Consider the following 57,671-nt stretch of genomic DNA (forward strand, 5'->3'; position numbering starts at 1 on the left):
TGTCTGGCGACCATAGCGCTGTGGCTCCACCTGATCCCATGCCGAACTCAGAAGTGAAACGCAGTTGCGCCGATGGTAGTGTGGGGTCTCCCCATGTGAGAGTAGGGCATCGCCAGGCGCCCAATTTAAGAAGGCCATCCGAAAGGATGGCCTTTTTTCGTATATACAGTGAAAATGTTTATTGTTATTCCAACCTGGAAAACTAGCGATCCAGCAGTCTTCTATCCCTTGAAATACTCTTCTCGCCTTTTAGCTATTTTCTAGCAAGTGACTCTAATACTAATCAAAACAAGCATCTGTTACTAAGCAGTACAAACTCTCCCTGCAATATCACCATAACCCTTAAACGCTTGATGGCTAAAAACAGCATTGTCGCATTCTAGCTACCTACTCATATTCATAACGGCATCATGATTCTTCCTGTGATGATTGATTGTTTCTAAAATACGGAGAACGAGAATGCCTTATATGCTTAGTTGCCAATGAACTATATAAAATAAGCGCTTAGTAGCAGGGGGCGCTGAAAGCTGTCTGGTTGATGAGGAGGGGCTTATACCTATGACTAAGTCTTTATCTAAGTTGGTATTATCTGAAGAGGTAAGAATGGCTGCGTTGATATGAGGTTATAGAATTGGTGATATTGGGAAGGGTAAGCCTTGAGGGGGTAATGAAGCCTGCAGTTAAAACTGCAGGCTTTTGTATCTTAGAAGATGATATGTGCCATTAATGCGATGACTGGTAGGGTTACGAGTGTGCGTAGAATGAAGATAACAAACAATTCCCATGCTTTTACTGGTACTTTACTACCAATTAGCAGTGCACCAATTTCAGACATGTAGATAAGTTGTGTTACCGACATTGCTGCAATAACAAAACGAGTTAGATCACTTTCGATGCCTGAAGCTAGAATCGAGGGTAAGAACATATCCGCAAAACCGACAACGATTGTTTTAGAGGCTTCAGTGGCTTCTGGTATTTGTAGTAACTCTAGGAAAGGAATAAATGGCATTCCTAGGTAATCAAAAATTGGTGTATTTTCAGCAATCACTAACGCTACGGTACCTATTGCCATTACGACAGGCAGTACGCCGAAAACCATATCAACGGCATTTTTTAGGCCATCAAGCGCGATTGCTCGAAAACTTTTTACTTCGCGAGCTTTATTTAAGGCTTGCTCTATACCGTATGAAAATATGTTGTGTCCAGCTGGTACTGCTTCATTGTCTGTCGATACTTTTGAACCATCAATGTAGGTATTCTTTTTATTCGATAGTGGTGGCAAACGTGGAACGATTATCGCGGCTACAAAACCAGCTAAACAAACTGTTAAGTAAAATGGGGCAAACATATGCTCCAAGTTAACTTGTGCGATAACCACTAAGCTAAAGGTAATAGAAACTGCTGAGAAAGTTGTACCAATGACAGCTGCTTCACGCTGAGTATATAAACCAGTCTCATATTGCTTACTTGTAAGAAGTACGCCAACACTGCCATCACCTAGCCATGATGCAATACAGTTAACTGATGAACGACCTGGCAAGCCGAAGATTGGGCGCATTATTTTCGTAAATAAGGTGCCGAAAAATTCAAGTAGACCAAAATTAAGTAATAACGGTAATAACATACCAGCAAAAATAAACACCGAAAATAATACTGGTAGTAAGTCATTGAGTACTAGCCCGCCAGTATCACCACTGTGAATCGCTTCAGGTCCTATATTAAGAAAGGTCATTACTGCAAAAATAGCACCTAGTTGCTGCACTATAAACCATGCCATCGTTGGGTTCAGTAGACCATTTAGAAAGCTATTATTTAAAATAAATTTAGGTTTAACCACTTTTGTTATTAAGGACAAAACAGCAGTAAAGCTAATGATAAAGGTTACTATCGCCGTTAATTTATCATCAAATAGGGTTTGAATTGTTTTCGCTAAAATAGCGATCGGAATGGTAATAGTGCCCTGATAATCGACGGGTGCCATAAAAAGAAAGACACCTAATAGAGAGGGAAGAAGGAACATAAGCCAATTGGCCGTTGTAATTGGCTTTGCTTGTACCTGATCCTGCATGATTAACCTTTATCTTATAAATTCACTAGTGTGAATGACTGCTTTTTATCCTTGCGGAATAACTATTCACTGATTATCCATAATCAGGAGGGAGAAGGTTACATTTTTTACGACTATTTGGGAATACTGTAAGTGCATAATTGTCTATTTATGCACTATTTGTGAGGTTTTTATTCTTTGTATGAGAGCTGTAAAGGTAAAATCAATAAGTTATAAAAAAGCATATGGCTTTTAGTTATTGGCTATCGAGTTCTATTTTTTCTGATAATAAAAAGGGAGGCTAACTAGCCTCCCTTTATGTGTTACTTATTATTTAGCGCATGGTAACAAATTCTTCAGATCCTGTAGGGTGAATGGCTACAACACTATCGAAATCAGCTTTAGTTGCACCCATCTTAATGGCAACACCGAAGCCTTGAATCATTTCATCAACTGTAAAGCCAATACCGTGTAAGCCAACCACTGTTTCTTCAGGGCCAGCACAAACTAACTTCATTTTACAAGGCTGACGATGAGATGTAACTGCAGTGTACATAGCCGTAAAACCAGACGTATACACTTTAACGTTATCTTCGCCATACTGTGCAATAGCTTCAGGTTCCGTTAAACCAATTGTACCGATCGGTGGGTGGCTAAATACAACAGTAGGGATTAGTTTGTAATCCATCTTGGCTTCAGTTTTACCGTTAAATAGACGTTCAGATAACTGACGTCCTGCTTTAACAGCTACAGGAGTCAGTTCAACACCACCTTCCATAATATCGCCAACACAATAAATACCAGCAATATTTGTTTGTTGGTATTCATCAACCTTGATATAACCACGTGAATTAGTTTCAACGCCCGTTGATGCTAGGTTTATTTTGTCTGTCGTTGGATTACGACCAATAGCCCAGATCAGTAGGTCGGTATTGTGCGACTCACCATTTTCGAAGTGTAATGTTGTTGAACCATCAGCTTCCTTGATGATTTCTTTAGGAATTGAATGCGTATGAAGGGTTGGACCTTCTGCATTCATGACTTCCACTAATGTTTCAACGATCAATGGATCAAAGCTACGCAGTGGTGATTCTTTACGAACGAACAGGTGAGTATCTGTACCTAATGCACTTAAAACACCTGCAATTTCAACAGCAATATAACCTGCACCAATGACAGCTGTACGCTTAGGCTGTTCGTTCAAGTCAAAGAAGCCGTTTGAGTCGATGCCGTGTTCAGCACCAGGAATATTCGGGATTGTTGGCTCGCCACCTACAGCAATTAGGATGTGATCTGCTGTTAAATGCTCGCCATTTACTTCAATTGTTGTTTCATTAACAAACTTAGCGAAGCCATTAATTACTTCGATTTTGTTGTTACCAAGCACATTGTCATATGCTTGATGAATACGACCGATATATGCCTCACGGTTTTTGACGAGAGTGCTCCAATTGAAGCTTTTCACATCAACATCAAAGCCATAGTCTTTTGAATAAAGATGGATAGCTTCAGCAATTTGAGCGCCATGCCACATTACTTTTTTCGGTACACAACCAACGTTTACACAGGTGCCACCCAGTGCTTTTGCTTCAATTAGAGCAACTTTTGCGCCATGCATTGCAGCACGGTTAGCTGATGCAATACCGCCACTTCCGCCACCAATACAAATGTAATCAAAATGCTTCGCCATGACTTTCTCCGCTTAATTTTATGATTTATGAGCTGAACCTAGTGTAATCAAGAAATAGAAGAGTTACGAGAGGTGTGAATCGAGAAATCTGATTCAGCTTAGATCATTAATCGAAGATAGAAAGAAGGCGATTGAAATATCGCCTTACTGAAGAGGGTATAATCGTATTAACTCTTATTCAGGTACTACCCATGTAATTGAATGGTGGCCATGATTAGGTGCAATAGCTTGTTGTAACCAAGGAAGAATAGTCTGCATTTGACTCTCTAATTTCCATGGTGGGTTGATTACAATCATGCCTGAAGCCGTCATACCACGCTCGGTCGTATCTGGCTCAACGCCTAATTCAATTTGTAAGATATTACGGATACCACACTTCTCAAGACCTTTAAGCATTTTATCGATGTTTTCGCGGTAAACCACTGGGTACCAAATTGCATAGGTCCCCGTTGCCCAGCGCTTATAGCTATCAGCTATCGCGTTTACGACATCCATATATTCATGCTTAAGCTCATAAGGTGGGTCGATCAGTACCACACCACGTCGCTCTTTAGGGGGTAAACTGCCCTTTAATCGTAAGAATGCATCTTCTTTATACATACGTACTTGGCGATCGCCTCGAAACTCTTGCAATAATAAAGGAAAATCGGCTGGGTGAAGTTCAGTTAGCACCATACGGTCTTGTTCACGTATCTGAGCGCGAGCAACACTCGGTGAACCAGGGTAATACCGCAGTTCTTCCGTTTCATTCAGCGCTTTTATTGCTTCGATATAAGAGGTGATTTCAGCTGGAATATCATCACGAGACCAAAGGCGTGCAATACCTTGTTTGAATTCACCCGTTTTTTCACTTCGCTCATCTTGCAGATCATAACGACCCACACCAGAGTGCGTATCGTGGTAGACGAAAGGCTTATCTTTTTGCTTGAGTGCATCTAGGATCAAACTTTGGACTATATGTTTAACCACATCGGCGTGGTTGCCAGCGTGGAAGCTGTGGCGATAACTCAGCATGAATTGGTCTCTGTGCGTATTTTAAAGTATTTATGTGTGGCTATTATGGCGGATTAGCCATGAATATCCAGATGAGCGGTGAACTTTAGTTGTTCACTATGGATGCCGTCTATAAAAGCTTGTGGGTAACATTCAGTTTTGTTTTATTTAATCGATAGATATTACAAGCAGTTCGACCATAATGAGTAAATAAGGGATTGAATTAACACGCCCACACACACATCTAAACAATAATAAAAGAATTAAGGATACGCGCATGTCTAACCCATTATTATCCATGACGGCTTTACCGCCGTTTTCTCTGATAAAGCCAGAGCATATAAAGCCTGCTGTTGAACAGGCTATTGCCGATTGCCGTGCGAAAGTAGAAGAAGTACTCACCAATAGCGATTTGGCAAGTTGGGAAACGATTTGTGTCCCACTTGCAGAGACGGATGATCGACTTAGCCGTATTTGGTCTCCTGTCGGGCACCTGAATGGTGTTAAAAATAGCGCTGAATTACGTGAAGCGTATGAAAGCTGCTTACCTATTTTATCGGATTACGGTACCTGGGTGGGTCAACACAAAGGTTTATATGAAGCATATAAGGCCATTAAAGCGAGTGATGAGTTTGCTACGTTGTCTCAAGCACAGCAGAAAACAATAACCGATGCGCTCAAAGATTTCGAACTGTCTGGCATTGGTTTACCTGCAAAAGAGCAACATCGTTATGGTGAAATTAGTAAGCGACTTTCAGAATTAGCATCAACGTTTAGTAATAACGTGTTAGATGCAACGATGGGATGGAGCAAACTGATTACCGATGAGTCGGCATTGGAAGGCTTGCCTGAATCCGCAATACAAGCAGCAAAAGCGAATGCAGAAGCCAAGGATAAAGAAGGCTACTTATTTACGCTTGAAATTCCCTCTTATTTACCAGTAATGACTTATTGTGCCAACCGTGAATTACGTCAGGAAATGTATCAAGCATTTGTTACTCGTGCTTCAGATCGTGGTCCAAATGCCGGTGAGTGGGATAACAGCGAAATCATTGCTGAAAAGTTAAAGCTGAGCCATGAAATTGCACGTCTATTAGGTTTTAACACTTACAGTGAAAAATCACTTGCGACGAAAATGGCGGAATCTCCAGAGCAAGTATTGGGCTTTCTTAATAATCTTGCGGTACGCGCAAAACCACAAGCTGAACGTGAAGTGGCAGAGCTACGTGACTATGCGAAAACTGAATTTGGTGCAGAAGATCTAGAACCGTGGGATTTGTCTTTTTATTCCGAGAAATTGAAACAACACCGTTATAGCATTTCAGATGAACAGCTTCGCCCGTATTTCCCTGAGAAAAAAGCCGTCGCAGGTTTGTTTGAAGTACTTAAGCGTGTCTTTGGGATGGATGTGAAGCAGCGCGAGGGTGTCGAGGTATGGGATGACACTGTTACCTTCTTCGATATTTTTGATGCAACTGGCGAGCTTCGTGGCAGTTTTTATCTTGATTTGTATGCCCGTGAACACAAGCGTGGCGGTGCATGGATGGATGAATGTGCCGTACGTCGCATATGTGCCGATGGTAGCTTACAAACCCCTGTCGCATACCTAACGTGTAACTTTAATAAACCCATTGGCGATAAGCCTGCATTGTTTACTCATGATGAATTGGTCACTTTATTCCATGAAACTGGCCATGGTATTCACCATATGTTGACGCAGGTTGATGCGCCATCTGTTTCTGGTATCAATGGTGTGCCGTGGGATGCAGTTGAATTACCGAGTCAGTTCCTCGAGAACTGGTGCTGGGAAGAGGAAGCATTGGCATTTATTTCTGGTCACTTTGAAACGGGTGAGCCTTTACCGAAAGAAATGCTAGATAAAATGTTGGCGGCAAAAAACTTTCAATCCGCGATGGGTATTTTACGTCAGTTGGAGTTTGGTCTGTTCGATTTCAGCTTATACACCAATTATGATCCAGAAGTGGGTGCCCAGGTATTAGAAACATTATTTGATGTGAAATCACGAGTATCGGTCGTACCTAGCCCTGAATGGGGACGTTTCCCGCATAGCTTTAGCCATATTTTTGCCGGTGGTTACAGTGCTGGTTATTACAGTTACCTATGGGCAGAGCTATTATCTGCTGATGCATTTTCTCGTTTTGAGGAAGAAGGTATTTTTAACCAAGCAACAGGTGCTGACTTCCTACATTGCATTCTAGAGCGTGGCGGTAGTGAAGAGCCTATGGACCTTTTTAAGCGTTTCCGCGGGCGTGAACCTCAACTGGATGCGATGCTACGTCACTGTGGTATTACTGGCTAACTAGCATCATTGAGATGTGAAGTTAATATGTAATAAAAAAGGCTCCCGAGGGAGCCTTTTTTAATCGAACAAGTTGTGAATATTAGCGTTATTCGCTTTCTTCAAGAACCAAAGGCCAACCCATGTCAGTTTGACGGGTGGCTTCTTGCTGTAGCTCAGCGCAGCTTAACGGGTTAGCTAATAGCCAAGCCGCTGGTAATGTCAGAACCAGTTTGTTCTCAGCGACCGATAAACTAAATGGCGGCTGCTGGTTGTGATCACGACGATGACAGAGAATAACGGCTAAACGTAACAGACGTAAAATACGGGCAGCACTTTGGGCTGACAGTGCATGCTGTTCCGGTAGACTTGTTAACTGCTCGCGGAAGCGACGCAGTAGTTCTGCTATCAAATGTTTCTGTGCACGAGTAAAGCCTGGTAAATCAATGTGATTGATCAGGTAAGCGGCATGTTCACCGCTTTTCTTGAACTCAATACTGGTACCGATTTCATGTAAGCATACGCTCGCATGAAGCAGATATTGTGCCTGAGGCTCCAATTGCCATTCTTCATTGCAACGAGATAGTAACGCCATCGCAGTATTAGTCACCGCACTTGCGTGACTGGTATCGAGCTGAAAACGCTCTTGAACGCTGGTAAGTGTACGTTCACGTACATCATGGTGACGCATTTTACTCATCATTTCATACACCATACCTTCACGTAGGGCGCCGCCTGCCAAAGTCATTGATTCGATGTTCAATGATTCAAACACAGCGATTAAAATGGATAAGCCGCTCGGAAAGACCAGCGCGCGTTCCAGAGTCAGACCTTCAATATCTAAGTCTTCTAAGCGTTCATACTGCATTGCTTGGCGCTGCATGCGCTTTAGCTTCGGAAGGGTGATAATTTCATCCATTCCTTGGGCCAGCATGATTTCCTGCAGGGCTTGTACGGTACCACTGGCACCCACACAAGTTTCCCAGCCTAGCTGGGTATACTGCTCAACGATTGGTTCAATCGCATTTTTTGCAGCATTAATGGCAGCGTCAAAATTTTCAGCCGTTAAGTAGCGATCTTTGAAGTAGCGTTCTAACCAAGTCACACAGCCAATTTTCAGGCTGGTTAATGCGCTGGCATCAAAACCCTCGCCAATAATGACTTCGGTACTCGCACCACCAATATCGACCACTAAACGCTTGTCACTGCCACCAGAGGTGTGGGCTACACCTTGATAGATAATCCGGGCTTCTTCTTCTCCGGGAATCACATCAACCTTGCTACCAAGGATATCTTTTGCTTTGGAAAGAAATATATCAGCATTGACTGCAGTACGGAGTGCCGCAGTACCAACAATGCGAACACGCTCAGCAGGTATATCCTGTAAACGTTCTGCAAATAGACTGAGACAGTCCCATCCGCGCTGCATTGCTTCTTCGCTTAATTCGTTTTGGCTATTCAGCCCTGCCGCTAAACGCACTTTACGTTTAATTTTAGCCAGCGTTTGCACACTGCCAGCGACTTCACGAACAATCCACATATGAAAGCTATTAGAGCCTAAATCAATTGCGGCATATAACGGTGATATTGAATTCCTTTCCATAGGCATATGTTCTTATTGTTGCTTCTGTGATTGTGGATGACGTCGGTTATTATTACGAGGACGTGATTGTCCTTGACCCTGACGGTTTCCATTAGGACGACGGTTTCCACCTTGACGCGGCGTTCGCTGAAGGCGAAGCGGTGCTGGTAGCTCGTCTAACAATGCTTCAGAGTTATACTTTGATAATGGAATTGGGTGTTCAATGTAAGTTTCGATAGCAGGAAGGTTAATTGCGTATTCTTCACATGCAAAACTAATTGAATTACCGCTTTCGCCTGCACGACCAGTACGACCGATACGGTGTACGTAATCTTCAGCATCATCAGGTAGGTCGTAATTATAAACGTGTGTTACTTGTGGAATATGTAAACCACGAGCAGCCACATCGGTTGCCACTAGAATATCAATCTCACCTTGGGTGAACTGTTCTAGAATACGAACACGTTTTTTCTGCGGTACATCGCCATTCAATAGACCAACACGGTGGTTATCGGCAGCTAGGTGACCCCAGATGTCTTCACAACGGTGCTTTGTATTAGCAAAGATTATAGCGCGATCTGGCCACTCTTCTTCGATTAGAGTCTGTAGAAGGCGCATTTTTTCCTGATTTGAAGGATAGAAAAGCTCTTCTTGAATACGATGTCCCGTTTTTTGATCCGGTTCAACAACCACACTTTCAGGGCTGTTCATGTGTTCGAATGCGAGTTCTTTTACACGGTAAGACAATGTTGCCGAGAACAACATGTTCAAACGTGCTTTAGGTGCTGGCATGCGACGGAACAAAAAGCGAATGTCTTTAATAAAACCTAAATCGAACATACGATCGGCTTCATCAAGTACAACCACCTGAATAGAGGCTAAGTCGATAACACGCTGCTTGTAGAAATCGATAATACGACCACAAGTACCGATAAGGATATCAACGCCTTCAGCAAATACTTTCTGTTGCTTTTCATACGCTTCACCACCGTATGCTAGACCAGCTTTTAGACCGGTGCTTGCAAGTAATGGCGCGGCATCATTGTAAATCTGGATAGCCAGTTCACGGGTTGGTGCCATGATTATAGCGCGAGGCTGGTTAGTTTTGCGCTCATCCGATGCCGGATTGAGAAGCAAATGATTAAAAGTCGCGGTCAAAAAGGCTAGGGTTTTCCCCGTACCTGTTTGAGCCTGACCTGCGATGTCTTGGCCGGTGAGCACAACCGGCAATGCTAAAGCTTGGATCGGGGTACAATTATGAAACCCTTGTGCGTCCAGTCCTTGTAAAACCGTAGGCTCTAAACCTAGGTCAGCAAATTTCTGCTCTGTGATGTGAGTCGTCTTCATTCGTATAGAATATCAGCTTAGGGTTGCAATACGAAACGTATTCCATTCAAATAGGGCAACGATTTGCTGGTTAAAAATAAAATCAGCTAAAAAATCAACCATTGGAGTGGAAGATGAACGACAAGATTGTGCAGCTAACAGACGCAACTTTTGACAGCGATGTAGTGAATGCTGCTGGTCCGGTACTGGTCGATTTTTGGGCTGAATGGTGTGGTCCTTGTAAAATGATCGCCCCAATTCTTGACGAAATCGCCAACGAGTACGAAGGTAAAGTGACGATCGGTAAATTAAATATTGATCAAAACGCAGCAACACCGCCAAAATTTGGCATTCGTGGCATCCCAACATTATTGCTTTTTAAAGATGGTAGTGTGGCAGCAACGAAAGTCGGGGCTCTTTCTAAGACCCAGCTAAAAGAGTTCCTTGACGCGAACTTATAAGCAGCTTTGTGTGAACTATGTGCAATTTCTCAGTTGTACATAGTTTGTCTTCCGTCTATGCTAGACGGAAGGAATCTTTAGTGCTAACGTAATGCACATAAATTGCTATTCCGTTCATTTCTTGACCAGCCCCTTGGTCAACTCTATCTTAAACTAAAATAGAACCCCGATTTTGACAGACAAGAAACCCACCACTATGAATCTTACAGAACTGAAGAACCAACCTATTCCAAAGTTGGTCGCACTTGGCGAAAGCTTGGGCCTAGAGAATCTAGCGCGCTTGAGAAAACAAGACATTATCTTCTCTATTCTCAAACAACACGCGAAAGGTGGTGAGGATATTTTTGGCGATGGTGTTCTAGAAATCCTTCAAGATGGCTTCGGCTTCCTTCGCTCTTCAGATAGTTCTTACCTTGCTGGCCCTGATGATATTTATGTATCTCCAAGCCAGATTCGTCGTTTCAACCTTCGTACTGGCGATACTGTTGCCGGAAAGATTCGTCCACCGAAAGATGGCGAACGCTATTTTGCACTACTTAAAGTAAATGCAGTTAACTACGACAAACCAGACAACGCACGTAATAAGATCTTATTTGAAAACCTGACGCCACTGCACGCGAACGATCGTATGCGCATGGAGCGTGGTAACGGCTCGACGGAAGATATCACTGCACGTGTTCTTGATTTAGCATCTCCGATTGGTAAAGGTCAGCGTGGTCTGATTGTTGCTCCGCCTAAAGCGGGTAAAACCATTTTGCTTCAAAACATTGCGCAAAGTATTGCCCACAACCACCCTGAGTGTGAGTTGATGGTTTTACTTATCGATGAGCGCCCGGAAGAAGTAACCGAGATGCAACGCCTCGTTAAAGGTGAAGTTATTGCATCAACGTTTGATGAGCCAGCTTCACGTCACGTTCAAGTGGCAGAAATGGTTATCGAGAAAGCAAAACGTCTTGTTGAACACAAGAAAGATGTTGTTATCCTGCTTGACTCAATTACTCGTCTAGCGCGTGCATACAACACTGTTGTTCCTTCATCTGGTAAGGTACTAACAGGTGGTGTTGATGCTAATGCCCTTCACCGTCCTAAGCGTTTCTTCGGTGCGGCACGTAATGTTGAAGAAGGTGGCAGCTTAACAATCATCGCGACAGCATTAGTTGATACCGGCTCTAAGATGGATGAAGTTATCTACGAAGAGTTTAAAGGTACAGGTAACATGGAATTGCACCTATCTCGTAAGATTGCTGAGAAACGTGTATTCCCTGCGATTGACTTCAACCGCTCTGGTACTCGTCGTGAAGAGTTATTGGCTAAACCTGACGAATTACAGAAAATGTGGATCCTGCGTAAGATTGTTCACCCAATGGGCGAAACAGACAGCATGGAATTTCTGATCGACAAACTGTCTATGACGAAGACGAATAATGAATTCTTTGACGCAATGCGTCGTCAGAAATCATAATCGAAACTGTTTACGTCACAGTTTGATAAAACGCCACCTTGTGTGGCGTTTTTTATGGGACAAAATTCCGGCATACTGCAACGGTAAGATCAAAAATCAAACAGTATTCAATTAGTTGCGCATTCAGTTGAGAGTACATTTCATAGGATTGAAATTTGTCTCTGGTTTGAATTTACAATATGCTCAATTTCATTGAATCAATACAACCTTACGACATATGAAAGCATCAGGATGGTCATCGTATGAATACGTTAAAAGGTTGTCCTTTCTATTTAGGAGGCAACATGCGACAAGGAATGTGCATGGTCGTCTTGCTACTTGCAGGATGTGTTCAATCTGCATTAGCGGTTGAGATTACTGAAACAAAAGTTAATGAGGTTTCGATATCACCTCAAGTGGTCAATCGTGCTGCGGCATTAATTAAATTATATGAGAAGAGTGATTTTCGTGCCCTCGAATTTAATCTTTCCCAAATATCGTCATTGAAGCAAGAAGCGGTTCGTAGTCAGATTATTCAACACGCTGTGAGTTATGATCAGCTTGATCAAGATAAAGCGAACTGGCTACAAGTTCAGGCTGAGCGTCAATCGAACTTTTCGATTATTGAGCAGGGTGATGGATACCTAGTGACGAAAGCTGCATTTCCATACGGAACCCAAGCTCGAAAGTTAGTACTTCATTGGCAGCAGACATTGCTAGCCGATAAAATGGTGACCCAAGCCGAAGAGGGTTCACTCGTACTATCAAAATGGCTCGCTGGTGATATTTTTCATCAAAAAGAACAACGTGATATCTTCCTTGAAAAGTTACCTGAGCTTTCACCTACAGCACTTAATAAATTAGTGGCTCAATTCTCTTCTGATTCCCAATTGATGTGGTTGCCTGATAACGCGATCATTGCCAGCTTAGCGAAGCAAACCGGTGACGAGTCTATGTATCGCCTATTATGGCGGCGTCGTACGGACCAATACAGCCAAGCAGAGCTTACTCGCTTAGTGAATAAGGCCCCCGAGCCTCAAGCGATTGAACAATTAATGGCTGCAACCAGTAACCCGTCATTAAAGCAACAAGCCTACCGTTCGTTAGTGTTATTAAAACCTATGCCACCACAGACTCGTGAATTCCTACAAGGGAAGCTCAATGAAGTGGATGATGGAAAAGTTGTTGCCGTGCAGTTAGCTCAACAGGGTTATGGCAGTTGGCTAGAACAATTGGCTGAATCCAGTGGTAATAAGGTATTACAAAAAAACTTACAATCGGCATTGGCTAATTTACCTTAATACCTTGTATGAGCAGATTACATGTTTTGTTACCGCAAACGCTTGGTGCTTATTCTGGTATTCAGAGGTAAGAACCGTGTGTTCAAGTTAACAAATCGTTATAATGTCGCTAATTTGATGGAAAATAGTCGTCATGTTTTACATGACACCAACGCTATTTAATCTTTTATTGGCAACGGGTAGCCCCTATGAAATTTAAGGATCTGCGAGACTTTATTGATTACCTCGAACAAGAAGGTCAATTAAAGCGCATTAAGCAGCCTATCGATCCAAATCAGGAAATCACTGAAATCTGTGATCGCACTTTACGTGCGGGTGGTCCAGCATTACTGTTTGAAAACCCTATTGGTTATGATATTCCGATACTCGCGAATCTTTTTGGCACCCCTGAACGCGTAGCTATGGGCATGGGTCGCCAAGACGTTGAAGAGTTACGTGAAGTCGGAAAATTGCTTGCTTACTTAAAAGAACCTGAGCCCCCTCGCGGTTTTCGGGATGCCATGGATAAGCTTCCCGTGTTCAAACAAGTATTGAACATGCCAACGAAACGTCTGCGTAAAGCGCCTTGTCAGCAAGTGATCTGGGAAGGTGACGATGTTGATTTAGATAAAATCCCAGTAATGAGCTGTTGGCCTGATGATGTCGCACCACTGCTAACATGGGGCTTAACGATTACCAAAGGGCCGAATAAACCTCGTCAGAACTTGGGTATTTATCGCCAACAAAAAATTGCAAAAAATAAAATCATTATGCGTTGGTTAGCTCACCGTGGTGGTGCGTTAGATCTGCGTGACTGGATGGACACTCACCCTGGCGAACCGTTTCCTATTTCTGTGGCTTTTGGTGCTGATCCTGCGACAATTCTGGGTGCGGTTACCCCGGTGCCAGATACCTTATCTGAGTATGCATTTGCAGGCTTGCTACGTGGTAGCAAAACGGAAGTAATAAAAAGCATTAGTAACGACTTAGATATACCAGCAAGTGCTGAAATTGTGCTTGAAGGCTACATCGATCCTAATGAATTTGCAGATGAAGGTCCGTATGGTGACCACACGGGTTACTACAACGAAGTTGAACGTCATCATGTGTTTACCATTACGCATATAACGATGCGTGAAGACCCTATCTATCACAGTACGTATACGGGACGCCCGCCTGATGAGCCTGCAGTATTAGGGGTCGCACTAAACGAAGTTTTTGTGCCTATTTTGCAAAAGCAGTTCCCCGAAATTGTGGATTTTTACTTACCGCCTGAAGGTTGTTCGTACCGCATGGCCGTCGTAACAATGAAAAAACAATATCCGGGTCATGCGAAACGCGTGATGATGGGGGTGTGGTCTTTTTTACGTCAGTTTATGTACACAAAATTTGTAATTGTCCTTGATGATGACGTGAACGCACGTGACTGGAATAGTGTTATTCAGGCTATGACAACAAGGATGGATCCGGTTCGTGATACTCTTCTGATAGAAAACACACCGATTGATTCACTCGACTTTGCATCTCCTGTTGTTGGTCTTGGCTCAAAGATGGGGCTTGATGCCACAATAAAGTGGGATGCTGAAACGGCGAGTACGCCTAGTGGAACCAGCCAGGTAAAACCGGATTTCAATATTGAAACGGGTACGCGCAGCTTACTCGGGCAATTTCCAGAGATTGTCGATTTCTATTTACCGCAAGAAGCAGATAAAAATAGTATGGCTATCGTGAGTATCAAAAAAGATGCTGCAGGCCATGCGACTCGAGTGATGGACGGAGTCTGGTCGTTTCTGAATCAGTTTACGGATGCGAAATTTGTGATTGTATGTGACGATGATGTCAATGTGCGCGATTGGAATGATGTTATTTGGGCGATAACTACCCGAATGGATCCAAGCCGCGATACATTACTGATCGCCAATGCGCCGATAGATTCATTGGATCTTACTTCGCCTGTTGTCGGTTTAGGCTCTAAAATGGGACTAGATGCGACCAATAAATGGCAAGGTGAAGCGGCTCGCGAATGGGGTACACCTATTACCAAAGATCCAGTAATCGTAGCAAAGGTGGATGCCATCTGGAACGAACTGGATATTTTAGATTAACTATTTAGGTTAATTCACGATGTCAGAAACTGAAACGAAGCATCAAATACACCTATTGCCTCATGATCTTGTTTTTATTGCCAGCGAGCAAGAAACGATCTTAGAGGCAGCGCTCAACGCAGGTGTTGCTTTCCCTAACCGTTGTCAGGTTGGAGCATGTGCGATGTGTATGTGCCAAAAAGTTTCTGGCGAGATAAGCTACCAACTAGAGCCTATGCTTACAGAGAAAGAGCAGGCGCAAGGTTGGATGTTTACCTGTCAGGCCGTCGCGCAGAGCGATGTGGTTTTACAGTTAGATTAGAGGAATATAATGTCAGCGATAACAGCAATGCCCACCAAATGTGAAGTGACGTCAGTAGAGCCACTTGCCTGCAATACATTTCGTATTCTGCTAAAGCCAGAACAGAATGTTGATTATAAAGCGGGTCAGTATCTACTCGCGGTAATGGGTGAGAAAGATAAGCGTCCATTTTCGATAGCAAGCAGCCCTTGCCGTGACGGTGAGCTTGAATTACATATTGGCGCTGCAGAACATAACCCTTATGCGATTGAAGTGGTTGAAACCATGAAGACAGCGTTAGCAAATGGTACAACCGTTGAAATTGAAGCACCGCATGGTGATGCTTGGGTTCGTGATGATAGCGATAAGCCGTTATTGATGATTGCTGGTGGTACGGGCTTTTCTTATGTACGTAGTATCTTAGATAACTGCTTAAGCCGTGGTGTTACTCAACCTATCTTTGTCTATTGGGGGGGGCGTGATGCTTGTCAGCTTTATGCGCACGATGAACTGCAAGCATTAGCGAAACAGCACAGTAACCTTACCTATATACCTGTCGTTGAAGATGCACCGAAAGAGTGGGTTGGTAAAACAGGGAATGTACTAGAAGCCGTTAGCAATGATTTTGTTAGTCTATCAGCGTACGATATTTATTTGTGTGGTCGTTTTGAAATGGCTGGCGCGGCTCGTGAGCAATTTACGGCAGAAAAAGGTGCAGATCGCGAGCGTATGTTTGCTGATGCATTTGCATTTATTTAACGGGAAAACAGGGTTGGATTAGCTCCTGAACCAACAACTGCGTTAGCTTATCTATGAATACCAGAAGGCGAGATCACCGATCTCGCTTTTTTTATTTTATGTGTGCTGATCTAGTTATATCACTGAAAAATAGCGCGGCATTGGGCTGGCGCTAAGGTTTCACATTGCGGTTGATTGGGTTCTGTAGCGAAATTAATGTTTCAGTCGATTGCACTTCATCGATAGCTTGAAGCTTATCAATGAGTACATATTGCAACTCTTCAATCGAATGGCACATCAGTTTAACGAAAATGTTATAAGCTCCTGTGGTGTAATATGCCTCAACGACTTCATCCAATTCTTTCAGTTTTTCTATAGCTGAATGGTAATCGCGTGCAGCATTTAAATTAATACCAATAAAACAACATACGTCATAGCCCAATAATTTAGGGTTTACCATCACTTCTGTTCCTGTGATGATTTCTGATGTACGCATTTTTTCTACCCGAACGTGCACGGTAGCCGGGCTTACATTAAAACGTTTTGCCATTTCGGCATAAGGTATTCTGGCATCATGCATTAAGGCTTTTAAAATATCGCGGTCTAAGTCATCAATTCGAGGGTGCTGGGTCATGATTTTCGTCAATCCATTGTTTATACGTAACAGCTCATATCTTATACTGGTTTAAATCCCAGATTCATACCTAACAATAAAATAGAGTTATAAGCACTGTAAAGGAATGACAGTGCTCAGTGGCTGATTCACCTCATTCCAGGTAACCAGGATCCTGTTGTCGTTTATGCGTTTTATCATTTTATTCTTGATGGGTTTTCTCACACTCCCATCTTTTGCTGAGCCGGCAAAAAATACCCTCGTTATTCACTCTTACCATCAAGGATTGTTGTGGACCGACGCCTTACAGGCGGGATTAGAGGCAACAACACGGCCTTATAATATTCCATTGAATGTCAGTTATATGGATACCAAACGTTATCAATCTGAATTCGATCTTGCCAAGCGATTAGATATTTATCGCAATAAATTAGCTAATGAGAAATTTGATGCGATCGTGGTGACGGATGACTATGCCTTGTGGTTAGTGAATCAACTTGCCGATGAAGTAGGTAATACGCCGATAATTTTGGGTGGAATTAATGATTACACACCGGCGAAGCATGAGCAGCTGAAGTTTGTTACAGGCGTATTAGAGGTTGATAGTGTTGCTGATAATATTCAATTGGCGCGTTCATTGCAGCCCAACTTAAAGCATATCTATTTTTTAGCGGATGACACATATACCGGTCGAACTTTCTGGGCGAGAGTTGAAAACTATTTGGCACAAGCCCCCATGAATGGTGTTCAATTTACGCGGCTTCCCATTGAGGAATTCTCAGCGTTATTTGACCATGCGAGTAAGCTTCCTCTCGATTCTGCTGTGATTTTTCTTAGCTATTTTAAAGATAGTGCAGGACGCTATATGGCGAGTGATGTTTTTTTACAGCAGTTCACTGAACGGGCTTCTGCACCGGTATACGTTTCTTATCGTTATATGCTGGAGCTCGGAGCGACTGGCGGAGTCGTCACAAGTGGGGTTGAACAAGGCCGTAAAATGGGCTCACTATTGGTGAAAGTCCTCAATGGAAAGCAAGGTGAAATACCTGACTTTATTAATAATTCAACCCAAATTGCGTTTAACTACCAACAGCTTAAGCGCTGGGGGTTAACGGTTGTCGATCAATATGCATTGTTAATCAATAAGCCAATTACCTGGTATGAGTATTATAATAAAGAACTGAAAGCACTCAGTATCTCGGTTGCATTGATGGGTGTGGTGATTGTTTTATTAGTACTGATGATTCGTCAGTTACGAAAGAGCGAACAACAATTACAACAAAGCCAAGCCTTGTTTGAGGGGGTGTTTGATCAAAGTTTTCAATATATTGGTATTCTAGACTCAAGCGGCGTATTGATCTCCGGTAACCTCGCCTTACAGAATTTGCTGGGGCATAAAATCATTAAATATGATCGTCCGTTATGGCGCTGGCATTGCTGGCAACAAGAAACTGCCGTTAAACTCAATCAGACATTTATCTCAGCCCAGCAAGGGCAGCTTCTTCGTTTTGAAGCGCCAGTGCAAAGTATTGATGATGGGATACGGGTATTAGATATTTCGGTCAAAAACATGCCGACAGCCCAAGGCGAAAGTGAGCAAGTGTTGATTGAAGCGCGTGATGTTACGTCACGTCATCAGATGGAAGATAAATTACGCGAGCGTGAAGTGAGCTACCGCTTACTCTACGAGCAGCAACCCGTTATTCTTTTAGCCATCGACAGTCAAGCGCGGATTCAGTCGGTTAATCAGTTTGCTGCCGATTTATTGGGTTATAAAAAACGCGATATGCTGGGACATAAAGTAACTGACTTTTACTTAGATGATGATGTTTTGCCGCAACAATTTATTTCAAACTCTAGGTTGAATGACGATCAAATTGTTTGGCGCCGGCAAGTTAGATATAAGTGTGCAGAAGGTAAATCGGTATGGGTACGTGAAACCATTCGTTCAACCCAATCGAAATTGCAGCTTTTATTGGTGGGGGAAGATATAACCTCAACACGAGAGCTGGAAGAAAAATTGGAATATCAGGCGTGCCATGATTACCTTACCGGATTACTTAATCGCAATTACTTTGAAACGCAGTTAGAAAATGTTTTAGTCGAAGCTAGAGAAAATGATATTCGTCATGCGATGTTTTATATCGATTTAGACCAATTTAAAGTGATCAATGATACGGCAGGGCATGAAGCTGGTGATGAAGCCTTAAGGCAGGTGGCATTATTGCTACAAGACATAACCCCAGAACATGCGACATTGTCGCGCTTAGGTGGGGATGAATTTGCCATTATTTTACGCCACTGTACACAATGCGAAGCAGTGACATTTGGTAATGAAATTCTACACTTGTTAGAAGGGGCTGAGTTTTTCTGGCAAAACACCCGCTTTAGCTTTAGTTGTTCGTTAGGTATTCGTTTGATTGATGAGACGGCAGGCTCTCCTCAACAGGTTCATGCGCAGGCAGATACTGCTTGCTATGCCGCCAAAGACGAAGGGCGTAATCGTCTGCACCTCTATCACCCTGACGATGAAGAGCTCAAACGTCGCGAGTTGGAAATGGAATATGTGAACCATATTCACAAAGCATTAGCTGAACAGCGATTTGAATTGCATGCCCAGCAAATTGCACCTGTGGCATCTGGCTCGACGAAGCAGCATTATGAAATATTGGTAAGAATGCGTAACAGTGATGGCAGTATGGTATCTCCAGGACTCTTTATGCCTGCCGCTGAGCGTTACAATATCGCTCACCTGATTGATCGTTATGTCGTAAAAGGGGTTATTGAGTGGCTGCAAGCCAACAAAGAGGCCGTTGAAAAGCTGGAATTATGTTCGATTAACCTATCGGGGCAATCGATGGGGAACCGAGACTTTGTCGGTTTCTTGATTGAGCAGATTCGTGATTCAGGTTTACCCCCATCAAAGCTGTGTTTAGAAATTACGGAAACCGCGGCAATCGGTAATATGAGTGAAGCCATTCAATTGTTTACTCAACTTAAGAACCTTGGCTGTCTTATTGCGTTGGATGATTTTGGCTCGGGGTTATCCTCATTTGGTTACTTGAAACGGATGCCTGTCGATATTATTAAAATTGACGGCATGTTTGTGCGTGATATTGCTGAAGATGAAATGGATTTTGCGATGGTGAAAGCGATTAATGAACTTGCAAAAAAAATGGGCAAGCAGACGGTCGCTGAATTTGTTGAAAATGAAGCTATTTTAATGCGCCTGCAAAGCCTTGGGGTGGATTACGCGCAAGGTTATTTATTTGGTAAGCCAAAGCCTTTAGCGGAATTAGTGGCGGAATTAAGCCAAGATGAAATCTCGGTGCTATAATCCTGCGCCTTATTAGCATTATATTCAGTTAAACCAGCCTTAAGCCTCTATCGCGATGTGATTGTGAAGAGAAATGCTAAGACAATTTTAGAACCGGAGCATGTTGTGCAATTAGCTTTAATTTGTGAAAACCCAGAACGCCAGAATGAACTGGATGAATTAGCACAACGCTGGGGTCTGAGCCACGATGAAAAAAGTATTTTTGCGTTAGTGCTGACAGATACCCAACTTGAGTTACGAAAATTAGACGAAGCGAAACTGGGGGCGGTATTTGTCGATCTTGTCAGTGGTGCGGCGGCGCATCGACGTAAGTTTGGTGGCGGTCGTGGTCAGGCGATAGCCAAAGCGGTTGGTTTGAAGAAAGGGGTAATGCCGCGAGTACTGGATGGTACCGCAGGTTTAGGGCGTGATGCGTTTGTATTGGCGTCGCTAGGTTGTACCGTGCAAATGGTTGAGCGTCATCCTGTTGTTGCTGCACTGTTGGATGACGGGTTAGCGCGAGCAAAACAAGACCCTGAGATTGGAGGGTGGATTAGCGAGCGTTTATCGTTACTGCATGCTTCAAGCCACGATGCATTAGTTAAGTTGGTAGAAGACCCCGATTTTATTGCTCCTGATGTTGTGTATCTTGACCCTATGTATCCACATAAGAAAAAATCGGCTTTAGTTAAAAAAGAAATGCGCGTATTTCAAACATTAGTGGGTGCGGATAACGATGCCGACAGTTTATTTGCACCAGCTATGGCATTAGCAACGAAACGTGTTGTCGTAAAACGCCCTGATTACGCAGAGTTTTTAGCTAATGCAAAGCCTTCTACGGCAATTGAAACGAAGAAAAATCGATTTGATGTGTATGTAAAGGCTGCAATGACGTAAATTATTAGGTAATCTAACTGATAATGATTAGCGTTTGCTGGGTGGGAAGATGACCAAAACTTTGTGTAAGTTTCGTCGTATTGAGATTGCAGATAAATTTTCGACGATAACGAGTATTATTAGTCAACCTAAATATGTGTGTAGTAGTTGTGCTCGTTCAGCAAACGATAAAGCTTATTTATGTAAGCCTAGTGCGCTTGGCAAGCCAGTTAAAAGTAAACGTGTGAATAGTGCACCAGTTGCGATTGTAGCCCCAAGTATTACGCCAACGTTGACCTCAACCTTACCCGTTACGAATGCAGTCTCTCAAACTACGGTACATTCATTGCCTGCACTTTCTATGGGGGCGCAAGCGCAGCTTCAGGCAATGGTAATTATTGAGCAAGAACAGGCAAAACCAGACGTTGTTTTTACCAATAAGCAGGCGAAGAAATTGAAAAAGCTAGCAAAGAAAAAGAACAAGCAACTAAAGCTAGCAGCTAAAGCCGTAAAGCAATATAACAAAGCGTTAAAGAAGGCAAAAAAAGCGTTGAATTTGTAACGTATCGAATATATGTCCCACAAAAAAGCCTCCAATTAGGGAGGCTTTTTTGTATTTCATCGATTGCCGTATTAAGACTCTTTAATTAGAACCGCTGTCATCAAACAAGTGATCACAGAAACAACAATACCAGAAACAATCATCCACGGAAGCATATCCATAGTGTGTTATCCAATAAGTAGCGACTAGAGACTGTATTGAATAACTTTTACATTCTGCTATCAATGGGCCAGATATAAGCTGAAATAACTATTAACACTTGGTAACAATTATCCATTTATAGCGTATATTTGATAACCTCAAGGTATAAAAAAGCACCCTAATGAGTGCTTTTTGATAAAGAATGTCATGTTAGTTAAATGTTAGCTTTTGGCTGGCAGCGCTAAGGTTAATGCTTGGCGTGAAACATCTGCAGCACCTTGGTTATCATTTAATTTATCAAGTACCTCTACAAGGTAAGCATAATCTGACACTGTTGGGCCAAGTTTTATCGCTTGTTCGAAATGCGTTTTTGCTTCTTCCCATTTTTGCTCTTGGATAAATAGTTGACCCAAGGCACTGTGAGTTGCTGGGTTGCTGCTATCAAAACGCAGTAGGTCTTGCAGGCGTACAATCGCAGGGTGTACATCTGGAAGGTTGAGCTCAGCGACTAATGAAATAAGACGAGGATCGGTCTGCTTTTTTAGTGAGTCGCATAATACTGTGTAAGCCTCTGAATCTGCCTTGCGTTTAATCATCTCTTTGACAAAACAACAAATCAATTCTGGGCGTTGCTTGGCTTTACGACTCAGCGCATTCCAGTGACCCATTAAGCCATCACTACCGCTGTGTTGACCGATATGGGCCATTAAGCCACATTCTGCCTGTAGCTCTAATTCAGTCACTTGTTGTGCGGTTAATACGCCTGTCTTTTCCAGTTGAGGCAATAAGCTTAATAGCGGTTGCCAGTCTTCTAGTTGGATATAACAGTCTTTTAGCAATGCTAACAAAATAGGGTTGCGATTGTTATTTTGTTTGATGTCTTGCAGTGTTGCTAATGCTTGTTCGTATTGCGCTTGACGGTACTGCAATTTAGCACGCGTTAATGCAACGGCTAGGCTGTTATCATCAAGTTCTGCTGCTTGTTGAAGATATTCATCACGCAGTGTGGCATTGCCTTGCCCCTGTGCTGCTTGTGCTGCTGCAAGGTAGTTTAGTAATGGTGTGTCACTGTGTTTTGCTGATTTAACAACAAGCTTTTCTGCTTGCTTCCAATCACCTTCAATAACTTTCATTAAACCATTTGATGTTTGTACTCGAGCTTTTCGTACTTTACGACCACTGAACCAACCGCGTGTTGAGCTGCCAGCTGATAGTAAACGCTTAAGAATGGTTTCTACTAAGAAGAACACACCAAATAGTACAACCACTAATAAAATTAGCGTTGTGAGGCTCATTTCGATGGTCTGGTTAGCGGCAGAGATCAAGACATAGCCTTGATTACCTGCAAGCATAGGACCGACGACAATACCTGCAATCAGGGCAGCTACCAGCAGTAAAAGTTTAATCATGCTGGATTCTCCTCTGAGCTGAGTGGTTTGACTTTACCGCGTAAGCGTTCGTTGATTAGATCAGAGATAATTGGTTGTGACTGTAATCTGTCAGGGTAGCTGGCTTCAATGTTTTCTTTAGCAAGCTGATCAAGTGTATTGATAAAGCTTTGCGTGGCAGGATCATCAAGATTATAGAACTGCTCTGCCCACTCTTTAGCCATCGTTAACGACGTTGCATAAACCTCACCTTGCTCGCGATATACTGAGCGAATGGCCGTTTCTAGCTTTGACTTAATATTTTCTTGCAGGTAGAAGTCTTGCTTAGGCGAAAGTAGAGGAATAACGCTGCCATCGCGTTGGCGGTATGTGACAAAGTGCTCGCTGAAATTTTTCAGTGATGTTTTAAGGTTAGTCTGCCAATCATCAACAGAGGTTGAAACGGCATTCTCTTCAACGGCCTCAGCTTCTGGAATAATCGCATTGGCTAGTGGTAGGATTGCAACTTGTTCTTGTAAACTTGTTAAGCGTAGTACTAAACCATCACGATCAATACGAGCAACCGCCTTCAACGAAGTAATGTCATTGCTCATGGCTTTACGCACATTACGTAGGCTTGGGTCGTTTAATTCTGCAATGCGATGATCGGCAGATTCAAGCAGTGTGGTTGAACTTATCACATCATGTTCAAGCCATAATTTACGACCTGCCATTTTGATTAAATAATCTGCTTCTGCAAGTAACCAATCGTTAGGACGGCGACCTTCCATTTCAGATAAGGCAAGTTGTAAACTAGAAATAGATTTATCTTGTTGCTCAATCACAACCTGTGTGCGTTGTAGGCTTTGATCAACCTGCCCAATGGTTTCTTTTTGGCTGGTTTGCACTTGGTTGGTGATATTGGCTATTTGTTGTTGCAACGCCGTAATTTGAGCTTCTTGTGCAAGACCTTGCTGGTGGCCGTGGTAATACAAACCGGCGCCAAGTGCGATAACAAGAGCAATGGCGATAGCACCGGTTTTACTGCCACTTTTCTTTTCTGCTGGTGGCGTTGCCGGTTTAGCGGTTGCTTTTTTCTCTGTGGTATTGGTTTCAGTTTTTGCTTCAGTAGCTTTAGGTGCTGCTGAAGAACTTACCGTTGAAGCCGTTTTATTTGCTTCTGCTTTAGCTGCTTCACGTTGTGTCGAGGTTTGCGGTGCCTGTGCTTTCGCACTTGATTGGCCCTGCTTATTGGTTGTTTTTGACCCTGCAGCTTGGTTGTTAGTTGCAGCGTTATCATTATTGGTTTTTTTATCAGTCATCCGATTATCCCATCGAGCCTATCTTACTTAGGAACGTGAAGAGTGCTTTATTTGAAGCACTACCCACGGTGGAAAAATTTTTATAACCAAGGCTTTGGGCTTGGTTAGCAATACGCTGGCTTGGTACGAAAAGGTGACATTGAAAAAACCAAGTCAGATATTGTTTTGGAACTAAATGTGTTAAATACGCGAGTTGTTCACCGCTCGTCACCACTAAAGTTGACACATTCTGTGCCTGCCAAGTGCGGCAAAGTGCCTCTCCATTTAATGCTAGCCAAGTGCGCTGGTAAGTTTCACAGTAACTTACCTTTGCATTCCGCTCTGTCAGCGTTTGATGGATCAGTTCTCGTCCGCCATTTCCTCGTAAAATAAGGATTTGGCGATTAGTTACATTCGCCAGTTCAGGCAGCGCGAGTAACCCTTCGCTATCACAACGCATTTGCGGAGAGATGACCTTTTGACCTGTCACTCTCTTTAACGTTGCGGCTGTTTTATGTCCAACGGCTATATAATGCACGTTTTTTGGCCAGCAGACATCCTGAGACATCAAATAATTGTGGGCCAAATTAACGGCATGAACACTGATAACAATCAGAAAATCATCAGTTTTCAAGTTTTTTAGCTGATTAATCAAGTCTGGTAGTTCATTACCAGCCTTGATTGTGAGTAATGGTTGAGCTATCGCATTGATCCCCGCAGCGTTGAGTTGCTGGGTTAGTTCGTGGCAATCCGGTTCTGGACGGGTGATCAATATAGTCATTATGCGTTGCCGTAAAGCTCGTCTAAAATTTCTTTTGCACCGTCAGCCAGTAGTTGTTCGGCAAGTTGTGTGCCCAATGCTTCACCATCAATGGCTGCTCCTGTTATCTCGCCACGAACCATTTTACTGCCATCTGGTTCACCCACTAAAGCACGTAACCAAATTTGATCGCCTTGTAGTTCAGAGTAACTGCCAATAGGCACTTGGCAGCCACCTTGTAGGTGGTTGTTCATTGCGCGTTCACAAAAAATACGTGTTGCTGTTTCAGGGTGGTTAAGGGTTGCTAGTAGCGCTCTAACACGGTGATCATCCAAACGACACTCAATGCCTACCGCACCCTGACCTACTGCTGGTAGACTTTCTTCTGGCTCAATAGCTGAGCGAATACGATCATGCATTTCTAAGCGCATTAGCCCTGCGCATGCAAGAATGATTGCATCATACTGACCTTCGTCGAGCTTACGCAGACGTGTATTCACGTTGCCGCGTAAATCATTAATGATTAAATCTGGGCGTTGTGCACGAAGTTGGCACTGTCGGCGTAGGCTAGATGTGCCCACAATGGAGCCAGCAGGCAACTCTGCAATACTGTTGTAGGTATTCGAGACGAATGCATCGCGCGGGTCTTCACGTTCACAGATCGTCACAAGACCAAGGCCTTCCGGAAATTCAACAGGAACATCTTTCATTGAGTGTACAGCGATATCTGCACGCCCTTCCAACATCGCAACTTCGAGTTCTTTAACGAATAGACCTTTACCGCCAACCTTGGCAAGTGGAGTATCCAGAATAATGTCGCCTTTGGTTACCATCGGCACCAATTCAACCACTAAGCCTGGATGTGCTTTTTCCAGTTCTGCCTGTACAAATTCAGCTTGCCACATTGCAAGTGGGCTTTTACGAGTAGCAATGCGGATCGGTTTATCGGTCATAAAAATAGGGTCCATAAGGTTTGCGTTAATCACACTAATCGTACCATTCAAGGGGCTGGATGATAATTCACTTATTGTGCTCAGTGCGTTCACGCAGTATTGTCTTGATATGTGCTATAAATAATGTGATATTTCTCACATAATGTTCAAGTGAAAAAAGTATTACAGTGCCATTACTTGTGGCTTAAGTCGTATATACTAGCTTGAAGGAACAAAGGATAGACCATTTAGTTTTATTGCTAGCCATTAATAACCTGTCACAAATCGTCACTAACTTTACGACCATAGTGAAAAGTGTTACATTGATCACGTTTTTGCTTCTGTGTCGAACGAAAATCACACTAATAGTGACAAGATTTGAGCCGCTTTCACGCTGGCAGCTCTTGGAAGAGTAATTTGCATAACTATATCCAGACGCTAAAAAATAGATTAGACGGACATAATCAGCTGCGCATTGAACGTGCACGAGCAGCGATGAATGTGCAATCTGAACAGGTTTTTGACCTGTTATCTATATTGCTTCACTATAATCATCCAGCGGTACCAGGATACCTTGAGCAAAAGGTACCATTTGGTATTGCTAACTTTGCCGTTTCTGCGTTTCAGCAGCAATTTATTGATGATTGTGGTTTGGGCGCGCAAAGTCTTATCCCTACCACAAAAATAGATGATTCAGAATGCTCAATCACTGGCTTATACGCCATGGGTAGTACGTCATCTATTGGTCAAAGCTTAACAAGTGATCTTGATATTTGGGTCTGCATTCGCACGACACTTTCAGTTAGTTGCCGTGAAAAATTAGACGCTAAATGTTCATTAGTTTCTGAATGGGCAATGACTCAAGGCGTAGAAGCTAATTTCTTCCTAATTGATGAAAATCGTTTTCGCGATAACTTTTCCGAAAAAATGACGGGTGAAAACTGTGGCTCAAGCCAACATTTATTATTACTCGATGAGTTTTATCGTTCAGCAGTTTGCCTTGCTGGTCAGCCTTTGTTGTGGTTTATGGTGCCACCAGAGATGGAAGAGTGTTACGACGAATATATCGAGTATTTAGAGTCTGCAGGGTATATTCGTCGTGATGAGTGGATTGATTTTGGTGGGCTGACGCGCATTCCTGCTGAAGAGTATTTTGGTTCTAGTTTATGGCAGCTTTATAAAAGTATCGATTCACCGTATAAATCGGTCTTAAAAGCCATTTTACTGGAAGCCTATTCTTGGGAGTATCCACATACTCAGTTATTGAGCGTTGATGGTAAACGTCGTTTCTTCTCAGAAGATCGTACAGATTTCTGTATGGATGCGTATTATCTGATGCTAGAAAAAGTGACCCGTTACCTTGAGCGTATTAACGATCATCGCCGTTTAGATTTGGTGCGTCGCTGTTTTTACTTGAAGACTCATGAAAAACTCACGCGAGAGCCTTCTTCTGGTTCAGTACCTTGGCGTCGAAAGGTACTACAGCAGCTCACGACTGATTGGCATTGGTCACAAGAGGTATTGGAAGAGTTAGATAATCGCCGTGATTGGAAAGTCGGGCAAGTAAAGCGTGCGCATAATGAATTACTTGATGCCTTGATGCTCAGTTATCGAAATTTGATTCGTTTTGCTCGTCGTAACAATATTACATCGGCAATTAGCCCTGAAGATATCAGTATCTTAGCGCGTAAATTATATGCTGCTTTTGAGGTGCTGCCTGGTAAAGTTACGTTACTTAATCCACAGATTTCCCCAGATTTACATGAACCCGATCTTACGTTGATTCAGGTACCTGCTGGTCGTACGAATACTGCAGGGTGGTATTTGTATAAACAGCCGCTCGATCCGTTGGCGATTTTAGGGCAACCATCGTTAGAGCATAACCGTTACCTCAGTAAGCTGGTGGCATGGTCATATTTTAATGGTTTGCTAACAGAGTCGACCTGTTTACACAGTGTGGCGAACGGTACGGATATGGACATTGATAAGCTGTATCAGCTTGTGAGTGACATGCGAAATACCTTCCCAATTCGTCGTCCCAATCCTGGGCTACAGGCGCTATCTAGTCCATGTGAAATTCGTCAGTTAGGGTTATTCATTAATTTGGAAAATGACCCAACGACAGAGCTGAAAAACCGTTCAGTCCGTTTTGATTTTAAAAATACTGATATTTTCAGTTACGGCACAGAGCAGAGATGCTTAGTGGGCAGTGTTGATTTGGTTTATCGTAATTCGTGGAATGAAGTGCGTACGCTGAATTTCAGTGGCGAAAATTCGATGTTAGATGCATTGAAAACCGTACTAGGAAAAATGCATCAAGATGCTATTCCACCAGAGTCGGTCGATGTGTTCTGTTATAGCAAGCATATGCGCGGTTTAATTCGCAATTTGGTTTATCAGTTGATTGCCGAGTGTATTGAAATGCGTTTAAAGCCGATAGAACAAGAAAAACGCCGTCGCTTTAAAGCAATTTGTATTGGTGATCAAACTCATGGGCTGTTTTTTGAACGCCGTGGTGTGTCAGTTCAAAAATTGGAAAATTCGGTTGATTTCTATAGCTGTATTTCGACCAACAAGCTAACAGGTACGCCCAATGTTGTTATGGGTAAAATGGATGAACCACATCCGCCTGAAATTGTTGATGCGTATGCGAGTGAAGGTTTAATCCAATTTTTCTTTGAAGATTGCGAAGACGGTTACAATATTTATATCCTTGATGAGACGAACCGTATCGAGATGTATCGTCAGTGCAGTGGAGATAAAGATGAAATGGTGCATGGGGTAAATCGTTTTTATACCTCATCGCAAGATCGTTTTAGCTATAGTGCGAATTTTATTAATTTTAATCTGCCACAATTTTATGAGATTGTGCATACTGATAATGGCGAGTTACGGGTCATGCCATTCAAGAGTGGACAACAATCTCCACGTAGCCCTACTGGTATTAACCCGCAAGCGTCAAAGATATCTTTATTATCACGCCAATCTTGATTATTGCTTGTAGTATATTGAAATAATAAGTTATAAAAAAAAGCCTTCAGTGATGAAGGCTTTTTTTTATAGACTAAATTGTTGGCTATCACCAATCAACAGTTTCACCAGCGTGAACAGAGCATTCACGTTTAACGAGTGCGAAGAACTCTTCACCACTGCGAGTACAGTGCCATTCCCCGTTATTGTATTTGAAGTGATAACCACCTGATTTAGAAGCTAACCACAGCTCGTGTAGTGGTTCTTGGCGATTAATTACTATCTGGCTACGGTTCTCAAACTCCAGTGTAAGTACATTCCCTGTTGTCTCAGATTCGATATCTGCACCTGATTCATCGATGCCTTCTTCGATGATCATCAGCGCATGATCGACCAACTTATGAAATTCAGTGTCATTCATCACATTGCGTCCTATTGCTTTTCCTATTCTTGGTGCGATTATAGAGGGCATTGAAATGATAATCACTGGCTTTCAAAAATGCACAAAGGTTTATTAGTAAGTTTAGTTGTGAGTGTTTTAGCCTTAACTGGCTGTGGACAAAGCGGTGGGCTGTATATGCCTGAAGATACGCCACAGCAAAAAGAGCAACAACAAACACAAACACAAACACAGCAAGAGTCTCAGCAGCAACAATCGCAAGAGCAGCAAGTGCAATTGTAATTATGGCTCATTGATAGAATAACAACGCGACCAGACAGGGAAGAAACAACTTGGATTACTTTAATTATCAACCGAACGGCCAATTGTGGGCTGAAGATATCGCATTAACCGAGCTTGCTGAGCGCTATGGTACGCCATTATATGTGTATTCACGTGCCACGCTTGAGCGTCACTGGAATGCATTCGACCAAGCGGTAACGGATCATCCTCATCTGATTTGCTACGCAGTAAAAGCGAACTCGAATATTGGTGTACTGAACGTATTAGCACGGTTAGGTTCTGGTTTCGATATCGTCTCTCAAGGCGAACTTGAGCGTGTGATTACCGCGGGTGGTGATCCTGCCAAAGTGGTGTTCTCTGGGGTGGGTAAAACTGCAGTAGAAATGAAGCGTGCGTTAGAGTTGGGTATTAAGTGTTTTAATGTTGAGTCTGAACCTGAGCTTGAACGCTTGAATCAAGTGGCAAGTGAGTTGGGAGTTATTGCACCGATTTCATTGCGTATTAACCCTGATGTTGATGCGCAAACGCACCCTTATATTTCTACGGGCTTGCGTGATAATAAATTTGGTATCTTCTTTGAGCGTGCGGTGGAAGTCTATCGATTGGCACATAGTCTACCTAATCTGAACGTGGTGGGTATGGATTGCCATATTGGTTCTCAGTTAACCAATATCGATCCTTTTATTGATGCGACAGATCGCCTATTAGCCTTGATCGATACCTTGAAAGCAGAGGGTATTGTGATTAAGCACCTTGATGTCGGTGGTGGTTTAGGCGTCACATACAGTGAAGAGCAGCCGCCGTTGCCATCAGAGTATGCCACTGCTTTGCTAGCTCGTTTAGGGGAGCATTCTGAGCTGGAGTTGATCTTTGAGCCGGGTCGCGCCATTGCGGCGAATGCAGGTGTATTATTGACTCGTGTGGAGTTTTTAAAGCACACCGATTACAAAAACTTCGCGATTGTCGATGCGGCAATGAATGACTTGATTCGCCCGACGCTGTACCAAGCATGGCAAAATATTGTGCCTGTGGTACCACGTAAAGGTGAAACCAAAACGTATGATTTGGTCGGCCCTATCTGTGAAACTGGTGATTTCATCGGTAAAGATCGCGAGCTATGCCTTGCCCCTGGTGACTTATTAGCGGTGCGCTCAGCGGGTGCTTACGGCTTTGTTATGTCGTCTAACTACAATACACGTACTCGTGCCGCTGAAATCATGGTCGATGGTAATACCGCTCATGTTGTACGTGAACGTGAAAAGCTTGCAGAACTATGGCAATCTGAGCACCTATTGCCGTAACCGTTGTACTAATGAATCATAACGAGAAGGAACATCATGCAGATTAATTTTTCCAAAATGCATGGGCTGGGAAATGACTTCATGGTGGTGGATTGTGTCACGCAGAATGTATTTTTTTCGCCTGATGCAATAAGGCGCTTAGCTGATCGTCACCGTGGCATTGGGTTTGACCAGCTATTGGTGGTTGAGCCACCTTATGATCCTGAAACTGATTTCCATTATCGTATTTTTAACGCTGATGGCAGTGAAGTTGAACAGTGTGGCAATGGTGCCCGCTGTTTTGCCCGCTTTGTTTGGATGAAAGGGTTAACCAATAAGTATCAAGTGGCGGTAAGTACCAAAGCCGGCAAGATGTTATTGAAGTTAGAAAATGATAATCAGGTAACTGTCAATATGGGCGTGCCTGAGTTTGAACCAAGTAAGATCCCTTTTCGCGCTAAGCAGACAGAAAAAACCTACATTATGCGAGTGGGTGAGCGCACCATATTTTGTGGTGTCGTGAGTATGGGAAATCCGCACTGTGTTACCGTGGTTGATGACTTAGATTTGACTGGTGTTGAGACTCTAGGTCCATTGATTGAATCTCATGAGCGTTTCCCTGAGCGTGTTAATGCCGGTTTTATGCAAGTGGTATCGCGCAATGAGGTCAAATTACGAGTATACGAACGCGGAGCGGGTGAAACGCAGGCTTGTGGTAGTGGCGCTTGTGCTGCCGTTGCGGTGGGTTACCTTCAAGGTTTACTGGATGAAAATGTCAAAGTCAGTTTACCGGGTGGCGATCTACACATTAGCTGGGCTGGTGAAGGCAAATCACTGTACATGACTGGGCCAGTGGCACATGTTTTTGATGGACAAATAGTATTATGACCGATGTCTCTGTGCTGGATGATTTAGCATTACTTACCGATGCGCCATTGGGTGATAAAAAGGTGGCGGAATACTTACTTAGCCATCCTGATTTCTTTGTTCTTAATCCTGAATTGCTAACGCATTTACGTATTCCTCATACTGAACGTGGTGCGGTCTCGTTGGTTGAGATACAACTTGAGCGGTTACGAAACCGCGTACAAGAACTTGAAGGTAATATAGGAGATCTAGTTTCTTTGGCTGCGAAAAATAGTGAACTATTTTCGGTTTTTTCACTGGCACAACAAAAACTGTTTCAAACCCATAATATTTACCAAGCATTAATTGTATTGGATGATCTAAGCACTCAGCTTGGGTTGGAATTCAGTTTGCGTTTGTTTGATAGCCTTGATGATCAATTATTCTTAGAGCGTCGATTATTTGATGACTTTCGTAAATCACGTCTAGTGGCTCGTCAGGTCTATTTAGGACGATTACGTAAAGCGGAAGCTGAGTTGTTATTTGAGCAACCACCGCAGTTAGGATCGTTTGTGGTGTTGCCGTTAGGTGTCGATCGTCTGATTGGAGCGCTGAGCTTTTCAAGCCCTGATGGCGGTCATTTCCAACCTGAAATGGATACCATGTTTGTTGAACAATTGGCGTCAGTATTAACCCGTTTGATTCATCATTGGGAATACAGCCGAGAGGTTATCGATTGAGTAGCTTGCCAACCGCTTTAGAGAAACCCCTTCAACTTTTCTACGAATATATTCGTAGCGAGCGTGAATTGAGTTTACATACTCAGCAGAATTATAAGCGTCAACTCTCTACAATCGCTGAGCAACTTGTGTCGTTTGAAGTAACCGATTGGACCATGGTTGATGCTGGCTGGGTACGTCAAATTGCCAGTAAAGGTATGCGTGATGGGCTGAAAGCGAGCAGTATTTCGATGCGACTATCAGCATTGCGCAGCTTTTTTGATTTTTTAGTGCAAAAAGACATATTGAAAGCCAACCCTGCTAAAGGGGTGGCAGCACCCCGCAAAGCGCGGCCATTACCTAAAAATCTCGATGTTGATGAAATGGATCAGCTGCTTAGTGTGAATGAAGATGATCCATTATCTATTCGTGATCGTGCCATGATGGAATTGATGTACGGTGCAGGATTACGTTTAGCAGAGCTGGTCAGCTTGAATGTGCGTGATATTAGCTTGAGTAAAGGTGATATTCGCGTAATTGGTAAAGGGGACAAAGAACGCATTGTTCCTTTTGCCGGGCTTGCCCGTGAATGGGTTGCTAACTGGTTAAAAGTGCGTGGATCACTGGCTTCTGGTGATGAATCGGGTTTATTTGTCTCAAAATTAGGCACACGTATCTCGACCCGTAATGTGCAGAAAAGAATGGCTGAGTGGGGGCAGAAACAAGCCGTTTCAAGCCACATCAATCCGCACAAATTACGGCATAGTTTTGCGACCCATATGCTGGAATCCAGCGGTGATTTGCGTGCGGTGCAAGAACTTCTTGGCCATGCAAATTTATCAACTACGCAAATTTATACCCATCTAGACTTTCAGCATCTGGCTAAAGTGTATGATGAGGCACATCCTCGAGCCAAACGTGGTCGTCGCTAGCCTCTAGCACTGAGCGAGCGTATTTAATATAACGCATAGATAACGTGTAGTTCCCCCATCTTGATTACAGGGCAGTTATGTTCTGCCCTTGTCGTTTTAGTTTTTTGAGGAAGCAGATGCAGTTTTATCGAAACCTTCAGCCGATCAAAGCCCTGACGTTTGATTTAGACGATACGCTTTATGATAATCGTCCGGTTATCGTGCGCGCAGAACAAGCGATGTATGATTGGCTGGCAGAGTATCACCCTTGTAGCCACACCCTCAGCAGGCAAGATTGGATGGCATTAAAGCGACATATCGCCATGGCTGATCCAATGCTTAAACATGACGTGACTTTGTGGCGCTATGAGCTAATAAAAATTGGTTTAATGCAATTAGGCTATCGTCTAGCTGATGCTGAAAAGGCTGCTCACAATGGGCTTGAAGTGGTACTTGCTGTACGAAATCAAGTCAGTGTACCAGCAGAAACGCATCGAGTATTGAGCGAGCTCGCACAACGCGTGCCTTTATTAGCGATAACAAATGGTAATGTTGATGCGGATAAAATAGGGCTAGGGCAATACTTTTCACGGGTATTAGTGGCAGGTCGTGATGGCTTAGCTAAACCGGCTCCCGATTTGTTTGTTCAAGCGGCGGCATTACTTGGGCTACCCGCTGAGAACATTTTACATGTTGGCGATCATCTAGTGACCGATGTCGGTGGGGCTAAAAAGAATGGTTTTCAGGCGTGTTGGTATAACGATCAATGCCGCAAGTTGCATTTAGAACCAAGAAGCCGACTGCTCCCTGATATCGAAATCTCTCAGTTAGCACCTTTGCTTACTCTCGTGTCTTGATGTAGAAAAGCTTACAGGGCTAAGTCATCAATCAAGTAACAAAAAGGCGAACAATGATCGCCTTTTATGTTTTTACTGTTTGAATAATAGGTTATTTTATCAAGCTGCGTTTAGGTTGGTCGTTGCTGATGAGGCGATCAAGTGAAAATAGCCCAGCGCCCCAAAAGATATTCACTAAGATCATCATTCCCCATAGCTGGTGATCATAAAAGCCTTTTTCCCACAGTAGCGGATAAGAGGCAACGGCGATGATATTAAAGACAAATAAGATTAATGCCATCGGACGGGTAAATAAACCGAGCGCTAAGAATACTGGTAAAATAAGCTCTGTTGCGGTACCAGAATAAGCGGCTAGCTGCCATGGAATAACGGGTACTTTATACTCATATTCGAATAAATATAATGTGCTGTCCCAACTTGAAAACTTCACCATGCCTGATTTAAAGAAGACCCAAGCCACCCATAAACGCGTAAATAACAGTAAAAATGGCGTTAATGGCTCTGCGATTTTTTGACCGATATTATCGATACCTCGAATGAAATTCAGCATCATTTATTTCCCTTTAGTTGACAATGAACATCTGAAAAAATGTGTTGCTGTACTAATTCACTGAGCATTGCGAGCATAGTGTCATCAGCATTACCCAGTGTTTTTTGTTGTTGGCTTAAGATAACAAGTGCGGTAGCGGCACTAGTGGTATTCATTACAAAAACTTGTTTAGCCCTGTGTTGGATAATGGCTGATTCTGGTTGATTAATATCGAATTCTTCGAAGTTATTATTCGTTACCATTTGCCATAAGGTGACCACTGCGTAAGACGAATCAAAGCATAAAGTGAGATGTGGTACTTCAAATTTTAAGGATGAGAAATCGCTCTCTGTTAACCCTTGCAGCTTGTGGAATGGAAACGATGAATGGATCGCAGGCTGATGATTTGCGCGATCAACGCACCACTCTAACGCTGCTAAATCTGCAAGGTATGGAACAGTTTGATGTAATTCGGTGGTTTGAGTAATTGCGTCATCTAGCCCTGCACCATAATGGCTTACGTCCCCTTGTTCGAGAGGGTGAGACAAGACATATTGACGCGCTAATTGGCTAAAGCATTCATCGCCTACAACGGCTTTGATTGCGGGGTAAGTCGCTTCTAAAATTTCAGATAAACTAATAATAAAGTTATTACGGTAGATCTGAATTAACTGCTCTGCAGGAAATTGCCCCCGAACAATTTGATTTGTCACATCACTTTCTTGATAGTGAAGTGCATCAGAAAATGCTTTTTGCAGATCATGCAGAGAGCGGCTAGGTGGTTGTGATTTGTCCATATTGCGCCTCTTGCATTAAAATTGTGTTGGCTTTATCAGCTTCTGCTAATAACACCGAAAGTTCAGGAATATCTAAATCCCATTCAATCAGCGTGGGTGTGGCACCGTGTTGCTGTATCCAGTGACGGTACATTTGCCATACGGGGTCGCTAACGGGTTTGCTATGGGTATCAATCCAAATTTCTCCATCATCAAATTTCTTTACCGTAAAGCCAGCAAGGTGAATTTCTTTTACCGATAATGGATCTAATGCCGCAATGTATTCATTGCTGTCAAAGCCGTGATTAAAGGCACTAACATAAATGTTATTAAAGTCGAGCAGTAAGCCACAGCCAGTACGCCGTTGCACGTGATGCAGAAACTCCCATTCTGGAATCGCTGAATGCTGGAAGCTTAAATAACTTGATGGGTTTTCAACCAGCAATTGGCGACCGAGAAAATCTTGTACCTGTTCGACTTTGTCACAGAAATTGTTCAGGGCTTCTTCGGTATAAGGGAGTGGCAGTAAATCATTAAAAAACTGCCCGTCGACTGAACTCCAACTGAGATGATCTGAAACTGCAATCGGGTTTACCTCATCAACTAACTGCTTTAGTTGGACAAGGTGATCGCGGTTTAATGGATCTGCTGAGCCCAGTGATAACCCAATACCATGACAACTGATAGGGTAACTCTCGGCTATTTGACGTAGTTGTTCTCGCGCCATAGAAGCCGGATTAAAATAGTTCTCACTGTGAATCTCAAACCAGCCAATATCTGGCTGTTGAGTAATGACTTGAGATACGTGGGGAGAGCGTAAGCCCACCCCAACCATCTGCTGTTGAGACAATAAGCTCAATTACTTAGCCCTCTGTAGAACCACCAGATAAGCGGTCGCATAATCCTTTAGGTACCATCATGAATGCATCTTTTTGGCCATCAGTTTTTGATGTCCCGGCACATGAGCTGGTTTTGGTCGCACAGTCATTCTTACCGGCTTTAGCTACGCCGTAGCACTTTTCTTTTTCTTCAGCGGCAACGGCAGATGTAGAAGCCACAGTACCCGCTAGAGCAATAAGACCTGAAACAGCAGTCGCTAAAGCAATATTCGTTTTTTTCATGATGGTTCCTCAAAATTTACGTATTGCTGCGCAATTGCACAGCAAGATATTTAATTAGTTAAAATGTTATGCTGATTCGGTAGAACCACCCGATAAGCGGTCACATAGACCTTTAGGAACCATGATGAAAGCATCTTTCTGGCCATCAGCCTTTGCTGTTCCGGCACATGAACTGGTTTTGGTCGCACAGTCATTTTTACCCGCTTCAGCCACGCCGTAGCACTTTTCTTTTTCATCCGCCGCGACGGCAGATGTTGAAGCGACTGTACCGGCTAGAGCAATAAGACCTGAAACAGCAGTGGCTAGGGCGATGTTTGTCTTTTTCATAATAAATCCTCTTTAATACGTTGGCTGTTGCTGTAAGTTGCAACGTTTCCTTTGACTTAACTTATTTTGCTATGGCGCCTTAAGCGCTCTCGAAATATAAGAAAGGGTAAAGGCAGAATTAATTTCACCTTTTTTTAACTTTTTTAAAGATTCATTAATATTTCTGCTCAGGAAAAGCATAGAACAAAAATAAACAGGCAAGGTATTGTGTTGTTAAAAGTTATCAAAGCATTCTGAAAATGAGCTGGTATAATCCTCACCATTGTATAAATAACCAGTAGATAGCGATGGACGTTTCACTCCTGTTAGATGGGCTCAATGATAAACAAAGAGAAGCGGTGGCAGCACCGTTAGGAAACCACCTTGTACTAGCGGGAGCGGGCAGTGGTAAAACCCGAGTGCTCGTTCATCGTATTGCGTGGTTAATGCAGATAGAACAAGCATCGTCGTATTCCATTATGTCCGTGACGTTTACCAATAAAGCGGCTGCCGAAATGCGCGGTCGAATTAATGAGCTAATGCAAGGCTCATCGGCGGGGATGTGGAACGGTACATTCCATGGTTTATGCCACCGCATGCTACGTGCGCATTATCTTGATGCGCGCTTACCCGATGATTTCAATATTCTTGATTCTGATGATCAAATGCGTCTATTACGCCGTTTGATTAAAGCGCAAAATCTTGATGAGAAACACTGGCCAGCACGTCAAGCAGCGTGGTACATCAACGGTAAAAAAGACGAAGGCTTACGCCCGGCTAATATTGATGCTTTTAATGATCCGGTTGAAAAAACATGGTTGCGTATTTATACCGCGTACCAAGAGGCATGTGATCGTGCTGGGTTAGTCGATTTTGCTGAATTGTTGTTACGTGCCTTTGAGTTGGTTCGCGACAATAAACATATTCGTGAGCATTACCAAGCGCGTTTCAAGCACATCTTGGTGGACGAATTCCAAGATACCAACAACATTCAGTTTGCATGGCTGCGCTTAATGGCGGGTGTTGATTGTAATGTGATGATTGTCGGTGATGATGATCAGTCTATCTATGGCTGGCGCGGCGCCCAGGTTGAAAACATTCAGCGTTTCTTGCGCGACTTTGCCAATGCATCGTCCATTTTCCTTGAACAAAACTACCGTTCTACCGGTAACATTCTAAATGCTGCCAACGAATTGATTGCCAATAACAATGAACGTATGGGCAAGAAATTATGGACGGATGGTGAAGAAGGCGAGTTGATCTCGTTGTATTCTGCATTCAATGAATTGGATGAAGCCCGTTTTGCGGTGGGTAAAATCAAAGAATGGCGTAATGAAAAAGGCGGTTCGCTGAACGATACTGCCTTTTTATACCGCAGTAATGCCCAATCTCGAGTATTGGAAGAAGCCTTAATTCAAGCGGGTCTACCGTACCGAATTTATGGTGGCATGCGTTTCTTCGAACGTCAGGAAGTGAAAGATTCACTGGCATACCTGCGTTTGATGGCCAACCGAAATGATGATGCCTCTTTTGAGCGAGTGGTGAATACCCCTACGCGTGGCTTGGGAGATCGTACCTTAGAAACTATTCGTTTAGCTGCTCGTGATCGCAGTGTCACTATGTGGCAAGCTAGTGTCTCACTGCTTGAAGAGCAAGTGTTGGCGGGACGTGCAGCGAACTCGTTACGTCGTTTTATCGAGCTGGTCAATGCACTGGAAGACGATACGCGAGACTTACCTTTGTTCCAGCAAACGGATGATGTGATCCGTAACTCGGGTTTGCGTGCAATGTACGAGCAAGAAAAAGGCGAAAAAGCCCAAGCTCGTATCGAAAACTTAGAAGAATTAGTCACGGCAACCCGTCAATTTGTTGTGCCAGAAGAAGCGGAAGAGATGACGCCATTAGCGGCATTTCTGTCTCATGCGGCACTAGAAGCTGGCGAAGGTCAGGCCGATGACTTTGAAGACGCGGTGCAGCTAATGACTATGCACAGTGCGAAAGGGTTAGAGTTCCCGATTGTCTTCATGGTGGGTGTTGAAGAGGGTATGTTCCCTAGTTCACGCACGACGGAAGAAGTCGGGCGTTTAGAAGAAGAACGTCGCTTGTGTTACGTCGGTATGACCCGTGCGATGAAGAAGTTGTACATCACTTATGCTGAAATGCGCCGTTTATACGGTAAAGATAATTTCCATAAGCCATCACGCTTTATTCGTGAAATTCCAACGGAGTTTGTGGAAGAAGTGCGGATGAAGGCACAAGTCTCTCGTCCTGCAAGCAGTGGACGTTTTAGCCAAACCCAGGTGAATGATAACTTTAATCAAACCGGTTTTAATTTAGGGCAGCGTGTTAAGCACACTAAATTTGGTGAAGGAACCATTATTAACTTTGAAGGCAGTGGTGCGCAAAGCCGTGTTCAGGTCGCTTTCAATGGTGAAGGTATTAAGTGGTTAGTGACGCAATACGCTAAGCTCGATCCAATGTAACCCTGAACGACATGAAAAATAAAAAGCCCATCTTGCCAGCTTCTTGTAATAAGAACTGACAAAACGGGCTTTTTTTAGGTATGTGCTTTGTTAGTTAAGAGGCTTATTGGTTAGCCAAGGCGCTTACTGAGCAATGACTTTTCCTTCACGGCGTGGGTCAGCTGCACCTGTGAGTGATTTACCGTCAACACGAATAGCTTGAACACCAGAATTTAACTCTTTCACTTTTACCTTAAAGCCGAGCTGCTCCAGTTTTGGTGCCCATTGTTCAGCGGTCGTGTCTTGTTCTAATTCAAATGCGCCAAAGCGGTTATTCATATTGGGTAAGTTAATGGCTTGCTGAAGGTTTAATCCCCAATCAAGGTGTGCTACTAACGTCTTGGCAACATACCCAATGATTTGGCTACCACCAGGTGAACCAACGGCCATATACGGTTCACCTTCTTTCATTACAATGGTCGGTGCCATCGATGAGCGCGGACGTTTTCCAGGCTCAATCCGATTGGCAATTGGTACACCATCAGCATGGCTGCGGAATGAGAAATCCGTTAATTCATTATTGAGTAAGAATCCTCGTACCATTAAGCGTGAGCCAAAACCATTCTCAATGGTGGTGGTGATCGACACCATGTTGCGGTCTTTATCGACGATAGAAAAATGGCTGGTAGACGGTAACTCAATGGCTTCATCTAATGCGTAATTCATTGCATGTGACCAAGGTGGCTTACCCGCCGCAGTCGTTGCCAGAGCGGTATCCCCTTTCAGCAACGTTGCGCGTTGTTCGATATAACCAGCAGCTAATAAGCCCTCGGTAGGCATAGGTACATAATCGCTGTCTGCCATGTATTTACCACGATCGGCAAAGGCTAAACGAGAAGCGTCACCGAGTAAGCGCCAGCTTTGAATGTTCTCTGGACCCATTTTAGCGATGGGGTAATGGCTTAGCATGCCCATAATTTGCCCCAAGGTTAATGCCCCAGAGCTAGGTGGCCCCATGCCACATATCGAATATTGACGATAAGGCGCGCAGATGGGTTCACGTTCTTTTACTTGATAGGTAGCTAAATCCATCGTGTTTAATACACCAGGATTAGCTTTCGCCCCGCGTACGGTTTTAACAATATCGTTAGCAATCTTACCGTGGTAAAACGCACTGGCACCTTGGTCGGCGATTAACATTAATGTATCGGCATAAGCGGGATTTTTAAGGTTTTGTCCTGCTTTGATTGGTGAGCCATCTTGATTAAAGAAGTAAGCTTTAGCTTCAGCTGAACGTTGTAGATAGTCTTTATCGTTGGCCACTAATTTAGCTAAGCGTGGGCTAACAACAAAACCTTTTTTAGCCAGATTTATAGCGGGTTCAAATAGGGTTTTCCACGGTAATTTACCTAAACGCTGGTGGGTATGCTGCAGTAATTTAACAGTACCTGGTGTACCCACTGAACGCCCACCGACAACAGCGTCAAAGAACTGTAGTGGTTCGCCTTTATCATCCTGAAATAATCGTGGTGTAACGCCATAAGGTGCAGTTTCTCGACCATCAAACGATGTTAAAGCCTCTTTTTTTGCATCCCAATACATTAAAAATGCACCACCACCAATTCCCGATGACTGTGGTTCAACTAATCCCAATACTAACTGGGTGGCAACCATGGCATCAATGGCATTACCACCTTGGCGTAGCATTGCTGCTCCTGCTTCACTGGCATAAGGGTTGGCAGACGCAATCATCCAATCAGACCCTTGCACCAAGGTTTGCGTTTTTAAGCCTGTCGCGGCTTCGGGGGCAATACTATCTGCGCTTTGTTTAGCGAACGCGGGTGTGATGGCGAGGCTAGCGGTTATAAATAACGCTAGGTAAGATGCTTTCCACTGCATATGAGCTCCTTATGTCTGTCTCTCTTGATAGAAGTTCGGTCAATGAACTTCGTAGCGTAGAGAGTGACAGTGCAAAGCGCTAGTGTCTAATTGATGAGCATTTTTTGTGCTCATTCTCAATAATTTTCGTGCTTAATTACCACGATATTTTTACAACGTAACTATGATATTCAACAAGATCATACTGCCGATAGTCACAAAAAGTACGCCACAGACACCGTCGATATAAGGTGTCCATTGCTGGATTTTTTGTTGTAGACGTCTCCCTGTTAGTAACCATGCCAGCATGGCGAACCATAGAAATGATGTGATCCATAAAATCGCAATTGCGGTTATTTTTCCAGATATCGACATATCAACTGGCACTATGGTCGAGAGTAGGCTGATGAAAAATACTAACGCTTTAGGGTTTAATATATTGGTCGTAAACCCTTTCACGAGCGCTTGTTTACTATTAGCAATAATGCGTTTTGGGGCTGCAACTGTTTCAGTATGCGCTGTGGGGCGAAAGATAGGAGTCAGCACGCTTCTAACAGCACCAATACCCAGCCACAGTAAGTATGAACCCCCAGCGGCTTGCAGTAAGGCAAATAGGGTTGGCTGCTGGTGGATCAATAAGCTGGCGCCAGTCAGGCTTAAAATTGAATGCAATAAAATACCCAGAGACAAGCCCAGTGCGATCGCAATGCCCGTTTGACGCCCGTAACGTCCTGCGTTTTGTACCACTAGGGCAAAATCAGGCCCTGGGCTCATTAGCGCAATAACGTGGACGGTAACTAAGGTAAGTAAAGTGGTGACTTCGTTCATGGTGTCTCGCCGTTTGTATTCGATTGGATTGGTATGTTTTGCAGTATGACGGGGCGTGTTTGAATGCGCTTGTAAAAAAGTGACAGCGAAAAGAAAGTACAACGGAAAGAAGAATAGTGATGGTTATAAATTGGATATCGTTATTTTATGAGCGAAGGCGCAATACCGAACGTTTGTTTAAAGGTATTGGCAAAGTGCGCCTGATCATAAAAGCCGACATGATAAGCCACCTCTGTACTATTAAAACCAGCCCGCAGCAAAGCCATAGCATGCTCTAGGCGTAAACGAGCTAACCAAGCATAAGGTGTAATGCCAGTGGTTTTCTTAAATTGACGCAAGAGTTGTGACGGGCTGAGGTCACACAGTATTGCCAAGTCATTAAGGCTGATTTTTTGATCAAGATGCGCCATAAAATAATCGCGTAACTGGCGTAAATCTTTGGTACCCAGCTTCGTGACTGTGTGTTCTGTTACTTTTCCATAGTGGGTTAATAGATAAGAAAAGTATTCGATCGGCAAGCTATCTTTAGATAATTGAGACGCCAAAGGATTATCTAATTGGGTATGTAATTGAGTTAGTTGCCGAAAAAACTGATGATCGGAAATCTTATGTTGTGGGAAACAAAAGAGGTCTTTACCCGATACGGCTTCAGCCTGTTGGGTTAACCAACCAGGGCTGATACTGAAGACTTTCACGCGGTAGCCAGCACTTTCTTTTGGTTGCCCATCGTGAATTTCATCGGGGGGCATGATCACCATTTGACCCGGCCCTGCTACATGTTTTGCGCCATTGAAGAAATACTGCTGCTGCCCTTGGGTGATTAAGCCCAAATGGTAATCGAGGTGATAATGGCGTTTGAAAGAAAAGCTTTGGTAATGGGCATCAATCAAGTTGATATCATCAATATTGCTTTTACGATGACTGACTTTATTCATGCGATTGCTCAGTGATGATCGGAAGGTCGGGCTTTTCTATTATAAGTACACCATAAGTGAAGGGTATGCAGCTTGTAAAATATTCACAAGCTGCCTAGCGAAGTACTCATTAAACAGATAACGCTAATTAGGCTATAGGAGCCACTTTTTTACTGTCGCGATGGCGTTTAATTCCGTCAAAGCTAAATAAAATCAGAGCAGCCCAGATGAAGATAAACGTCATTCCATTATCGACTGTGAAGGGTTCGCCATATACCAATACTGCCAATAAGAACATTAAGCTTGGCCCGATATACTGGAAGAAACCCAGCGTCGATAACTTAAGTTTAGTGGCAGCCCCGGTAAAACACAGCAAAGGTAATGTTGTTACAACCCCCGCAGCAACAAGCAATAGATTAAGTTGCAATGGGTTATCAGCAAGGTTGGCGGTTGGGCTATCGGTAATAAAGAAAATATAAATGGTTGCCAGCGGTAGCAGTACACAAGTTTCGAGGAATAACCCTGTTTGAGCATCCAAATTAATTTTCTTACGGAGTAAACCATAGCAACCGAAACTACCGGCTAATGCCAATGCAATCCAAGGTAATGAGCCAAATTGAATTAACTGTGCTGCGACACCACATGCGGCTAATGCCACCGCGACCCATTGTAATGCCCGCAGTCGTTCACCAAGAAAAACCATGCCAAGAATGACATTGAATAAAGGGTTAATAAAATATCCTAGGCTGGCATCCAACATGTAATTGTTATTCACCGCCCAGATGAAAATCATCCAGTTAGTTCCCACCAATAGCGCTGTTACCGTTAGCATTAGCAACATTTTTGGTTTAGCGATCACAGCGCGAATTTTGCTCCAACCCTTACTGACAAAAATCAATGCAGCTAAAAAGAAGAACGACCAAATAACACGATGGCTTAGAATTTCTAACGGGCTAACATTCTGCAATGCTTTAAAGTAGATAGGAGCAATGCCCCACATCGTATAAGCAGCGAGGGCAAGAATAACCCCGCGTTGTGTTTTTTGGGCTTGTTCTTCCATGGGAATCCAAATGGTTATTTTATAAAATCAATGAGGTTTTCTCAAAAAGTATGCGGAAGCAGTATAAAGCGAGATTCTTTGAAATGGCTATATCTTTATCAATAGATTAAATGATAAACAATGTATCGCAAGCTTAACTGTTCATCTTCTTACTCTGTTTCGTATTTCTTTTCAGATATCTTTCCGGTGTGCCTTCTGCGACTGACAACGTGTTGAGTCGTTCACTTAATAAGCCCATTTAGTATAGAATAGCCCGCCCCCAATATTTTAAGAGTAGGTTTATGTCTTCCAGCAGTACCGCGGTTTGTGAACCAATGCCCTTAGCGCCAAGTGAGAAAATCTTACAGGATGTGTTTGGCTATCAATCTTTCCGTATTGGTCAGCAAGAAGTCATAGAAGCCGTTATAGAAGGCCAAGATTGCTTGGTCATCATGCCAACGGGGGGCGGTAAATCGTTGTGCTACCAGATTCCCGCATTAATCATGCCCGGTATTACCTTAGTTATTTCACCGCTTATCTCATTAATGAAAGATCAAGTCGATCAGTTGAATGCCAATGGGGTGGCTGCGGCGTATATCAACTCAACCATGTCGCGTGAAGAAGTGATGGAGACTTTTTTAGCAATGCGAGAGGGGGATTTGAAGTTAGTCTACGTATCGCCTGAACGGGTATTGATGCGTGATTTTATCGAGCGGTTGTATGAAACCCCGTTAAGCATGGTAGCCGTTGATGAAGCACACTGTGTTTCTCAATGGGGGCATGATTTCCGCCCAGAATATGCCGCATTAGGCACCCTGAAACAACACTTTGAAAACTTGCCGATCATGGCATTGACGGCAACTGCCGATGATACCACCCGTAACGATATTACCAGTCGCCTTGGCCTTACCAACCCTCATGCCTATCTCGGCAGTTTTGATCGCCCTAATATTCGTTATACCTTGCTTGAAAAGCACAAACCGATGACGCAGCTGACCCGTTACTTAACGGGGGTACGTGGTCAATGTGGGATCGTGTATTGCAACAGTCGTAAACGTGTCGAGCAAATAGCAGAAAAATTGCGTGATAGTGGGGTGCGAGCAGCTGCGTATCACGCAGGGCTCGATCATGATGAACGAGGGCGAGTACAAGAAAGCTTTCAACGTGATGATATTCATATTGTGGTTGCTACCGTGGCTTTTGGCATGGGGATCAATAAACCCAACGTCCGCTTTGTCGTGCACTACGATATTCCGCGCAATATCGAGTCGTATTATCAAGAAACCGGGCGAGCAGGGCGTGATGGCTTACCTGCAGAAGCGGTTATGTTTTATGACCCATCTGACTTAGCTTGGTTACGTCGCTGCCTTGATGAAAAAGAAGACGGAGCACAAAAGCAAGTTGAGAGTCATAAGTTAAATGCAATGGGAGCATTTGCCGAAGCACAAACATGCCGTCGTCAGGTATTGCTGAATTACTTTGGTGAATACCGTGAAGAACCGTGCGGTAACTGTGATATTTGTTTAGACCCACCTAAGCGATTTAATGCGATTGAAGTGGCACAGAAAGCTCTGTCGTGTGTATACCGTGTTAATCAAAGCTTTGGTGTGGGTTACGTGGTGGAAGTGCTGCGTGGTATGCAAAATCAGCGGATACGCGAACATGGGCACGACAAGCTCACAACGTATGGGATTGGACGTGAACATAGCCATGAATATTGGGTCAGTATTTTACGCCAGCTGATCCATCGCGGATTTTTAACTCAAAATATTTTGCGTAGCTCAACCCTACAGTTAACCGAAAAAGCGCGCTCAGTATTACGTGCTGAAATTGAACTAGAGCTAGCGGTTCCTCGACTTGATGTGGCAGCCCGCAGTGCGAAAAGCGATAAAATGGCCAATCGTCACTATGACAAGAAGCTGTTTGCTAAATTACGTAAGTTACGAAAAGCCATTGCTGATGAAGAGGATTTACCACCTTATGTCGTGTTCAATGATGCAAGCTTAATGGAAATGGCTGAAATTTTACCGACATCTCAAGGTGAAATGTTAGCGATTAATGGCGTTGGGCATCGTAAGCTAGAAAAATACGGCAGTGTTTTTTTAGGGGTGATTGAAGAGCATTTGATGGCAGGGGACAGTGACAGATAAAAAAATACCGGACTATCCGAGTCCGGTAAAAATGCGTTCAAAAAACATAAATAGTTTATGCATTGTTCGCTACAAAACAGCTTGCGTATTTGGTGAGAATATAGATTTTCACCTGTTGCCAGTTCACTGAAAATCGACGGGACGCGTTCTTCAGCAGTGTTAGGCAACAAGGCTATAAAACCATGAATTTACATTGGTAGCCATAGCCTGCTTATGGTTTGATACGCAAAGACACAGTTGGTTACAGGAAACTTACTTTCTGCGGGTATAACCTCTAAAATGAAGTTAAAGGAATAATTATGACGGATTCAGCGCCCTTATCATCCCCCCTTTTTGCAGTACGTGAATTAGATTTAGCTCATGGTCATCTTTTACTTTCTGGCCCTGATTTCGATTTTGATTCTTTTCCTGAGATAGCAGAACAGCTACTGGTATGTATTGATGCACGAGTGATCGAGAAAGAATTGAATGCGGACTTACACGTGTGGATCATTGATTTTGAAGGCAGTCGTCTATTGTTAAAAGGTGAGCATTACGCCAGTGCACTGTGGATCGAAGCGTTGTCATCGGCAGATAATGATGCCCTAGCGTTTATAGCGACACTCTTACCGTGCCAACCAGGGCAGCTGTGCTAATTTAGCGACTAAAATCGGTAAAGTAATACTGATAGCACAGGCAAACGATTGCTTGATGTAATTCAACACAACGAGGGTAGGCAAGAATATTGGTTAATGTATAATCGCCGCCTTCGGTCACTGCTGCATGGTATGAGAACCTGCTGACAGTGAAATTTTGGGTTCCCTCTCCCCCAATGACAAAAAGGTCTACTATGACTATATCTCAATTATCTTCAGTACCATCGTTCACTCTGCCACAACAACGTAAAGCCCTTTCTTTTCTGGTGTTATTTCATCTTGTGATCATTGCGTCGAGCAATTATCTGGTGCAGCTACCGTTTACTATTTTTGGCTTTCATACCACTTGGGGAGCGTTTACTTTTCCCTTTATTTTTCTTGCGACGGATCTGACTGTACGTATTTTTGGTGCCACGATGGCGCGGAAAATTATCTTTCGGGTAATGGCACCCTCTTTGGCGGTTTCTTATGTGCTATCGGTGTTGTTCTATCAAGGTGAATATCAAGGGGTGGCACATCTAGGTGAATTTAATCTATTTGTTGCCCGTATCGCGATTGCGAGCTTTATGGCGTATTTACTTGGGCAGATTTTGGATGTTTCTGTTTTTAATCGCTTGCGTCAAATGAAGCAATGGTGGATAGCGCCAACGTGTTCCACTATTTTCGGTAATGCATTAGATACATTGGCATTTTTTGCTATTGCATTTTATAACAGCCCAGATGCATTTATGGCGGCTAACTGGACTGAAATTGCGCTGGTGGATTACAGCTTTAAACTGATTATTAGCCTTGGCTTATTTGTACCCGTTTACGGTGTATTGTTGAATTATTTAATTAAGCGTCTAACAGCGGTTAATGTAACGGAGAGTGGGCTAGCGAATCAAAAGCTTAAAACACACTAACCGATAATATAGAATATAAAAGCCGGCTTTGGGTCGGTTTTTTTATACCATTTTTCTGGGTAAGGGAATGAATTCAATGCAAGTACGACAAGCCTCATTGGCAGAAGCCATAATAGTGTTGAATCAGATCAGTGAGTTTGACCATCCTGAAACAGAAGACAGTTTGAAGCAGCGTCTTGCTGGGCATACAAGCTTAATACTGGTTGCTGAGCATGAAGACCGCTTGGTTGGAGTGAAAATCGGTTATTGCCTCTCAGAGTCAACCTTCTATAGCTGGATCGGGGGGGTTGCACCAGCTGGACGTCGAATGGGGGTGGCCCAAGCCTTGTTAGATGCACAAGAAGCATGGGCGGCTGAGCAGGGCTATCAGGAAATTAAAGTTAAGTCGCGCAACTGTTTTCCTTCAATGCTGAGGTTACTGATGAGAAATAGCTACCTTATTGAAGATATTGAGAAAAAAGGCAATATGACTGATTACCGAATTTATTTTTCAAAGTTACTGACTAAGAAAAAAGAGTCTAAATGAAAATAATTCTCAATAAGTACTTGCAACTTAAGTGAGAATGGTTATTATTAACAGGCACTCAGGTGAGAGGGGAAACAAATTACCTCTTAGTTGAAGGCACGACATTGCTCACATTGCTTCCAGTGTACTTCGGCGACGGTTGAGTGTTTTTAGTGTAGGGCTAGAAACATGCAACACTTCTGCTGAGCGGCGACTACCTCCTGATTATCAGGTTTTCTTAACTTTAAGAAAAAAGGTAGCGTCGCTTTTTCTTTTCTAGCGTTATGCCAGCAGTACTAAATGCTTCACCAGCTTATTGATCCCACTTGCAGCCTCAGAAATACTTCCCGCCAACATGTAAGCTGGTGTTGTCAGTAGACGGCGTTTTTGATCCAATACAAAATCATCCACAGGGCAATCAATATGTTCACCACCCATCGCATTAAATGCTTTGGCGGTTTCAGGATCGGTCCCAATTGTACCTTTTGCCCCAGGCCCATAGATCGCAGGGATCATGGTTGGTGCTATACATAAATACGCCGCAGGCTTTTCTTCTTGGGCAAAAGCTTGGCAAGCTTTTTTAACATCTGGGTTGATCTCGCATTCTGCCCCTTTGATAGCAAAATTAGACAGGTTTTTTGCCGCTCCAAAACCACCAGGGATCAATAGCGCATCATACTCAATGGGCTTTAGGTTTACGATGTCTTCAATGTTACCACGAGCAATACGGGCTGCTTCGATCAATACATTACGCGTTTCTGTTGTTTCTTCACCAGTTAGGTGGTTAATCACATGGTATTGATCAATATTGGGGGCAAAGCAATGCCAACTAGCCCCTTCTTGCTCGATTGCCAACAAGGCTAAAACGGTTTCATGTATTTCAGCGCCATCAAATACGCCAGAGCCGCTTAAAATAACTGCAATTTTCTTCATTTTGGCTTCCTTCCTAAACAAAATAGACTGTTTTTACTTTAGCATATGGTTATTTTCGAGCGATCTGTTAACTTTTTCCACAATTAATGATCATTTTAAGATCTGGGATCGTTTTTTGCAGTTAATGGTAACGTATTGATTTTAATTGCTTTAGATGTGTTGTTTTGATTGTTTGAAAAGATTGATCAGATCTGTAAAATTAGATACTAACAAAGTTATCCACAGATTGTGGTACGTAAGTGGAAAACATCAGTTAACACTTGTCGTCTCTCATGGCATTCTAGTGTCTTACACCACAGTTTTTAATTTTTCAGTGTTGAGCATGCCAAAATCTGTGCGATGTGGCACTTTTTAATCTTTCATCTCCCGGATATAAGAATATCTCTATGGCAACTATCCCAGAAAATCCACTCATCCTAGTTGATGGATCGTCTTATCTTTATCGCGCTTATCATGCCGCGCCTAATTTCACTAATTCAGAGGGTGAACCAACAGGCGCTGTATATGGTGTGGTGAACATGCTACGCAGTTTATTACGTCAATTTTCGACTGAACACATTGCAGTGATCTTCGATGCTAAAGGCAAGACATTTCGAGATGATATTTATCCGGAATATAAGGCAAATCGCCCACCGATGCCCGATGATCTTCGAGGTCAAATTGAGCCATTACATGCAGTGATCAAAGCTATGGGTTTACCGTTGATCGCGATCTCAGGCGTTGAAGCGGATGATGTGATCGGAACATTGGCAACGCAGGCATCAAAAGCGGGTATGCCAGTACTGATTAGTACTGGTGATAAAGATATGGCACAGCTGGTTGATGAAAATGTCACGTTGATCAATACCATGACTGATGTGGTAATGGGTCCTGCTGGGGTTGTAGAGAAGTTTGGGATCGGTCCTGAGTTGATTATTGATTATCTAGCTCTAATGGGGGATAAAGTTGATAATATTCCTGGAGTGCCAGGGGTCGGAGAAAAAACAGCAAAAGCATTGCTAACAGGTGTTGGTGGTCTTGATGCTATTTATGACAATTTAGACGCTATTCCTGCACTTGGTTTTCGCGGTTCTAAAACCATGCCTAAAAAGTTGGCCGATAACAAAGAAGCAGCTTATATGTCGTATGAGCTTGCAACCATCAAATTGGATGTAGAGCTAGACAGTGCACCGCATGAACTGTTGAAGACTGAACCTGATACTGATGAGCTAACCAGTCTATTTGGTAAACTACAGTTTCGTCGTTGGTTATCTGAAATGCTAGACGGTAGCGACGGTAAAATCGTGGCTGACGAGAAAGCGTCAGAGCCTACAGAAAAGAAAGTGGTCGCTCCAACGATTGATCGCAGCGGTTACGAAACTATTCTCGATGAAGCGAGCTTTAACTCGTGGTTAGCGACGCTAACTGCAGCAGATGTTGTCGCTTTTGATACAGAAACTGACGGCCTTGATTACATGACGGCTAATTTAGTTGGTGTATCATTTGCGGTCGAAGAAGGGAAAGCGGCTTACGTGCCCGTTGCGCATGATTATCTTGATGCGCCGGAACAGCTTGATCGTGATTGGGTACTTGCTCAGCTAAAACCGTTACTTGAAGATCCCGCTCAAAATAAAGTCGGTCAAAACCTAAAATTTGATATGAGCATCTTGGCACGTTACGACATTAATATGCAGGGTATCAAATATGACACCATGCTTGAGTCATACGTGTTCAATAGTGTGGTTGGTCGCCATGATATGGATAGCCTAGCACTGCGTTACCTAGAACATAAAAATATCAGTTTTGAAGAAGTTGCCGGTAAAGGTAAAAAGCAATTAACGTTTAATCAAATTGATTTAGATGTTGCTGGGCCTTATGCTGCTGAAGATGCTGATATTACGCTGCGCTTACATAATTTATTGAACGAAAAAGTTGAATCTGATGAGCAGCTAAAGTCTGTCTTTGAAGATATTGAAATGCCGCTGGTGCCCGTACTGTCTCGTATTGAGCGTACTGGTGTATTAATCGATAGCATGCTATTGAGTGCCCAATCGACAGAAATTGCTGCGCGTCTTGATGAATTAGAAACCAAAGCGTACGAAATTGCAGAGCAAGAGTTTAACTTAAGTTCGCCGAAGCAGCTGCAAGCTATCTTGTTTGAAAAGATGGGTTTACCCATTTTGAAAAAGACCCCGTCTGGTGCGCCTTCGACTAATGAAGAAGTACTTCAAGAACTGGCGTTAGATTACCCATTACCGAAGATACTTTTAGAATACCGTGGTTTAGCTAAGCTGAAATCCACCTATACTGATAAGTTACCTAAGATGGTGAATCCGTCGACTGGGCGAGTACATACTTCATACCATCAAGCGGTAACCGCAACGGGACGTTTATCTTCTAGCGATCCTAACTTACAGAATATTCCGGTCCGTAATGCTGAAGGGCGTCGTATTCGCCAGGCATTTATTGCCCCTACAGGCTATAAGATACTTGCTGTCGATTACTCGCAAATCGAGTTACGTATTATGGCGCATTTATCGGGTGATAAAGCGTTATTAGAAGCCTTTAAACAAGGCAAAGATATTCACGCAGCAACCGCGGCAGAAATTTTAGGTTTACCTATTGAATCAGTCACCACTGAACAACGTCGTCGTGCTAAAGCGATTAACTTTGGTTTGATTTATGGCATGAGTGCGTTTGGTCTTGCTAAGCAATTGGGTATGGGACGTAATGAAGCACAAGACTATATGAATGTGTATTTTGAACGTTACCCTGGCGTGCTGGAGTATATGGAAAGCACCCGAGTTCATGCGAGTGAGCAAGGATATGTTGAAACCTTGTTTGGGCGACGTTTGTACTTACCTGATATTAAATCTCGTAATGGTATTCGTCGTAAAGCGGCTGAACGTGCAGCAATCAATGCGCCGATGCAAGGAACTGCTGCTGATATTATCAAGCGTGCCATGGTATTGGTTGATGAGTGGGTTGAACAACAAGAAACAGGGCGTGTTCGTCTATTAATGCAAGTACATGATGAACTTGTCTTTGAAGTACAAGAATCTGAGTTAGACGCGGTTTCTGCTGATGTACGTCGCTTAATGGAACTCGCGGCTGAATTAGATGTTCCTCTGATTGCAGATGCAGGGGCTGGTAACAACTGGGATGAGGCGCACTAGCGTTTTTACTCCCTTTTAGTTGTGATACAACGATGAGAGTCAGCCTAGTGCTGGCTTTTTTTTTAATGATTAATTAAACGTTATTAAAAATCATTATTAAAATTTAGTTACCAAATCATGAAAAAAAACTACAACTTTCACTTTTCTTATCTGCTCAATTGATATACAGTTAATGACGTAGGGTACAGAGGTAAGATGTTCTATCTTTCAGACCTTTTGTTTCACGTTATTGGATTTGGCTGATTCAGCCGCCCTGGTCGATTGACCAGGGCGTTTTTTCTTCTAAGCTACTATAAACCCTCATATCTTGTTTCTCATCTTTTTGTATATCCTCACACAAATGCTTTACTGCTTGTTGTTTATCTTTTTATACCTATTGGCTGTACTAAAAATAATCGAATAATATAAAGTGAACTATTATTCACACTAATTGTTAAAATTATCTTTTAAATTAGAGCGTTAAATTTAGTTGGCAAAAATTGCTTTTATTTTTAGAATTTGTAGCACATACAATTTAGAGTAATTACTTTAAAAAAGATTTAGAGCAGGTATAATGGGTATAGCTTCTTGTTCATATTTGTTATTGTTTACGGGCTTTATGCTAATAAACTTGTACATTCATGAAATAACCATCCTTTTTATTGAGGGTGGTTTTTTTTTGCCTACTTGTCACTACTGTAATTAAATTCCGAAATAAATACGTGGACGTGATATTAGTGATTCTTAATTCTCATTAAGAATAATGATTGAGCAAAGCCTATAGTCAGAGAGGATGTGGTGAAAAGGTGCTATTGATGGCAGTTATTGCGTTTATATTTGTGATGAAAAAACGCACAAAATGTGGATAAAGAACTTGCGTTGAGTTAGGAAATCATTGATGCTTTCTGGATAAATATAAAAAAACTCCTATTTCTCTCCCGTTGCCCCACCAGAAGGTGGGGAATTTTTATGGCTCCTTCCTTAGAGCCATAAACAGACGTCGTGCTCTATTAACGAGTAATATTTACTCGATTAATCATTGCTTTTGTCTGATAACGTATCACTAGTGTATGTCTCGCCATTTTCAGCCGCGGCAAGCATTAGTTGGCGCTCTAGTTCTGGTCCAAACCATGTATCTAGTTTACGACGAACTTGATCAAGTCCAATTCCCTTCAATGAAGAAAACAGCTCAATTTGTACATCACCACCAAAAGACTTTGATGACTCACGTACTTTTAGTAATTGTGCTTTACGTGCGCCGCTTTTCATTTTGTCGGCTTTCGTTAAGAGCACCAATACTGGAAGGCGGCTTTCAATCGCCCAGAAAATCATTTGCTGGTCGAGATCTTTCATTGGGTGGCGAATATCCATTAATACCACCAAGCCTTTTAGGCACTCACGCTTTTGCAGGTATTCACCTAGCGCTTTCTGCCATTTAATCTTCAATTCTAGTGGTACTTGAGCAAAGCCATAACCCGGTAAGTCGATTAGGTTACAACCTTGAGTTACTTCGAACATGTTAATTAATTGTGTACGACCTGGTGTTTTAGAGGTACGCGCTAGACCTTTTTGATCTGTAATGCGGTTAAGTGCACTTGACTTACCTGCATTGGAGCGGCCAGCAAATGCGATCTCAACGCCTGTGTCTTGTGGCAAGTGACGAATATCAGGTGCACTTGTGATGAATCCGGTATTTCTGTAGTTGAGAGGTTGATTCACTGTTAACTCCGTCAAGTCTTCATGTAGTAGACTGATTACTTTTATGTAAAATTGTGTAAAATGTACCAAAACCGTGCTTGGTTTGTGGTCGCATTGTATACCATGTAACTGAGCATTACTTGTGGTACTGGAAGCTCTATAATTATAAACGGAATGTCATGAAGAAATTAGCACTTATATTGGCTCTTCTTGCCAGTTGCTCAGTCTGGGCTCAAGGAGACGCAGAAGCTGGAAAAGCAAAAGCTGCAACATGCGCAGCTTGCCATGGCGCAGATGGTAATAGCATTATGGCGCAATATCCTAAAATTGCAGGACAACACCCTGGTTATATCGAAAAACAACTTAAAGAATTTAAGTTAGCAATGACCACAGGTGGCACACAAGGACGTAATGATCCTGTTATGGGAGGCATGGTAATGGCATTGTCTGAAGAAGATATGTCTGACCTTGCTGCTTATTTCTCTTCATTACCTATCTCTGAAAACGTTACGCCAGAATCTTCAATTGAAGTGGGTAAGCAGTTGTATAACGTAGGTGATGCTGAACGCGGTATTGCTTCATGTACTGCTTGTCATGGCCCTCGAGGTAACGGTACTAGCCTATCAGGATTCCCTAAAATCTCTGGTCAAAATGCTGAGTACATTAAGTTGCAGCTTGAGAAGTTCCGCTCTGCTCAGCGTAACAACGATATGAACTCTATGATGCGTTCAGTCGCGGCAAAACTATCAGATGACGAAATCACTTCATTATCTCAATATGTTGGTGGTTTACACTAAGTACTCTTATTCCAGTATTGATCAATGAAAAGGCAGCTTTGGCTGCCTTTTTCTTTTTAGCTTCTTTATAGAGGTAAAGTCAGTAGACCGTATATGTGAAAACTGCAAGTTAGTGACGGAAATTCATTGTTTTTAGTCTTTGAATCGTAAAATGCTGAGAGGCGTGTGCGAGATCCGCTATTCGTGATAGCCCATCTAGATGATAAAGACGGTGGGTTTGAATGACTATTTCAAAAGTATCAGGTAGTTAGTTCTATTGAAATAATATTACAAAAAAATGCTAAGAGCTGGCTTGTTGAATGAATCCTGAATGGGCGTAAAGTATGCCTTGTCGATAGGGAATACGACGAAGGATTGGGAAGCGCTAGGATGGCATGAGCAAGAGGCTCGAAGGATACACAGGATGTCTGGCGAGGAAGCCGGGTAGTTCGCAAGATGCGTAGGATTGTCATGGTTGACACTTACGGAAAAGATTTTTGTTGATACACAGCAGAAAATAGGTGCATAACGGATTATGTACCCACATGGATGGTGACATTGGTTATCAGGAAGATAACGTGCTTAATGGATAGCCAGTTTAGGATGAACTGTTTTAACATGGATTGTAGCAAGGAAGACGAAAATTCATCAGGATGATGAAGAACAACAACGTCTTGCAAGGAAAGCACAAATAACAAACGGATTATTGTCTAACCAGATCTTTACAGCTGGTTATGGGCAGACTAGACAGGATTTAGCCATATTATGGCAACCTTATAGAGCGACAGGTTTATACCTGTCGCTTTTTTCTTTATTAGCTTTCTGTTATGTTTCGCCTTCATTTTTCGATGGCTAAGCAATGCAGACATTTCTGCTATGCAATGACCTCTCGGTCAGTGAAATTAAAAATCATTTATAATCAACATGAAACTGTCTAAACAATGACGGCTATTCTTATTGTTATTAGCACGTAGTGTTTCTTTTTCGACGTACTGATAAAGCCAGAAGCCGATAGATTGGTATTCGGTTATACCCCTGATCTTACATTCTCCATAATGTTGGTCGATATAGGGTATAATGTGGCGATATATGACTCATATTTTGCTCATGAACCTAAAGTATTAGTAAGGCATGAAGCTTTACTATTGGTACGGAAGCGATTGAACATTTTATACGCCTGCAAAGGAATGGGGGCTGCTACTTAGCATAATACACACTAGCAGAAAGCTAGAATGAATGACTAAGCTGGCAATAGATGCAGATGCCTTTGCGCAATAGCATTACAAATACGATCCAACTTACATGCACTTTTTCAGCCAAAATACCGTTTATTCTTTAGTAAACAGTAATGGCTCGGAAGTTGATTTTGTTGGTAATGATATGATTTTGCTGAGGAAGACCCAGTAATGACCCGTAAAAAAAGAAGTCGCAGTGTAGGATCAGAAGGTCCTGCAGTGTACCGCGAGAAATCAACAACACAGGTTGATGTTGAAGCACGCAAAAGCCAGAAAGATAAAAAACGTAAAGGTTTGAAGTCTGGTAACCGTAACGCAGAAGCTTTGGATCCAAAGCATTACGCGAACGGTCAAAAGAAAGACCCACGTTTAGGCAGTAAGAAACCGATCCCATTAGTGATTGAGAAAAAACCAACTACCAAGAAAGAGCGTCGCTTAAGCGCCGAACAAGAATTGGATATGTTGGAAAATGATGCACAACTAATGGTGTTATTAGATCGTATTGAAGCGGGCGAGAAGCTAGGTGCTGGTTTACAGAAGCAAGTGGATCAAAAGCTAGACCGTATCGAGCATCTAATGGGCCGTTTAGGCTTACTTGAAGTTGAAGAGCCAGAAGTCACCGAAGAAGCACCTGTACGTAAAGGCGCTAAAACCGATGAAGATTTACTTGATCAGTTTGAAAATATGGATCTAGATTCTTTCGGTAAGGAGTAACCGTTGCAGGATATGACGCTTTGGTTAGGCTTGGGCGGCAGTATTATTGTCGCGCTAGCTATATATGCTGGCTATTTGTTGTTTAAGGTATATCAGCAACATCAACACCATAAAGCTTTCTTGAAGCGTGCTGCGCTTCAGCAAGCAGAGCAAATAAAAACGCGTAATACCAATATTATGGATAGCGTATTTATTATTGCTGATGCCGGAAAACAAGAACAATGTGACATGTCAGAAGTAACCATTCGTTTATATAAACTGATGGAAGTATTACAAGCTGAACAACACATTGATTTTGCCAGCAAGTTCCCAGCGATGTTTGAGCTTTATCATGTTGTAAAAGACATGCCACGTGGTGATGCCCGTAATATGATTCAAAAGAAAGAGCGAATGAAGCTCGATCTAGAACGTATGAAAGCAGAAGCGCGACTACAAGATACCATTAAGTTAGAGCTCGACGATATCCTGTCAATGAAACCATAATGGGTAGCGAGTCTACCTATTATTGAGTACTCACCATCTAGGTCATTTGATCTAGGTGGTATTTTCCTCGACCAAGAACTAGTAAGTGTTCTACATCTTTCTTGAGTGTGGCACACTGAACATCGAATTTATTCCCCCTTACAAATAGTGGAAGTACGTCATGTCAAATGAGCAGATTATTTGGGATCAAGCATTGATTGAAAAGTATAACTACTCAGGTCCTCGTTATACTTCTTATCCAACCGCTCTTGAATTTCATGAAGCCTTTACTCCTGCAG

The 57,671-nt window shown here is 42.9% G+C and carries 49 protein-coding genes, 1 rRNA gene and 1 pseudogene (1 of these 51 running past the window's edge); 29 read left to right on the forward strand and 22 right to left on the reverse strand.

Annotated elements, in window-relative coordinates; translation table 11 throughout:
• Nucleotides 1-2 precede the first annotated feature (2 nt).
• Nucleotides 3-118, forward strand: a 5S ribosomal RNA gene (gene rrf, locus C9J48_RS22675).
• 585 nt (nt 119-703) lie between these two features.
• On the opposite strand, the gene C9J48_RS22680 is transcribed toward rrf, so the two are convergent.
• From C9J48_RS22680 to C9J48_RS22690, 3 genes are all read right to left on the reverse strand, one after another.
• Nucleotides 704-2,068, reverse strand: coding sequence for a YjiH family protein (locus tag C9J48_RS22680; RefSeq protein ID WP_006233403.1), 1,365 nt, complete (start codon nt 2,066-2,068; stop codon nt 704-706).
• A gap of 313 nt (nt 2,069-2,381) precedes the next feature.
• Nucleotides 2,382-3,737 (reverse strand): glutathione-disulfide reductase, encoded by a 1,356-nt coding sequence (gene gorA, locus C9J48_RS22685; RefSeq protein ID WP_006233404.1) that lies wholly within the window; start codon nt 3,735-3,737, stop codon nt 2,382-2,384.
• Nucleotides 3,738-3,911: 174 nt separating this feature from the next.
• Complete coding sequence (locus tag C9J48_RS22690) at nt 3,912-4,751, reverse strand: 23S rRNA (adenine(2030)-N(6))-methyltransferase RlmJ (RefSeq protein ID WP_006233405.1); 840 nt, start codon at nt 4,749-4,751, stop codon at nt 3,912-3,914.
• Between the two features lie 256 nt (nt 4,752-5,007).
• Between C9J48_RS22690 and prlC the strand changes: the two genes are divergently transcribed.
• On the forward strand, nt 5,008-7,050 hold the full coding sequence (prlC, locus tag C9J48_RS22695) for an oligopeptidase A (RefSeq protein WP_006233406.1): 2,043 nt from the start codon (nt 5,008-5,010) through the stop codon (nt 7,048-7,050).
• Between the two features lie 88 nt (nt 7,051-7,138).
• Here the strand turns inward: prlC and gppA are convergent, their stop codons facing one another.
• Both gppA and rhlB read right to left on the reverse strand, forming a co-directional pair.
• Nucleotides 7,139-8,632 carry a guanosine-5'-triphosphate,3'-diphosphate diphosphatase gene (gene gppA / locus C9J48_RS22700; protein WP_036804283.1) on the reverse strand — a complete coding sequence of 498 codons (1,494 nt, stop codon included), beginning with the start codon at nt 8,630-8,632 and terminating at the stop codon, nt 7,139-7,141.
• Nucleotides 8,633-8,644: 12 nt separating this feature from the next.
• Entirely contained in the window at nt 8,645-9,958 is a 1,314-nt protein-coding gene (gene rhlB, locus C9J48_RS22705; protein ID WP_006233408.1) for an ATP-dependent RNA helicase RhlB, read from the reverse strand.
• 113 nt (nt 9,959-10,071) lie between these two features.
• On the opposite strand from rhlB, the gene trxA reads away from it, so the two are divergent.
• From trxA to fre, 6 genes are all read left to right on the forward strand, one after another.
• The gene (gene trxA, locus C9J48_RS22710; RefSeq protein WP_006233409.1) at nt 10,072-10,398 is read left to right on the forward strand and encodes a thioredoxin TrxA; all 327 of its coding nucleotides are present in this window, start codon (nt 10,072-10,074) and stop codon (nt 10,396-10,398) included.
• A 196-nt stretch (nt 10,399-10,594) separates the two neighbouring features.
• Nucleotides 10,595-11,860, forward strand: a complete 1,266-nt coding sequence (gene rho, locus C9J48_RS22715) for a transcription termination factor Rho (RefSeq protein WP_006233410.1) — start codon at nt 10,595-10,597, stop codon at nt 11,858-11,860.
• A gap of 242 nt (nt 11,861-12,102) precedes the next feature.
• Nucleotides 12,103-13,140: a hypothetical protein gene (locus C9J48_RS22720; protein WP_242610877.1), complete on the forward strand. Its 1,038-nt coding sequence runs from the start codon at nt 12,103-12,105 to the stop codon at nt 13,138-13,140.
• A gap of 188 nt (nt 13,141-13,328) precedes the next feature.
• Nucleotides 13,329-15,224: a 4-hydroxy-3-polyprenylbenzoate decarboxylase gene (ubiD, locus tag C9J48_RS22725; protein ID WP_006233412.1), complete on the forward strand. Its 1,896-nt coding sequence runs from the start codon at nt 13,329-13,331 to the stop codon at nt 15,222-15,224.
• 19 nt (nt 15,225-15,243) lie between these two features.
• Nucleotides 15,244-15,525, forward strand: coding sequence for a 2Fe-2S iron-sulfur cluster-binding protein (locus C9J48_RS22730; protein ID WP_006233413.1), 282 nt, complete (start codon nt 15,244-15,246; stop codon nt 15,523-15,525).
• Nucleotides 15,526-15,552: 27 nt separating this feature from the next.
• The gene (gene fre, locus C9J48_RS22735) at nt 15,553-16,263 is read left to right on the forward strand and encodes an NAD(P)H-flavin reductase (RefSeq protein ID WP_006233414.1); all 711 of its coding nucleotides are present in this window, start codon (nt 15,553-15,555) and stop codon (nt 16,261-16,263) included.
• A gap of 151 nt (nt 16,264-16,414) precedes the next feature.
• Here fre and asnC read toward each other — a convergent pair whose 3' ends face one another.
• Nucleotides 16,415-16,876: a transcriptional regulator AsnC gene (asnC, locus tag C9J48_RS22740; protein WP_006233415.1), complete on the reverse strand. Its 462-nt coding sequence runs from the start codon at nt 16,874-16,876 to the stop codon at nt 16,415-16,417.
• Nucleotides 16,877-17,042: 166 nt separating this feature from the next.
• Here asnC and C9J48_RS22745 point away from each other — a divergent pair, with 166 nt between their 5' ends.
• From C9J48_RS22745 to C9J48_RS22755, 3 genes are all read left to right on the forward strand, one after another.
• On the forward strand, nt 17,043-20,192 hold the full coding sequence (locus tag C9J48_RS22745) for an ABC transporter substrate binding protein (RefSeq protein WP_006233416.1): 3,150 nt from the start codon (nt 17,043-17,045) through the stop codon (nt 20,190-20,192).
• Between the two features lie 105 nt (nt 20,193-20,297).
• Nucleotides 20,298-21,068, forward strand: a complete 771-nt coding sequence (locus C9J48_RS22750) for a class I SAM-dependent methyltransferase (RefSeq protein ID WP_006233417.1) — start codon at nt 20,298-20,300, stop codon at nt 21,066-21,068.
• Between the two features lie 49 nt (nt 21,069-21,117).
• Nucleotides 21,118-21,609, forward strand: coding sequence for a hypothetical protein (locus C9J48_RS22755; protein WP_006233418.1), 492 nt, complete (start codon nt 21,118-21,120; stop codon nt 21,607-21,609).
• 362 nt (nt 21,610-21,971) lie between these two features.
• On the opposite strand, the gene C9J48_RS22760 is transcribed toward C9J48_RS22755, so the two are convergent.
• The 4 genes from C9J48_RS22760 to hemC are packed head-to-tail and all read right to left on the reverse strand — an operon-like array spanning nt 21,972 to nt 26,131.
• Nucleotides 21,972-23,159, reverse strand: a complete 1,188-nt coding sequence (locus C9J48_RS22760; protein ID WP_006233419.1) for a heme biosynthesis HemY N-terminal domain-containing protein — start codon at nt 23,157-23,159, stop codon at nt 21,972-21,974.
• Nucleotides 23,156-24,439, reverse strand: a complete 1,284-nt coding sequence (gene hemX / locus C9J48_RS22765; RefSeq protein ID WP_006233420.1) for a uroporphyrinogen-III C-methyltransferase — start codon at nt 24,437-24,439, stop codon at nt 23,156-23,158. The genes C9J48_RS22760 and hemX overlap by 4 nt, the downstream gene beginning before the upstream one ends.
• 4 nt (nt 24,440-24,443) lie before the next feature.
• On the reverse strand, nt 24,444-25,199 hold the full coding sequence (locus C9J48_RS22770; protein ID WP_006233421.1) for a uroporphyrinogen-III synthase: 756 nt from the start codon (nt 25,197-25,199) through the stop codon (nt 24,444-24,446).
• On the reverse strand, nt 25,199-26,131 hold the full coding sequence (gene hemC, locus C9J48_RS22775; RefSeq protein ID WP_036804336.1) for a hydroxymethylbilane synthase: 933 nt from the start codon (nt 26,129-26,131) through the stop codon (nt 25,199-25,201). The genes C9J48_RS22770 and hemC overlap by 1 nt, the downstream gene beginning before the upstream one ends.
• 396 nt (nt 26,132-26,527) lie before the next feature.
• Between hemC and C9J48_RS22780 the strand changes: the two genes are divergently transcribed.
• The gene (locus C9J48_RS22780; protein WP_006233423.1) at nt 26,528-29,101 is read left to right on the forward strand and encodes a class I adenylate cyclase; all 2,574 of its coding nucleotides are present in this window, start codon (nt 26,528-26,530) and stop codon (nt 29,099-29,101) included.
• Between the two features lie 88 nt (nt 29,102-29,189).
• On the opposite strand, the gene cyaY is transcribed toward C9J48_RS22780, so the two are convergent.
• Nucleotides 29,190-29,501 (reverse strand): iron donor protein CyaY, encoded by a 312-nt coding sequence (cyaY, locus tag C9J48_RS22785; protein WP_006233424.1) that lies wholly within the window; start codon nt 29,499-29,501, stop codon nt 29,190-29,192.
• Between the two features lie 78 nt (nt 29,502-29,579).
• On the opposite strand from cyaY, the pseudogene lptM reads away from it, so the two are divergent.
• The 6 genes and pseudogenes from lptM to yigB all read left to right on the forward strand — a co-directional run.
• Nucleotides 29,580-29,693, forward strand: a pseudogene (gene lptM, locus C9J48_RS28455) (LPS translocon maturation chaperone LptM); the annotation flags it as partial.
• Between the two features lie 119 nt (nt 29,694-29,812).
• The gene (lysA, locus tag C9J48_RS22795; protein WP_006233427.1) at nt 29,813-31,063 is read left to right on the forward strand and encodes a diaminopimelate decarboxylase; all 1,251 of its coding nucleotides are present in this window, start codon (nt 29,813-29,815) and stop codon (nt 31,061-31,063) included.
• A gap of 36 nt (nt 31,064-31,099) precedes the next feature.
• On the forward strand, nt 31,100-31,930 hold the full coding sequence (gene dapF, locus C9J48_RS22800; RefSeq protein WP_006233428.1) for a diaminopimelate epimerase: 831 nt from the start codon (nt 31,100-31,102) through the stop codon (nt 31,928-31,930).
• Nucleotides 31,927-32,628 (forward strand): DUF484 family protein, encoded by a 702-nt coding sequence (locus C9J48_RS22805; protein ID WP_006233429.1) that lies wholly within the window; start codon nt 31,927-31,929, stop codon nt 32,626-32,628. The genes dapF and C9J48_RS22805 overlap by 4 nt, the downstream gene beginning before the upstream one ends.
• Complete coding sequence (gene xerC, locus C9J48_RS22810; protein WP_006233430.1) at nt 32,625-33,539, forward strand: tyrosine recombinase XerC; 915 nt, start codon at nt 32,625-32,627, stop codon at nt 33,537-33,539. The genes C9J48_RS22805 and xerC overlap by 4 nt, the downstream gene beginning before the upstream one ends.
• Nucleotides 33,540-33,655: 116 nt before the next feature.
• Nucleotides 33,656-34,375: a 5-amino-6-(5-phospho-D-ribitylamino)uracil phosphatase YigB gene (yigB, locus tag C9J48_RS22815; protein WP_006233431.1), complete on the forward strand. Its 720-nt coding sequence runs from the start codon at nt 33,656-33,658 to the stop codon at nt 34,373-34,375.
• 91 nt (nt 34,376-34,466) lie between these two features.
• Here yigB and C9J48_RS22820 read toward each other — a convergent pair whose 3' ends face one another.
• The 5 genes from C9J48_RS22820 to C9J48_RS22840 all read right to left on the reverse strand — a co-directional run bounded on the left by C9J48_RS22820 (nt 34,467) and on the right by C9J48_RS22840 (nt 37,128).
• On the reverse strand, nt 34,467-34,925 hold the full coding sequence (locus C9J48_RS22820; protein WP_006233432.1) for a DoxX family protein: 459 nt from the start codon (nt 34,923-34,925) through the stop codon (nt 34,467-34,469).
• Nucleotides 34,925-35,701: an HvfC/BufC N-terminal domain-containing protein gene (locus tag C9J48_RS22825; protein WP_006233433.1), complete on the reverse strand. Its 777-nt coding sequence runs from the start codon at nt 35,699-35,701 to the stop codon at nt 34,925-34,927. Before C9J48_RS22825 ends, C9J48_RS22820 begins: the two co-directional genes overlap by 1 nt.
• A complete protein-coding gene (gene bufB, locus C9J48_RS22830; RefSeq protein WP_036804288.1) occupies nt 35,679-36,515 on the reverse strand; it encodes an MNIO family bufferin maturase in 837 nt (278 codons plus the stop codon). The genes C9J48_RS22825 and bufB overlap by 23 nt, the downstream gene beginning before the upstream one ends.
• A gap of 28 nt (nt 36,516-36,543) precedes the next feature.
• Nucleotides 36,544-36,801 (reverse strand): BufA1 family periplasmic bufferin-type metallophore, encoded by a 258-nt coding sequence (locus C9J48_RS22835; protein WP_006233435.1) that lies wholly within the window; start codon nt 36,799-36,801, stop codon nt 36,544-36,546.
• 66 nt (nt 36,802-36,867) lie between these two features.
• On the reverse strand, nt 36,868-37,128 hold the full coding sequence (locus tag C9J48_RS22840; protein ID WP_006233436.1) for a BufA1 family periplasmic bufferin-type metallophore: 261 nt from the start codon (nt 37,126-37,128) through the stop codon (nt 36,868-36,870).
• A 287-nt stretch (nt 37,129-37,415) separates the two neighbouring features.
• Between C9J48_RS22840 and uvrD the strand changes: the two genes are divergently transcribed.
• Entirely contained in the window at nt 37,416-39,590 is a 2,175-nt protein-coding gene (gene uvrD, locus C9J48_RS22845; protein ID WP_006233437.1) for a DNA helicase II, read from the forward strand.
• A 123-nt stretch (nt 39,591-39,713) separates the two neighbouring features.
• On the opposite strand, the gene ggt is transcribed toward uvrD, so the two are convergent.
• From ggt to rarD, 4 genes are all read right to left on the reverse strand, one after another.
• Nucleotides 39,714-41,468, reverse strand: a complete 1,755-nt coding sequence (gene ggt, locus C9J48_RS22850) for a gamma-glutamyltransferase (RefSeq protein WP_006233438.1) — start codon at nt 41,466-41,468, stop codon at nt 39,714-39,716.
• Between the two features lie 150 nt (nt 41,469-41,618).
• Nucleotides 41,619-42,275: a LysE family translocator gene (locus C9J48_RS22855; protein ID WP_006233439.1), complete on the reverse strand. Its 657-nt coding sequence runs from the start codon at nt 42,273-42,275 to the stop codon at nt 41,619-41,621.
• Nucleotides 42,276-42,415: 140 nt separating this feature from the next.
• Nucleotides 42,416-43,210, reverse strand: a complete 795-nt coding sequence (locus C9J48_RS22860) for an AraC family transcriptional regulator (protein WP_006233440.1) — start codon at nt 43,208-43,210, stop codon at nt 42,416-42,418.
• A 127-nt stretch (nt 43,211-43,337) separates the two neighbouring features.
• Nucleotides 43,338-44,249, reverse strand: coding sequence for an EamA family transporter RarD (gene rarD, locus C9J48_RS22865; protein ID WP_006233441.1), 912 nt, complete (start codon nt 44,247-44,249; stop codon nt 43,338-43,340).
• Between the two features lie 281 nt (nt 44,250-44,530).
• Between rarD and recQ the strand changes: the two genes are divergently transcribed.
• The 4 genes from recQ (at nt 44,531) to C9J48_RS22885 (ending at nt 48,441) form a co-directional block, all read left to right on the forward strand.
• The gene (recQ, locus tag C9J48_RS22870) at nt 44,531-46,378 is read left to right on the forward strand and encodes an ATP-dependent DNA helicase RecQ (protein WP_006233442.1); all 1,848 of its coding nucleotides are present in this window, start codon (nt 44,531-44,533) and stop codon (nt 46,376-46,378) included.
• Between the two features lie 299 nt (nt 46,379-46,677).
• Nucleotides 46,678-47,013: a DUF3630 family protein gene (locus tag C9J48_RS22875; protein ID WP_006233443.1), complete on the forward strand. Its 336-nt coding sequence runs from the start codon at nt 46,678-46,680 to the stop codon at nt 47,011-47,013.
• A gap of 194 nt (nt 47,014-47,207) precedes the next feature.
• Nucleotides 47,208-47,915 carry a 7-cyano-7-deazaguanine/7-aminomethyl-7-deazaguanine transporter gene (locus C9J48_RS22880; protein ID WP_006233444.1) on the forward strand — a complete coding sequence of 236 codons (708 nt, stop codon included), beginning with the start codon at nt 47,208-47,210 and terminating at the stop codon, nt 47,913-47,915.
• A 76-nt stretch (nt 47,916-47,991) separates the two neighbouring features.
• A complete protein-coding gene (locus C9J48_RS22885; protein WP_006233445.1) occupies nt 47,992-48,441 on the forward strand; it encodes a GNAT family N-acetyltransferase in 450 nt (149 codons plus the stop codon).
• Nucleotides 48,442-48,702: 261 nt separating this feature from the next.
• On the opposite strand, the gene elbB is transcribed toward C9J48_RS22885, so the two are convergent.
• Nucleotides 48,703-49,353, reverse strand: coding sequence for an isoprenoid biosynthesis glyoxalase ElbB (elbB, locus tag C9J48_RS22890; RefSeq protein WP_006233446.1), 651 nt, complete (start codon nt 49,351-49,353; stop codon nt 48,703-48,705).
• 386 nt (nt 49,354-49,739) lie between these two features.
• Here elbB and polA point away from each other — a divergent pair, with 386 nt between their 5' ends.
• On the forward strand, nt 49,740-52,508 hold the full coding sequence (gene polA / locus C9J48_RS22895) for a DNA polymerase I (RefSeq protein WP_006233447.1): 2,769 nt from the start codon (nt 49,740-49,742) through the stop codon (nt 52,506-52,508).
• A gap of 195 nt (nt 52,509-52,703) precedes the next feature.
• The gene (gene spfP / locus C9J48_RS28460) at nt 52,704-52,751 is read left to right on the forward strand and encodes a small protein SpfP (protein WP_438616993.1); all 48 of its coding nucleotides are present in this window, start codon (nt 52,704-52,706) and stop codon (nt 52,749-52,751) included.
• 768 nt (nt 52,752-53,519) lie between these two features.
• On the opposite strand, the gene yihA is transcribed toward spfP, so the two are convergent.
• The gene (gene yihA / locus C9J48_RS22900; RefSeq protein ID WP_006233493.1) at nt 53,520-54,206 is read right to left on the reverse strand and encodes a ribosome biogenesis GTP-binding protein YihA/YsxC; all 687 of its coding nucleotides are present in this window, start codon (nt 54,204-54,206) and stop codon (nt 53,520-53,522) included.
• Between the two features lie 158 nt (nt 54,207-54,364).
• Between yihA and C9J48_RS22905 the strand changes: the two genes are divergently transcribed.
• The 4 genes from C9J48_RS22905 to hemN all read left to right on the forward strand — a co-directional run.
• Nucleotides 54,365-54,982 carry a c-type cytochrome gene (locus C9J48_RS22905; protein WP_006233492.1) on the forward strand — a complete coding sequence of 206 codons (618 nt, stop codon included), beginning with the start codon at nt 54,365-54,367 and terminating at the stop codon, nt 54,980-54,982.
• 1,385 nt (nt 54,983-56,367) lie between these two features.
• Nucleotides 56,368-56,910, forward strand: a complete 543-nt coding sequence (gene yihI, locus C9J48_RS22910; protein WP_006233489.1) for a Der GTPase-activating protein YihI — start codon at nt 56,368-56,370, stop codon at nt 56,908-56,910.
• Nucleotides 56,911-56,922: 12 nt separating this feature from the next.
• Nucleotides 56,923-57,393: a DUF2489 domain-containing protein gene (locus C9J48_RS22915; protein WP_006233488.1), complete on the forward strand. Its 471-nt coding sequence runs from the start codon at nt 56,923-56,925 to the stop codon at nt 57,391-57,393.
• A gap of 160 nt (nt 57,394-57,553) precedes the next feature.
• Nucleotides 57,554-57,671 carry the 5' portion of an oxygen-independent coproporphyrinogen III oxidase gene (gene hemN / locus C9J48_RS22920; protein ID WP_006233487.1) on the forward strand. The gene runs 1,256 nt beyond the window's last position, so only the first 118 of its 1,374 coding nucleotides appear in the window; the start codon lies at nt 57,554-57,556; its stop codon lies off the right edge, out of view.

Source organism: Photobacterium profundum, from assembly GCF_003026285.1.
Taxonomy (GTDB): domain Bacteria; phylum Pseudomonadota; class Gammaproteobacteria; order Enterobacterales; family Vibrionaceae; genus Photobacterium; species Photobacterium profundum.

What these genes read in the sequence shown, in the direction of transcription:
- C9J48_RS22680 (WP_006233403.1), bottom strand. Translation starts at nt 2,068, where the DNA reads ATGCAGGATCAGGTACAAGCAAAGCCAATTACAACGGCCAATTGGCTT.
- gorA (WP_006233404.1), bottom strand. Translation starts at nt 3,737, where the DNA reads ATGGCGAAGCATTTTGATTACATTTGTATTGGTGGCGGAAGTGGCGGT.
- C9J48_RS22690 (WP_006233405.1), bottom strand. Translation starts at nt 4,751, where the DNA reads ATGCTGAGTTATCGCCACAGCTTCCACGCTGGCAACCACGCCGATGTG.
- prlC (WP_006233406.1), top strand. Translation starts at nt 5,008, where the DNA reads ATGTCTAACCCATTATTATCCATGACGGCTTTACCGCCGTTTTCTCTG.
- gppA (WP_036804283.1), bottom strand. Translation starts at nt 8,632, where the DNA reads ATGGAAAGGAATTCAATATCACCGTTATATGCCGCAATTGATTTAGGC.
- rhlB (WP_006233408.1), bottom strand. Translation starts at nt 9,958, where the DNA reads ATGAAGACGACTCACATCACAGAGCAGAAATTTGCTGACCTAGGTTTA.
- trxA (WP_006233409.1), top strand. Translation starts at nt 10,072, where the DNA reads ATGAACGACAAGATTGTGCAGCTAACAGACGCAACTTTTGACAGCGAT.
- rho (WP_006233410.1), top strand. Translation starts at nt 10,595, where the DNA reads ATGAATCTTACAGAACTGAAGAACCAACCTATTCCAAAGTTGGTCGCA.
- C9J48_RS22720 (WP_242610877.1), top strand. Translation starts at nt 12,103, where the DNA reads ATGAATACGTTAAAAGGTTGTCCTTTCTATTTAGGAGGCAACATGCGA.
- ubiD (WP_006233412.1), top strand. Translation starts at nt 13,329, where the DNA reads ATGAAATTTAAGGATCTGCGAGACTTTATTGATTACCTCGAACAAGAA.
- C9J48_RS22730 (WP_006233413.1), top strand. Translation starts at nt 15,244, where the DNA reads ATGTCAGAAACTGAAACGAAGCATCAAATACACCTATTGCCTCATGAT.
- fre (WP_006233414.1), top strand. Translation starts at nt 15,553, where the DNA reads ATGCCCACCAAATGTGAAGTGACGTCAGTAGAGCCACTTGCCTGCAAT.
- asnC (WP_006233415.1), bottom strand. Translation starts at nt 16,876, where the DNA reads ATGACCCAGCACCCTCGAATTGATGACTTAGACCGCGATATTTTAAAA.
- C9J48_RS22745 (WP_006233416.1), top strand. Translation starts at nt 17,043, where the DNA reads ATGCGTTTTATCATTTTATTCTTGATGGGTTTTCTCACACTCCCATCT.
- C9J48_RS22755 (WP_006233418.1), top strand. Translation starts at nt 21,118, where the DNA reads ATGACCAAAACTTTGTGTAAGTTTCGTCGTATTGAGATTGCAGATAAA.
- C9J48_RS22760 (WP_006233419.1), bottom strand. Translation starts at nt 23,159, where the DNA reads ATGATTAAACTTTTACTGCTGGTAGCTGCCCTGATTGCAGGTATTGTC.
- hemX (WP_006233420.1), bottom strand. Translation starts at nt 24,439, where the DNA reads ATGACTGATAAAAAAACCAATAATGATAACGCTGCAACTAACAACCAA.
- C9J48_RS22770 (WP_006233421.1), bottom strand. Translation starts at nt 25,199, where the DNA reads ATGACTATATTGATCACCCGTCCAGAACCGGATTGCCACGAACTAACC.
- hemC (WP_036804336.1), bottom strand. Translation starts at nt 26,131, where the DNA reads ATGACCGATAAACCGATCCGCATTGCTACTCGTAAAAGCCCACTTGCA.
- cyaY (WP_006233424.1), bottom strand. Translation starts at nt 29,501, where the DNA reads ATGAATGACACTGAATTTCATAAGTTGGTCGATCATGCGCTGATGATC.
- dapF (WP_006233428.1), top strand. Translation starts at nt 31,100, where the DNA reads ATGCAGATTAATTTTTCCAAAATGCATGGGCTGGGAAATGACTTCATG.
- C9J48_RS22805 (WP_006233429.1), top strand. Translation starts at nt 31,927, where the DNA reads ATGACCGATGTCTCTGTGCTGGATGATTTAGCATTACTTACCGATGCG.
- yigB (WP_006233431.1), top strand. Translation starts at nt 33,656, where the DNA reads ATGCAGTTTTATCGAAACCTTCAGCCGATCAAAGCCCTGACGTTTGAT.
- C9J48_RS22820 (WP_006233432.1), bottom strand. Translation starts at nt 34,925, where the DNA reads ATGCTGAATTTCATTCGAGGTATCGATAATATCGGTCAAAAAATCGCA.
- C9J48_RS22825 (WP_006233433.1), bottom strand. Translation starts at nt 35,701, where the DNA reads ATGGACAAATCACAACCACCTAGCCGCTCTCTGCATGATCTGCAAAAA.
- bufB (WP_036804288.1), bottom strand. Translation starts at nt 36,515, where the DNA reads ATGGTTGGGGTGGGCTTACGCTCTCCCCACGTATCTCAAGTCATTACT.
- C9J48_RS22835 (WP_006233435.1), bottom strand. Translation starts at nt 36,801, where the DNA reads ATGAAAAAAACGAATATTGCTTTAGCGACTGCTGTTTCAGGTCTTATT.
- C9J48_RS22840 (WP_006233436.1), bottom strand. Translation starts at nt 37,128, where the DNA reads ATGAAAAAGACAAACATCGCCCTAGCCACTGCTGTTTCAGGTCTTATT.
- uvrD (WP_006233437.1), top strand. Translation starts at nt 37,416, where the DNA reads ATGGACGTTTCACTCCTGTTAGATGGGCTCAATGATAAACAAAGAGAA.
- ggt (WP_006233438.1), bottom strand. Translation starts at nt 41,468, where the DNA reads ATGCAGTGGAAAGCATCTTACCTAGCGTTATTTATAACCGCTAGCCTC.
- C9J48_RS22855 (WP_006233439.1), bottom strand. Translation starts at nt 42,275, where the DNA reads ATGAACGAAGTCACCACTTTACTTACCTTAGTTACCGTCCACGTTATT.
- C9J48_RS22860 (WP_006233440.1), bottom strand. Translation starts at nt 43,210, where the DNA reads ATGAATAAAGTCAGTCATCGTAAAAGCAATATTGATGATATCAACTTG.
- rarD (WP_006233441.1), bottom strand. Translation starts at nt 44,249, where the DNA reads ATGGAAGAACAAGCCCAAAAAACACAACGCGGGGTTATTCTTGCCCTC.
- recQ (WP_006233442.1), top strand. Translation starts at nt 44,531, where the DNA reads ATGTCTTCCAGCAGTACCGCGGTTTGTGAACCAATGCCCTTAGCGCCA.
- C9J48_RS22875 (WP_006233443.1), top strand. Translation starts at nt 46,678, where the DNA reads ATGACGGATTCAGCGCCCTTATCATCCCCCCTTTTTGCAGTACGTGAA.
- C9J48_RS22880 (WP_006233444.1), top strand. Translation starts at nt 47,208, where the DNA reads ATGACTATATCTCAATTATCTTCAGTACCATCGTTCACTCTGCCACAA.
- C9J48_RS22885 (WP_006233445.1), top strand. Translation starts at nt 47,992, where the DNA reads ATGCAAGTACGACAAGCCTCATTGGCAGAAGCCATAATAGTGTTGAAT.
- elbB (WP_006233446.1), bottom strand. Translation starts at nt 49,353, where the DNA reads ATGAAGAAAATTGCAGTTATTTTAAGCGGCTCTGGCGTATTTGATGGC.
- polA (WP_006233447.1), top strand. Translation starts at nt 49,740, where the DNA reads ATGGCAACTATCCCAGAAAATCCACTCATCCTAGTTGATGGATCGTCT.
- C9J48_RS22905 (WP_006233492.1), top strand. Translation starts at nt 54,365, where the DNA reads ATGAAGAAATTAGCACTTATATTGGCTCTTCTTGCCAGTTGCTCAGTC.
- yihI (WP_006233489.1), top strand. Translation starts at nt 56,368, where the DNA reads ATGACCCGTAAAAAAAGAAGTCGCAGTGTAGGATCAGAAGGTCCTGCA.
- C9J48_RS22915 (WP_006233488.1), top strand. Translation starts at nt 56,923, where the DNA reads ATGACGCTTTGGTTAGGCTTGGGCGGCAGTATTATTGTCGCGCTAGCT.